We start from the raw sequence: 57,405 nt of genomic DNA, 5'->3' as shown, positions 1-57,405 counted from the left end.
TCAAGCGCATCGCCCTGAGCGAGTATGAGAGCCTGGGCGGCGGGACGGTTGCCGCACACCTGGTCACCGATCTGGAAACCATCGATAAATTCATCGGCGAGACGTTGAGCCGTTTGCTGGTGGCGTTGCTCTCCATCGCTGGCACAGCGGGAATTCTGCTCTGGATGCACTGGAAGCTGGCATTACTGATCCTGCTGTTCAATCCGCTGGTGATCTACGCCACGGTGCAGCTGGGCAAGCGCGTGAAGCACCTGAAAAAGCTGGAAAACGACAGCACCTCGCTGTTCACCCAGGCGCTTACCGAAACACTGGATGCCATTCAGGAAGTACGTGCCGGCAACCGGCAAGGTTTCTTCCTTGGTCGCCTTGGTCTGCGTGCCCGGGAAGTACGCGATTACGCCGTGGCTTCGCAATGGAAGACCGACGCATCTAATCGTGCCAGTGGGCTGTTGTTCCAGTTCGGCATCGACATCTTCCGTGCCGCCGCGATGCTCACAGTGCTTTTCTCCGACCTGTCCATCGGCCAGATGCTGGCGGTGTTCAGTTACCTCTGGTTCATGATCGGGCCGGTCGAGCAGCTGCTCAATCTGCAATACGCCTTCTATGCCGCCGGCGGTGCGCTGAGCCGCATCAATCAGCTGCTGGCGCGCGCCGACGAGCCGCAGTATCCCGGCGGACAGGATCCGTTCGTTGGCCGCGATACCGTCGCCATCGAAGTCCAGGGGCTGCGTTTCTCCTATCAGGACGAGCCGGTGCTGGAAGGGCTTGATCTGTCCATCGCGGCGGGCGAGAAGGTTGCCATCGTCGGTGCCAGCGGCGGCGGCAAGAGCACCCTGGTGCAGCTGCTGCTGGGTCTGTATCAACCGCAGGCCGGGCATATCCGCTTCGCCGGGGTTGCGGTGCAAGACATCGGGCTGGCGACGGTTCGGGACAATGTCGCGGTGGTTTTGCAGCATCCGGCGCTGTTCAACGACACGGTGCGTGCCAACCTGCTGATGGGGCGGGAGCGGGACGACCAGGCGTGCTGGCAGGCGCTGGAAATCGCCCAGCTGGCTGAAACCATCCGCCAATTGCCGGCTGGGCTGGACAGCATTGTCGGCCGCTCGGGTGTGCGGCTTTCAGGTGGCCAGCGACAGCGGCTGGCTGTGGCGCGCATGGTGCTTGCCGATCCCAAGGTTGTGATTCTCGACGAGGCCACTTCGGCGCTGGACGCCGCCACCGAGTATGCCCTTCATCAAGGGCTTAACCGCTTTCTGCAGGGCCGCACGACCCTGATCATCGCCCACCGTTTGTCGGCGGTTAAGCAGGCTGACCGGGTACTCGTCTTTGATGGCGGACGGATCGCGGAACAGGGCGATCACCAGCAGCTGATTGCCGATGGCGGGCTCTACGCCAAGCTTTACGGGCATTTGCAACAGCATTGAAACGGCTCGGCAGCATCATCTGCCGGATCGGACCGTTTCTGTTAATCGGTTGCTGGCATCTAGCCATCATAAACTGATTAAATTGCTCTGCTTTAGCACTCAACTTTGGTCGATACCGGCCGACTCCAAGACGTGCGCTTATTTTTCCTAGGGATCCCCCATGCAGTCTGTCGATATTTTCGCCAACCTTTCCGTTGGTAAGAAGCTCCTACTCGGCTTTGCCATGGTGCTGTTGCTGACATTGGCTGTCGCCGCCACCGGCTTTGTGGCCGTAGATTCAATCCTCAATCGCTCGTCGCAGAGCACTCAACTGGCTGCGATAAATGCTGCCATCCTCGATGCTCGCGGTCAGGAACGTGATTACGCGCTGACGCGCAGTGATACGTCGGCTGCGGCACTACGCGCCACGCTGGATAAGCTCAACCAGGAGCTGGATGACCTTACGGCCATCTCAAACAGCGAGGAGCAAAAGGCGCTTCAGCAGATTCGCAGCGATGCAGCCGACTATGCGCGCCAGTTCGCCGACTACGGAGTGCTGATTGCCAAGAGTGTCGCGCTGCGAGCAAACATGGATGATGCGGCCCAGAAGAGCCGCGAAGAGTTCGAGTACATCGAGCTCGACATGTACGACGCCGTTCGCGTCCTGCGTCTGGAAGGCGATCACCTCAAGGGCAGCGATCCGCTGACCATCGCCGAGGCCGCATCCGGGTTGACCAAGCGCATCCTTGATCTGCGCACGTTCGAAAGCGTATTCATCGGAAACAGTTCCGACGCCGCGGTCGAGCAGTGGAAAGAGGTTTATGCAGACGTCACCACGATCGGCAGCAGCCTCAAGACCTGGCTCAATGACGAGCAGAAGGCCACTATGGACGGTGCTCTTGCGGCCCTGGCCTCGTACGAGACGGCCTTTACCGAGTTCCGCAGCAATCGCTCGCAACGCGTTGACCTGGAAAGCGCCATGGTCCAACAGGCGCAGCGGGTGCTGGATACCGCAGATCGGGCGCTGGCCGATGCCAACCAGGCGATGCAGAGCCAGAGCAGCAACGCTTACTGGCTGTTGGCTGCAATCACGTCGCTGGCCGTGGTGCTAGGGCTGGTCGCAGCGACTTTGATCTCCCGCATGATCGTGGTGCCGCTGCGATACACGGTACAACTTGCGCAGCGAGTTTCCGACGGCGACCTGACCCCGTCAGCGACCGTCACTCGCCGTGATGAGCTTGGTCAGTTGCAGCAGGCCATGTTTGGCATGACCGACAGCCTGCGGACCCTCATCGGCCGCATCGGTGGCAGCGTCAGCCAGATCGCCGCCGCAGCCGAGCAGCTCTCGGCAGTCACTGCGCAGACCAGCGTCGGTGTGCAGAAGCAGCGCGAGGAGACCGATCAGGTCGCCACCGCAATGCATCAGATGGCTGCCACAGTGCAGGAAGTCGCACACAACGCCGAGCAGGCGTCGCTGGCGGCACGTCAAGCCGACCAGCAGGCGCGTCAGGGTGATCTCGTCGTCAAGGATGCCATCGGTCAGATCGACAGTCTGTCAGGCGAAGTGGAGCACTCCGCTCATGCGATTGAAGAGCTGAACACAGAGAGCGGTCGTATCGGCAGCGTACTGGAAGTGATTCGTGCGGTTGCCGAGCAGACCAACCTGCTGGCACTCAACGCCGCCATCGAGGCCGCCCGTGCTGGCGAACAGGGCCGCGGATTCGCCGTGGTAGCTGACGAAGTCCGTGCATTGGCGCGTCGTACTCATGACTCCACCGAGGAGATCGAAGGCCTGATCGCCAATCTGCAGCGCGTGGCACAGAAAGCGGTTGAGCAGATGCAGACCAGTCGCAACCTGACCCAACGCACGGTCGAGCTGGCCAGCGAAGCCGGTATCGCGCTCGGACGGATCACCGAATCGGTCTCGACCATCGAACAGATGAACCAGCAGATTGCGGCGTCCGCCGAAGAGCAGAGCGCGGTGGCGGAGAACATCTCCGAGAGCGTGACGCGCGTACGCGACATCGGTGAGCAGAGTGCCAGCGGTAGCGAGCAGACCGCTGGAGCGAGCGCTGAGCTGGCGCGACTGGGCGTCGAACTGCAAGGCTTGGTGGCGCGTTTCCGCACCTGAACGTAGTTGTCTGCACCCGAAGCCCCGGCCCGCGCCGGGGCTTTGTCATTTCTGGCGCTGAACTCCGACAAGATTCCCCCGCTCTAGAGAAATGAACGCGGTGATGCCGCACGCTCTGGAGATGCTCGATTGAACGCCTGCCTGCTCGCCCTTTTCGCCTTCTTTGAAGAGGCGACCTGCTCATGAAAACCACGGTATTTGCAGCGGGTGAATCCCGGCTGAAGCGCGCTATCACAGGGCCGGCCCTGTTTCTGTTCATCCTCGGCGATGTGCTGGGTGCGGGCGTCTATGCCCTGGTCGGCAAGATGGCAGGCGAGGCGGGTGGTGCAGTATGGGTGCCGCTGCTGGTGGCGCTTGGTTTCGCCATGCTAACGGCGGCTTCCTACGCTGAACTGGTGACCAAATACCCGAAGGCGGGCGGGGCAGCGGTGTTTGCCGAGCGAGCGTTCGGGATACCGCTGCTGTCGTTTCTTGTGGGCTTCTGCATGCTGGCCGCCGGTGTCACCAGCGCGGCGGGCCTGTCGCTGGCGTTCGGCGGGGACTACCTGGGCGCATTTCTCGACACCGCGGCGGTGCCAACGGCGCTGGTGTTTCTGACGGTGATAGCGCTGCTCAATGCGCGAGGCATCAAGGAGTCCCTGGGCGCCAACGCCGTGATGACCGTGATCGAGGTGTCCGGTTTGATCTTCGTGGTGGTCCTGGCTGCGCGATTCGTCATGGCGGGGCAGGGTGAGCCTGCACGTGCTTTGGAATTCACTCCAGGCGTGTCGCCGGCGGTCGCGGTGCTTGGCGCCGCTCTGATCGCGTTCTACTCATTCGTGGGCTTCGAGGTTTCGGCCAATGTGGCTGAAGAGGTCAGAGATGTACGCCGAAATTATCCACGCGCATTGTTCAGCGCCTTGCTGGTTGCCGGGCTGGTCTACGTAGGCGTCGGCGTCGCCGCAACGGTCGTGCTTTCACCCGATGCGCTCGCCGATTCATCAGCGCCGTTGCTTGATGTGGTGCGCGCCACCGGTTATGCCGTGCCCGACTGGTTGTTCGCCGCTGTTGCGCTGGTGGCTGTGGCTAATGGCGCGCTGTTGACGATGATCATGGCCAGCCGTCTGGCCTACGGCATGGCTGACGAAGGCCTGCTGCCGAGCGTGCTAACCAAGGTCTTGCCCGAGCGCCGCACACCCTGGCTGGCGATCGTGGTGACCACGCTGCTGGCGATGGTCCTCACCGTCACTGGTACGCTCACAGCGCTTGCCGAGACGGTGGTGCTTCTGCTGCTGTTCGTCTTCATGAGCACCAATGTCGCCGTGCTGGTGCTGCGCAAGGATAAAGTCGACCAGCCACATTTTCGGACACCGACCATTCTGCCGATACTGGCGATCGGCTCGTGCCTGTTGCTGCTGTCGCAACAGAGTGCTGGTACTTGGCTGCGCGCTGCGCTGTTGATGTCTATCGGTGCCGTGCTCTACGCGCTCGGACGTTGGCAAAAACACCGGCGCGCTAGCGCCGACTGAGTTCGCCCGCCCAATCGGCGAGCGGCAGCGCCGGTTGCTGTTGCCAGATGCGTTGCCAGATCTGCTTCAGGCGATCCATGTCGCCTCGCTCCGCGGGCATGCGCTCGACATAAGGTATTGGTGCCCAGCCGTCTCCGTTGCGCTCGGCAAGCGCGAAGCGGAAAGGATGATAGCCGGTCATGCCTAGGCGGAGATCGGTGACCAGAATCTGATCGCCAATCTGGTCATAGCGCAGCACGCCACCGGTAAACCACTGCAGGCGCGCATGTTGCGGCGAGTCTTTCAGGGCGGAGGCCAGGCGTTCGCCTCTCGGGATTCGAACCAGTTCAGGCGGATCGTTATCCAGCCAGCTGACCAGCGCTTCGTAATAGTCTTCACCATCGACCACAATCACTCGCCACAACAGCGTGTTGAAGGGAGTGGGGGTACTGAACACCTGCGCGCGCTCGATGCCGCTTTCGGCCATGACACGTTCGGTGCGCGCTTCGGCCATCTGCTTACCTGCCAGCGTGGAGCCCAGGTAGAGCGTCGAAAGCACCAGTGCTATGGCCGGCCACCGCGGCGTGCGGCCCTGCAATCCAAAGATCGCCCCGGCGAGTACCGCCAGCAGCAGAGGAATACTGTAGATCGGGTCGATGATGAACACGCTCGACCAGGCAACCGGCTGGGTGGTCAGTGGCCAGAGCAGTTGCGTGCCATCGCTGGTAAAAGCGTCAAGAAGTACATGGGTGACCAGCACCAGCCAGATCGTCACGAACAGGCGTGTACCCGTATAGTTCGGGTCCGGACGGAATCGTCGTGCCAGCCATGCGAGGCCGACGGCCAGCAGGCTGAGCACGAACAGCGAATGGCTGAAGCCGCGGTGATAAGTCATGTCGGCAACCGCATCGCCAAAGTCGAGCACGACGTCGAGATCAGGCAGCGTGCCCAGCACGGCGCCGTAGAGGAGCGCCTTGCGGCCTTGCCAGCGCCCGAGCAGAGAGGCCTGAACCGTTGCGCCGAGAAGGGCTTGGGTTATCGAGTCCATGCGGGATTCCGTCAGTTTCAGGGTGGGATACGGTAGCTGAACCGGCTCGCCTGTAGCGGTTCAAAATCATATACAAAGATGTCTGCGTCGGATTGCTCGTGGACAATATCTGTTCAATTTCTTAGTACGAAGGGCCGATGCTCGAGATATCCAACAGCGTGCAGCTACCTGACAGCGAAATCGAACTGACCGCCATCCGTGCCCAGGGTGCAGGCGGGCAGAACGTCAATAAGGTCTCCAGTGCCTTGCACCTGCGCTTTGACATAAACGCCTCCTCATTGCCGCCGTTCTACAAGGAGCGGTTGCTGGCGTTGCGTGACAGCCGCATCACGGGTGATGGCGTGGTCGTCATCAAGGCGCAGCAGTACCGAACTCAGGAGCAGAACCGTGCGGACGCACTTGAACGGCTCGCAGAGCTGATTCGGGGCGTTACGAAAGTGGAAAAGGCACGCCGGCCAACGCGCCCGACGCTGGGCTCGAAGAAGCGGCGGCTGGAAGGGAAAACCAAGCGCGGCGCAATCAAGGCGGGCCGCGGCAAGGTTGATTTCTGATCACTGGCGGCGTTGCGCCGCCAGTGAATGGAGCGAATGACCGACCTTCAGAGCGTGCCGGTGCGCGGCTCGATTACCTCTTCTTCCTCGCGAGGATGCTGCCCTTCGTCGAGTATGTCCGCCTCGGCGACCTCGTGCTCCGGCGTATCGGGCATCAGCTCCAACACCGTATGGCTGGTGCGCAGCATCGGCGTGAAGTGGCCATGGGGCTCGGTGACCAGATCGAACACGCGGCGCGCACGGAAGAACGAATAGATCGCCAGTAGCGCAAGGGTAACGGCGAAGAACACCGGAAGCGCCTTGGGGCCGAAGAAGCTCATCAGGCCACCGGCAACCACCGGGCCGAATGCCGCCCCGAATCCGTTGGCCAGGAGCAGGCCGCTAGAACCGGAAAGAATCTCATCGGGATGCAGCTGGTCGACCATCTGCGCCACGGCGATCGAGTAGATCGAAAACGCGAGGCCGCCCCAAAGAAACATCATCCCCAGCAGCAGCGGCCCGGAAGTGAGCGGCGTCATGGCAGCGCCGATCACTGCGCCGATGCTGACGACCCAGAGCAGCACCAGGCGACGGTCATGCTTGTCTGAGAACAGCCCGATCGGCCATTGCAGTACCGCACCGCCGAGAATGGTCACACTCATCAAAAGGCCGACGCCGGACGCATCGAAGCCACTCTGCGATGCGTAAACCGGGGCCAGACCCCAGAAGCCACCGAGCGTAAGGCCGGAGATACCGGCGGCCATCAAAGGCAGCGGGGCGATGCGCGCCAGTTGCAGCAGGTCGGTCGCGGGCATGTCCGGCTGTGCTGGTTGGGCCTGACGGGTGAGGGTGATCGGCATCAGCGCCGCACAGATCAGAATCGCAGCCAGCGCGAATAGCGTGAAATTCATCGGGCTGTCGAGGCTCAGCAATTGCTGGGCGGCCGCCAATGCGCCGAGGTTGACCGCCATATACAGCGCGAAAACCTGACCGCGCTTTTCGCCGCTGACCTGCGCGTTGAGCCAGCTCTCGATCACCATGTACAGCGTAACCAGGGCGACGCCGTACATGACCCGCAGGACCAGCCAGACCCATGGGTTGACGATGATCACGTGCAATAGCACGGCGACGGCAGCCAAGGCGGCGTAGAAGGAAAAGGTACGGATGTGGCCGACACGGCGAATCAATGATGGCGCGAGCCATGTGCCGATCAGGAAGCCTGCGAAATAGCCGGACATCAACAGGCCGATAAGCCCGGTCGAATAACCTTCAGCCACGCCTCGCAGCGTCAGCAGGGTATTCAACAGGCCATGGCCGAGCAGTAGTAATGCAACTCCACCCAGCAGCGAGCTGATGGGGGCAATCAAGGACTTCATGACAAACAACCCTAGGCAAATAGGACGACGATGGCAACCCGGCGAGCGGTTCGTAAGGTTACCGGTTAAATGCTTAACTGATTGAAATTGAACAGGTTGGCGCGAAAACAATCGCGTCGGGCGATGCCCGTTGCAGCTTGGGCAGTATTTTTGCGTCAGGATTCCGCGCCCTTCGGTATTTCCAGCGCAGCGTGGTGGTTGATCACCTCGTTCAGGCGCTGCATCGATTCCGCAATGGCCTCCCTGTCCGGGATCTGATGAATATTCTCGGCGCTCTGCTCGATCACTGCACGGGCATGGCTGAGCAACACCGCTTCGGTCTCCGCCTCAGGCTCGCAATACAGCAGATTCTTGTAGCACTGCAGCAGGCTTAGCACGACCTGTGTATCGGCCCGGCCGTAATGCCGCAGCGGCCCCAGCACGGCGAGCAGCATCTGTTGCAACTCCAGCTCGGTAAAGAATAGACGAGGCGGCTGGTCCGGCTCGAACGCAATGTCAAAGCCCGGCAGCTTCAGCCGCTCGGCGAACAGCACGCTGAGCATGTCGATGGCCTTGATCGCGGTGCCCGGATCGTTGATCCCCGGGCTAAGCGCCTTGCTGCCGATCTCGGTTATTTGCTTGAAGCCGAAGAAATAATGCTGATTGGCATATTCCTCGACGTAGAAGTCGAAGGCATCCAGCAGGGTCTTGATCACCTCATCGTCGACTTCCTTGCTCAGGCGAAACAACGGGTGCCCAGGCATCACGAAAAAGCCGTTGTGCACTTGAACGGTCATGCGCAAATCGTGTTCTTCGAGAAGCGCCTTCGCGGCCTCGCTGTTGAACGCCTTGAAGTAGCCTGAGCGGCTGGAGCACACCACGGGCCAGTCCTGGTCATCCGGCCAGTTGGGACGCTGGTCCAAACTTTCGAATTTCTTCTGCTGAGCCTTGAGTTCGCCCAAGGTCTTCTTGAACAGGTTGTTGAGGATGTAGTCGACCTGAATCGATTGGGAAATCTCTCGGATAAAGGCGATGAACAGGCAGAGGCTGATAACGCCCAACGCCAGCGCCAGAAAAATACCCAGGCTGGGCACATTGATGTCGTCGCCTTCCTGAATAGTGAGGATCAGCAGCAGTGAATCGATGATGGTGCCCAGGTAGATGCCGAGAATGATCTGGTGGTTGCGGCTGCTGATCAGGCTCGGAATGACCCGTGGTGAAAGAGTGGATGATGCCGAGTTGAGCACTACCATCACCATGCTGAAACTGAACACCATCAGCGAGACGATGCTGCCCACCAGCGTGCCGAGGATCAGTCGCGCGTTCTCGGCGTTGTTCACCAGGCCCAGCTTGAGATCTTCCTTGTAGACCTGCAGCCAGGTCATCTCCAGCCAGATGCTCACCACGCAGAGCAGCACCAGCCCGAGCGTGATCAAGGCAGGGTAGAAGGCGATGCTGCTGATGATGCGCTGGTAAAAGCGGAACAGTCGATTGTTAGCCGTAGCCATTGAGATTCCGTTCGGGCGGGATGAGGTAGGTAACGGTTTCGGCAGTGCGGAACCGCAAATGTTCGGTAGCGGGCGCGATAGCGCTGTTAGCCTGTAGCCGGAGCGAGTTCTGCAATCAAGGCGCGAACACTACCAGGCAGTGCGTCTAGCTCGCGCACGAGAATACTGCGTTCGCGCACGGCCCAGGGCTCGTCGAGCTCGACCAGCGCGAGCTTCATGGTCCGACTGTGCCGACGCGCAGCCGATTCGGGAATGATTCCGATGCCGACACCGGCCTCGATCATCCGGCACACCGCCTCGAAACTGGACAGTTGAATGCGCAGCAACAGTTGGCCGCCGAACTTCTCCACCTGATCGCGCAGGAAGGTCAGCAGCGTACTGCCTTCATGTAAGCCGATGTGCTGATAGTTCAAGGTCTGGCGTAGCGTTACGCGTGGTTCGTTCGACACCGCATGGCCGATCGGTACGGCGAGCAGCAACCTGTCCGTGCTGAAGTGCAGCACCTGGAGCCCGTCGGCGCTCACGGGGCCTGCGATGATGCCCATGTCCGTGCTGCCGTCCAGCACACCTCGCACGATGTCGCGGCTCAGGCGTTCCTGCAGATCCACCGTTACGCCCGGACGTTGAGCGAGAAAGCCGGCCAGCACTTCCGGGAGGAACTCGGTCACCGCCGTGGTATTGGCGAATATGCGGATGTGCCCGGCGGCATCGGTGCCGTATTCGGTGAACTCGCTTTTCAGGTAATCAACCTGACGCATGATCAGCCGCGCATGCTGCAGCAGCTTGCACCCGGCCGGCGTCAGCTCAACACCGCGGCTGTCGCGGTACAGCAGGCGGCTGTCCAGCTGGCTTTCGAGCGCCTTGATGCGAGCGCTGGCAGCCGCTGGCGACAGGTGGGCGCGGCGTGCGCCCTGGGTCAGGCTGGGCGATTCGGCGATGTGAATGAACAGGCGAAGATCGGCCAGATCAAAATGCATGTGCAAGCTCGAAGAGTCAGTTGGCGTTCAGCTTATCCGAACGCCGGTCTCGGTAATTGCAAATTCTCAGTATGCCGGGCGTCGTGCATTCTTTCTGAAACAAGACAGCCGGAAGCCTCAGATGACCGACGTAACTGCCTGGATCGGCCGCAGCGAAGAGGTCCATGACCAGCTCAGCCGCAACCTGCTGATGCGCATTGCTGCAACGCTCGGCGAAGCAACCCCCGCCCATGGCGAAGCACTGCCGCCGTTGTGGCAATGGTGCTTCTTTCAGGAGCCCCTGCCCGAAACTGGCCTGGGCGAAGACGGTCACCCGGCGCGTGGTGGGTTTCTGCCGCCAGCCGACAACCGCAACCGCATGTGGGCCGGCGGGCGTGTCGAGTTCATCGAACCTTTGACGGCCGGGTCCGAGGCGACTCGCCTATCCACCATCAAGCACATCGAGGAAAAGCACGGCCGCACAGGCGCACTGCTGTTCGTCACGGTGCAGCACGACTATCTCCAGGACGGGCGCCTGGCCATCCGCGAAGAGCAGGACATCGTCTACCGCGAACCTAGCCCGCCGAAAACCAGCAGCGGTGAGCCGATGGTCGCCGGCGATTGGCGCGAGGCCGTTACCCCGACGCCAACCCTGCTGTTCCGTTATTCCGCGGTCACCTTCAACGGCCACCGCATCCATTACGACTGGCCCTACGTCACTGAAAGCGAGGGCTACTCGGGTCTGGTTGTGCACGGCCCATTGATTGCCACGCTCAACCTGCGGGCCTTCTGCCGTGCCCACCCGAATGCACGCTTGCGCCGCTTCGCCTACCGCGGGTTGCGACCTCTGGTGGTGCCGCAGCAGTTTGAGGTCGGAGGCCGAATCGTTGAGCTGGGTAAGGCCAAACTCTGGGCCGGCGATCACAACGGCCTGGCGCAAAAAGCGGAAGTGGTATTCGACTGATCGAGTGGGTGCTTCCCCCCTCACCCTAACCCTCTCCCCGGAGGAGACGAGGGGACTGCATCAGCAGGGGGACGGGGGTCGCGGAGATACGTGGCTGGCGAGCTTCCCAAGTGAAGCAACACCAGTCAGTCGAGCCAAGCACATAAGCAGCCCCCTCTCCCTGAGGGAGAGGGCTGGGGTGAGGGGAGAGGCCAAGCCGACAAGTATGGGTGCAAGTCCACATCTCTCCACCCATCAGCAATACGCAATGCAGCATCGCCAGTTTTTGAGGAACCGAGATGACCCCGCACAAGAACGAAGAACTGAATGCCATCCGCGAAGGCGTACGTGCGCTCTGCGCTGAGTTTCCCGCCGAATACTGGCGCAAGCTCGATGAAGAGAAAGGCTTCCCGGTCGCCTTCGTCAAGGCGCTGACCGAGGCCGGCTGGCTGTCAGCGATGATTCCGGAAGAGTACGGCGGATCTGGGCTTGGGCTGGCTGAAGCCTCGGTCATCCTCGAGGAAGTGAACCGCTGCGGCGGCAATTCCGGCACCGTCCACGGGCAGATGTACAACATGTTCACCCTGCTCAGACACGGCAGCGAAGAACAGAAGCGCTACTACCTGCCAAAGCTGGCCAGTGGCGAATTGCGCCTGCAGTCCATGGGCGTCACCGAGCCCACCACCGGCACCGACACCACCAAGATCAAGACCACCGCGGTGAAGCAGGGCGATAAGTACGTCATCAACGGGCAGAAAGTGTGGATCTCGCGCATTCAGCATTCTGACCTGATGATCCTGCTGGCGCGCACCATGCCGCTGGCCGAGGTGAAGAAGAAGTCGGAGGGCATGTCGATCTTCCTGGTCGATCTGCGTGAAGCCATCGGCAACGGCCTGACCGTGCAGCCGATCGCCAACATGGTCAATCACGAGACCAACGAGCTGTTCTTCGACAACCTGGAAATTCCGGCCAGCAGCCTGATCGGTGAGGAGGGCAAGGGGTTCCGCTACATCCTCGACGGTCTGAATGCCGAGCGCACGCTAATCGCCGCCGAATGCATCGGCGATGGCCGTTGGTTCGTCGAGAAGTCGGCGCAGTACGCCCGCGACCGCGTCGTATTCGGCCGGCCCATCGGGCAGAACCAGGGCGTGCAGTTCCCCATCGCCGAAGCGCATATCGAGATAGAAGCCGCCGACCTGATGCGCTGGCGCGCCTGCGAGGAATACGACGCCGGGCGTAATGCAGGTGCCGCCGCCAACATGGCCAAGTATCTGGCTGCCAAGGCCAGCTGGGAGGCGGCCAACGCTTGCCTGCAGACCCACGGCGGCTTCGGCTTCGCCAACGAATACGACGTCGAGCGCAAGTTCCGCGAGACGCGGCTGTACCAGGTGGCGCCGATCTCGACCAACCTGATTCTTTCGTACGTGGCCGAGCATCTGCTGGAGCTGCCGCGCTCGTTCTAACGGAGCCAAATCTAGGGTGGAAAGCGGCGAAGCCTTTTCCACGCGTATCGAACAGGCGACACAGGTGGTGGAAATGCTTCGCGATTTCCACCCTACGAAAAAGAGGAAGTGCGTCATGAATATCAGCCATCTCGACCACCTGGTGCTGACCGTCGCCGACCTCGACGCAACGATCGACTTCTTCACCCGCGTGCTCGGCATGCAGGCGGTGACCTTCGGCGAAGGGCGCAAGGCGCTGGCCTTCGGCAACCAGAAGATCAACCTGCACCAGGCCGGGCACGAGTTCGAGCCAAAGGCTGAGCGGCCGACACCGGGTTCGGCGGACCTCTGCTTCATCGTCGCCACACCGCTGGAGCAGGTGATCGCCCATCTCCAGGCGCAACAGGTCGCGATCATCGAAGGTCCGGTGCAGCGCACCGGCGCGACCGGACCGATCCGCTCGGTGTACCTGCGTGACCCCGACCAGAACCTGATCGAACTGTCCAATCCGTTAGAGAATCTGCTGGAGCCTAACGCATGAGCCAGCACACCCGTGCCCTGACCGAATTCCTTGCCGGGCTTGCTTACGAGCAGGTCCCGGAACCCGTGCTTGCACGCACCGAGGATCTGTTTCTCGACTGGCTCGGCTCGGCCCTGGCCAGTGCCGGATCGCATCCGATTCCGTTGTTCGAGCGTTACGCGCAGAGGATGGGCCCGGCCGACGGACCGGCGCGCATTCTGGTGAACGGCAAGAGCAGCTCGGCCTATTTCGCCGCGCTGGTGAACGCCGCCAGTTCACATCTGGTGGAGCAGGATGATCTGCATAACAGCTCCGTGTTGCACCCGGCCACGGTGGTGTTTCCTGCCGCGCTGGCGGCGGCGCAGGATCTCGGCAAGTCCGGTCGCGAGCTGCTGGTGGCCTCGGTAGCCGGTTACGAGGCGGGCATCCGCATCGGCGAATTCCTCGGGCGTTCGCACTACCGGATCTTTCATACCACGGCGACCGTCGGCACCCTGGCCGCCGCGGTGGCTGTCGGAAAGCTGATGAACTTCGACCAGCATCAGTTCACCCATCTGCTCGGTAGCGCCGGTACACAGGCAGCCGGACTGTGGGAGTTTCTTCGTGACGCAGCAGACTCCAAGCAGCTGCACACCGCCAAGGCGGCTGCTGATGGTCTGCTCGCCGCGTATCTGACCGCAGATGGCCTGACCGGCGCGCAGGACATCCTCGAAGGCGAGCAGGGCATGGCCGCTGGTATGTCCAGCGATGCCGATCCGGGCAAGCTGTCCGATCGCCTCGGCAGCCGCTGGGCGCTGGCGGAAACCTCCTTCAAGTTCCACGCCTCCTGCCGGCACACTCATCCTGCCGCTGATGCACTGCTGGCGTTGATGCAGGGCGAAGGGTTGACGGCGGATGACATCGCCGGCGTCGTCACCCGGGTGCATCAGGGCGCCATCGACGTGCTCGGCCGAGTGACCGTGCCGCAAACGGTGCATCAAGCCAAGTTTTCCATGGGCACGGTGCTCGGGTTGATCGCCCTGTATGGCAAGGCCGGCCTGACCGAATTCCACAGCCATGCGCTCAGCGATCCGCGTGTGGGCGCATTTCGGGAGAAGGTGACGATGACCCTTGATCCTGAAGTCGACGGCGCCTATCCGGCGCGCTGGCTCGGTCGCGTCGAAGTAAGCACCACCGACGGCCGCACGCTGCACGGCGCAATCGACGAGCCCAAGGGCGATCCAGGCAACACCCTGAGCCGCACCGAGCTGGAAGACAAATTCCGCCGCTTGGTGCAGTTCTCTTGCGCGCGAAGCGATGACGAGGCGGGGGTACTGATCGACAAGGTCTGGCGGCTGCGCGAGCTGGAGCGGCTGGACACACTGGCCTGAATCGTAGGGTGGATGAAGGCGAAGCCTCATCCACCAGAACGTCGCCAGAGTCGCGGGGACTTGAACAGACGCGTGGAAAAGGCGTTGCCGTTTTCCACCCTACGCCGAATTTGCAGGGCCACAGCGACACGCTCCGGTGGACTGAAGCCCACCCTAAAAGAAGCTGAATCGTAGGGTGGATGACGGCGAAGCCTCATCCACCTGACCAACTCCAGAGTCCCAGGGCTTGAACACACGCGTTGGTAAGGCGTTGCCGTTTTCACCCAACGCCAGATTTGCAGGAACCGAACATGACCGACATACAAGCCAAACCCCGCCCACTCGACGGCATCACCGTGGTCAGCCTCGAGCACGCCATTGCCGCGCCGTTTTGCACGCGCCAGCTGGCGGATCTCGGCGCGCGGGTGATCAAGATCGAGCGCCCCGGCTCCGGTGATTTCGCCCGGGGTTATGACGAGCGCGTCGATGGCCTGGCATCTCACTTCGTATGGACCAACCGCTCCAAGGAGAGCCTGAGCCTGGACGTGAAGCAGGACGCCGCCGCGCAGGTGCTCGACCAGCTGCTGGCGGGTGCCGACGTGCTGGTGCAGAACCTGGCACCGGGCGCTGCGGCGCGCATGGGACTGTCCTTCGAGGCACTGCACGAGCGCTTCCCGCGGCTGATCGTCTGCGACATCTCCGGCTACGGCGAGGGCGGCCCCTACGAGCAGAAGAAGGCCTACGACCTGCTGATCCAGAGTGAAGGCGGCTTCTTGTCCGTCACCGGCGGGCCGGGTGAAACCGAAATGGCCAAGGCCGGCTGCTCCATTGCCGATATCGCGGCCGGCATGTACGCCTATACCGGCGTGCTTTCGGCACTGATGCTGCGCGACAAGACCGGCGAGGGCAGTCGCGTCGACGTGTCCATGCTGGAAAGCCTAGTCGAGTGGATGGGCTACCCGATGTACTACGCCTATGAGGGCGCGCCGCCGCCACCCCGGGCCGGCGCTGCCCACGCCACTATCTATCCCTACGGACCGTTTCCCACAGGCGGCGGTGGCACAGTCATGCTAGGCCTGCAGAATGAGCGCGAGTGGCTGCTGTTCTGTGAAAACGTGCTTTTCCAGCCTGCATTGACCAGCGATGAACGCTTCAGCAGCAACTCCCAGCGGTCGGAAAACCGCGAGGCACTGCGCGCGATCATCGTCGAGACCTTCGCCAGCCTGAGCGCTGACGACGTAATCGAACGCTTGGACGCAGCCACCATCGCCAACGCCCACGTCAATGACATGGCCGGTGTCTGGGCGCACCCGCAGCTGGAGGCGCGTCAGCGTTGGAGCGAGGTCGGCAGCCCTGCCGGGCAACTCCCGGCACTGCTGCCGCCAGGACGCAACAGCGCTTTTGCGCCGCGTATGGATGCGATTCCTGCGCTCGGTCAGCACACCGATGCGCTGTTGACGGAGCTGGGATACGGGGCCGACGACATCCAGCGTCTGCACGAACAGGGTACGGTGTGACCCGCCAGAACGTATTGCAACGCCGCTCCCGCCATGTAGGAGCCAGCTTGCTGGCGATCCGGCGCCGCTTGCTCGCGAACAAAGTCGCTCCCGGCATGAGCCAACAGACATGAAGGTAGAGCCATGAATTCACGCATTGTCCGTACAGCGCTGTTCGTCCCAGCGACCCGCCCCGAGCGGTTCCCCAAGGCGCTGGCCTCAGGTGCCGACGCGGTGATCGTCGATCTCGAGGATGCCGTTGCCGAGAATTTGAAGGCCGAAGCCCGTGGGCATCTCGACGCCTTCCTGGGGGCGAACCCGGAGGCCGAGGTTTTGGTGCGGATCAACGCGTCGGGACATAACGAACAGGCTAAGGATCTTGAACTTTGCGCAACCCGTCCGGGCGTAATAGGCGTGCTCCTGCCCAAGGCTGAAAACGCCGAGCAGGTACAGGCCGTAGCCGCCACTGGCAAGCCGGTCTGGCCGATCATCGAAAGCGCACGGGGGCTCGCTCGGCTGGCGGAAATTGCCCATGCCGGTGGCGTCGAACGGCTGTCATTCGGGGCCCTGGACCTCGGTCTGGATCTGGGGCTTGCTAGCGGCACCGCGGCGGCCGAGCGTATTCTCGACCAAGCGCGCTACGGATTGCTGTTGCAGTCACGGCTGGCAGATCTCGCGATGCCGCTGGACTCCGTATTCCCCGATATCAAGAACTTGCACGGCCTTGCCCAGACTGTTGCCGACGCCCGCGACATGGGTTTCGGCGGCTTGCTGTGCATCCACCCCAGCCAGGTCGCTGTGGTGCATGAAACGCTGATGCCCAGCGCTGACGAGTTGACCTGGGCGCAACGCGTGCTCAGTGCCGGCGCGTCCGGCGAAGGGGTCTTCGTGGTGGACGGACAGATGATCGATGCCCCCGTCATCGGTCGCGCCCGTCGCCTGCTGCAACGTGCCGGGCAATCGGTGCCCTGACCGCAACGCTTGCCCGCGAAACGTACCAACCGACAAAAACAAGAGGGTACTTCCATGCTGAGTCACAAGCTCAAGGCGCTCGCCTGCGCGCTTTCTTTCTCCATCGTAGGGTTCGCCCAGGCGGAGCCCATCACCATCAAGTTCTCCCATGTGGTAGCGGACAACACACCGAAGGGGCAGGGCGCCCTGATGTTCAAGAAGCTTGCCGAAGAGCGCCTTCCGGGTCAGGTTGTCGTCGAGGTCTATCCAAACTCATCGCTGTTCGGCGACGGCAAGGAAATGGAAGCGCTGCTGATTGGCGACGTGCACATGCTGGCGCCGTCGCTGGCGAAGTTCGAGCACTACGCGAAGGCGGTGCAGATATTCGATCTGCCGTTTCTGTTCGACGACCTCGCCGCGGCTGACCGCTTCCAGAGCAGCCCGCAAGGCAAGGCATTGTTGACCGCCATGGAAGACAAGAACATCACCGGTCTGGCCTATTGGCACAACGGGACCAAGCAGATGTCCGCGAACAAACCGCTGCGTGAACCCAAGGACGCCCGTGGCCTCAAGTTCCGGGTCCAGGCCTCGCAGGTGCTTGAAGAGCAGTTCAAGGTCGTGCGTGCCAACCCGCGCAAGATGAGTTTTGCCGAGGTCTATCAGGGGCTGCAGACCGGCGTGGTCAACGGCACTGAGAACACCTGGTCGAACTATGAAAGCCAAAAGGTCCATGAGGTGCAGAAGTACATCACCGAGTCGGATCATGGCCTGATCGACTACATGGTGATCACCAACACCCAGTTCTGGCGCGGACTGCCGGATGACGTCCGCATCGAGCTTCAGAGCATCGTGGAAGAAGTGACGGTGGAAGTGAATCGCCAGGCAGATGAGCTAAACCAGAAGGCCAAAGGCACCATTGCCGAATCAGGCAAGAGCGAGATTATCGAACTGACCGCTGAGCAGCGTGGGGAGTGGCGTGAGGCAATGAAGCCGGTATGGAAGAAGTTCGAGAACGAGATCGGTGCCGATCTGATCAAGGCAGCCGAAGCGGCCAATCAACCCTGAGAGACTACGAGCCGCCAGCAGAGTCTGGAAGGCGGCTCGTTTCACCCCGCATCATGGCCTTCAGTACAGAAATAGCCGGCGGCTAGCGGTGCGACTGCAGCCGCCCGCTATCCGTGTATCAGCCGCTTCATCATCGGAAGGGGACCTGCTTTTATCAGTGACGAGGCCCTTCGTCCGGCATGCTCAATAGCCGCCGCTCCATATTCCAGTCGAAGGGCTCTTCGTTTTCTTCGGCTTCATAGCGTCGCTCTTCCAGGCGCTGGAAGATCTCGATTTCTTCGTCGGGCATGAAATGCAGGCAATCGCCGCCGAAGTACCAGAGCAGGTCGCGCGGAACCAGGTGGGCGATTTGCGGGTAGCGGTGGAAGACCTGGCAAATCATGTCCTGACCCATGTGCCGCTCTTCCGGCACGTTCTGCAGATTCATGATCAGTTCGTCAAACCGCTCGAGAAAAAGCGCATGGCTTTCTTCGGATACCTGTTCGGTTTCACCCATGGCAAGCAGGATGCCGCGCAGATGGGCCAGAAGTGCCAGGTTGTGATCGTGATAAGGATTGGCCATGGTTCACCTGAGTCGTTTGGGCGCGCGATTATAAAGGCGCACGAGTTGATTGGGGCGTGTCCAGTTGACTCGAGTGCCTGGACTGGGTTCGGTACGTAGGACGGATGGCAGTCAGGCTGTCACTTCTCGGGGGATAGAGAAGGGGTTGTCAGGGCCCGAGACGGCATTGCACCGCTCAAGTGATCCGCCAACCGTTCCGCGTTGTGGCGCGGAGCAGTTGGCGGACGCGTTCAGTGACTTGTCACTGGTGTCGACTGCATATGATTAGCGGATCCGACCTTCACCGAGGACGAGCTCCTCTTTGCCGAAATCATCAACGCTGATGACCTTGCGCCGCGCCGCTTCGGCCGCGGTGAGTTGCTGAGCCTCGGCCGCATCGAACACCCCGGCGGCCAGTGCCGCACTGATCGGATCCTCGCCAGCGGTCAGCTTGAGTTCGCCGCTCTTGAGCGCCTTGTGCAGTTTCTTCTGCAGCGGCTGCGAGGCGGCCAGCGTGTTGAACGCGTCGCGCAAAGCGCCGAATGCTTCATCGTTGCCCTGCGGGCGATAGACACCTTCGAGAATCTGCTCCAGTGCCGGATCGCCTTCCGGACGGCCGAGAATGCCAGCGACTTCGGCATCCAGTTCATCCGAGGGCCCCTTGTGGCGAGCGCCAAAGGGAAACACCAATACCTGCAATACGCCGCCAAGCAGACGGTTGGGGAAGTTGGCCAGGGTGTCGGCCAGGGCTTGCTCGGCCTTGCACAGGCAATCTTCCATTGCCCAGCGCAGCAGCGGCGCCTGCTCGACCGGATGGCCGAGGTCGTGATAACGCTTGAGCGCGGCGGACGCCAGATAGAGGTGGCTGAGCACGTCGCCGAGTCGTGCCGAGAGCCGTTCGCGGCGCTTGAGCTCGCCGCCGAGCAGCATCATGGACAGGTCCGCAAGCATGGCGAAGGCCGCGGCGATGCGATCCAAGGCGCGGAAGTAGGGGCGCGTCAGCTCATTGCCGGGCGCCTTGCCCAAAAGGCCGAACGTGAGTCCGAGCACCAGCGTGCTGGCGGTATTGCTGACGGCGAAACCGATGTGCTGCATCAACAAGGTGTCGAACTTCTTGATCGCGGCATCGCGGTCAGGCTCGTGCACCAGCTCCATTTCTCGAAGCACGAAGGGATGGCAGCGGATCGCGCCCTGACCAAAGATCATAAGGTTGCGCGAAAGGATATTCGCGCCTTCCACCGTGATCGAAATGGGTGCCGACAACCATAGGCGGCCGAGGTAGTTGCTTGGCCCCATGATGATTCCTTTACCGCCATGAATGTCCATGGCATCGGTGATGCACTCCCGGCCGCGTTCGGTCAGGTGGTATTTGAGAATGGCCGAGAGCACCGAAGGCTTTTCACCCAGATCGACCGCGTTGGCGGTGAGGATCCGCGCGCTGTCCATGAGCCAGGCATTGCCGCCGATCCGCGCTAGCGGTTCCTGAATGCCTTCGAACGCCGAGAGCGGCACGTTGAACTGCTCGCGGATCTGCGCATAGCGGCCGCTGACGTAGCTGCAGGTCTTGGCAGCACTGGCGCCTGTCGCGGGGAGCGAAATGGAGCGGCCAACCGAGAGGCAGTTCATAAGCATCATCCAGCCTTTGCCGATCATGTCGCGCCCGCCGATGATGGCTTCGAGCGGCACGAACACGTCCTTGCCCCAGTTCGGGCCGTTCATGAACGCAGCGCCCAGCGGCAGATGACGACGGCCGATCTCGACACCGGCGGTATCGGTCGGAATCAATGCGAGGCTGATGCCCAGTTCTTCCTCATCACCCAGCAGGTGCTCAGGGTCGTAGGTCTTGAACGCAACACCGAGCAGCGTGGCGACAGGGCCTAGGGTGATGTAGCGCTTTTCCCAGTTCAGCCGCAGACCAAGCACTTCCTCGCCCTGCCACTGGCCGCGACAGATGACGCCGCTGTCGTTCATAGCCCCTGCGTCCGAACCGGCATAGGGGCCGGTCAGGGCGAAGCAGGGGATATCCGTGCCATTGGCAAGGCGCGGCAGGTAGTGGTTGCGCTGCTCGTCCGTGCCGTAGTGCATCAGCAATTCGGCCGGGCCGAGGGAGTTGGGCACCATGACGGTTGTCGCGAGGTCGCCGCTGCGGGTGGCGAGCTTCATCACGACCTGAGAGTGGGCATAGGCCGAAAAACCCTTGCCGCCAAACTCTTTGGGAATGATCAGCGCGAAGAAACCTTCAGCCTTGATGTAGTCCCAGGCTTCCTGGGGCAGATCCATGCGCTGGCCAATATCCCAGTCGTTGACCATGGCACAGAGGGTTTCGGTCGGGCCATCGACGAAGGCTTGTTCTTCAGCTGTCAGGGTGGCCTTGGGGTAACCGAGCAAGACGTCCCAATCCGGTTTGCCGCTGAACAGCTGGCCATCCCACCAGACCGTACCGGCGTCGATCGCATCGCGTTCAGTACTGGAGATTGGCGGCAGCACCTTTTTGAACCAGTCGAACATTGGGCCGCTGAAATGCTTGATGCGCAGGTCAGTGACCAGCAACGGGACGGCAACGGCAATGAGCATGAGCCAGAGGATGACCATCAACCAGGTCGGCGTCTCATAGGCAGAGCCCATGAGCACGAGATAGGCCGCCACTATGGCCAGCGCGGGAACGGGGGAAACGCGTAGATGAGCAATCAGCGCGATGCCGATCAGTAACACGAGCAGCCAGAGCAGGGTCATGTGGTTTTCCTTGTTGGGCGAATGGCGTCCTACCTGAGCATAGGCTTTCGGAGCGGGAGGGCGAAGCGACAGGACGACGCTATTGGTTTCAGATAATGACCGGAGGCTGGTGAGTGAGTTCGGAAATGACCATGTCAGTGCGTCACGTCGTGTTTCGCGATAGCGAGCGCAGCGCGTTTTTCTGCAAGCGTTGCAATTGCCTGCACGCGCCCTTATCTAGTCTGAATCTCTCTGCGTTGTGTGCATTCTTATATGACTACTGCTCTGTCCATTCGGCAGTTGACCAAGGTTTACGGAAACGGCTTCGAGGCTCTCAAAGGCATCGACCTGGATGTGGCCGAAGGCGATTTCTTTGCGTTGCTAGGCCCTAACGGCGCTGGCAAATCCACCACAATCGGTATTCTTTCCACACTGGTGAATAAGTCCGGCGGCACGGTCAACGTGTTCGGCCACGACCTTGATCGCGATCCGTCCGGATTGAAGCGCTGCCTCGGCGTTGTGCCGCAGGAATTCAACTTCAATCAGTTCGAGAAAGCCTTCGACATCCTCGTCACCCAGGCCGGTTATTACGGCATCCCGGCGAAGATCGCGAAAGAGCGCGCCGAGCAATACCTCAACCAGCTGGGCCTGTGGGAGAAGCGCGATGTCTCTTCGCGGATGCTCTCTGGGGGTATGAAGCGACGTTTGATGATCGCGCGTGCACTGATTCACCGGCCGCGACTGCTGATCCTCGACGAGCCCACCGCGGGTGTGGATATCGAGTTGCGTCGCTCGATGTGGTCCTTCCTGTCCGAACTCAATCGCGAAGGCATCACCATCATCCTCACCACGCACTATCTGGAGGAGGCTGAACAACTGTGCCGCAATATCGGGATCATCGACCGCGGCAATATCGTCAGGAACACCAGCATGCGCGAGCTGCTCAAGCAGCTGCATGTTGAGACGTTTCTGCTCGATCTCAAGGAATCACAGCTGGTGCCGCCCGAGTTGGGCAACTACCCGGCACGCCTGGTCGATCACCACACCCTTGAGGTGCAGGTGGACAAGAGCCAGGGCGTGACCGATCTGTTCCGTATGCTTTCAGCGCAAGGGATCGAAGTGTTGAGCCTTCGCAACAAGACCAATCGGCTTGAAGAACTGTTCGTCTCCATGGTGGAAAACAACCTGCCGCAGGGGTCCAAATGAACGCAGAATTCCGGCCCAATCTGGTTGCCCTGCAGACCATCGTCCATCGCGAAATTCGCCGCTACACGCGCATCTGGCCGCAGACGTTGCTGCCTCCGGCCATCACCATGGTGTTGTATTTCGTCATCTTCGGAAATCTGATCGGCGCGCGGATCGGAGAGATGGATGGCTTCAGTTACATGGAGTACATCGTGCCGGGGCTGATCATGATGTCGGTGATCACCAACTCGTACAGCAACGTGGTCTCAAGTTTTTTCAGCAGCAAGTTCCAGCGCTCCATCGAGGAGTTGCTGGTGTCACCGGTGTCGCCTCACGTGATTCTTATCGGTTTCGCTCTGGGCGGTATTACGCGCGGCCTCGCCGTGGCGTTCATCGTGACGCTGCTGTCGATGTTCTTCACCGACCTGCAGGTCCATCATCTTGGCGTCACGCTGCTGGTGATCACTCTCACATCGACGATCTTCGCCCTGGGCGGTTTCATCAACGCGGTTTTCGCACGCAACTTTGACGACATCTCGATCATTCCGACTTTCGTGCTGACCCCGCTGACCTATCTGGGTGGCGTGTTCTACTCGATCAATCTGCTCTCGCCGTTCTGGCAGACGCTGTCGCTCGCCAATCCCATCCTGCATATGGTCAACGCCTTCCGCTACGGAATTCTCGGCGTGTCGGACATCCAGATCGGCATTGCCATCAGCTTCATGACAGTCGCTGCAATCGTGATGTACCTGTGGTGCATCCAGCTGCTCAAGAGTGGCCGCGGCATGCGTCAGTAGTGACTCCACGTTCAGCCGGCCTTCCTGGCCGGCAGTCGTGGGTCGCGCGGTGATAAACGGGGCCGGAACCGCTACACTTGCGCACGTTTTTTGATCAGGTTCCCGCCATGCAGCATCCCGCCGAACTGTCCCCGCTGGGCAAATCCAGCGCCTATGTCGCGACCTATAGTCCCGAGCAACTGTTTCCCATTCCGCGTGCGCCGAAATGGGCAGAGCTGGGGCTGACAGCCGATGCCCTGCCCTATGCCGGGGTTGATATCTGGAACTGCTACGAACTCTCGTGGCTGCTGCCATCCGGCAAGCCTGTGGTAGCCATCGGCGAGTTCAGCATTCCCGCCGACTCGCCGAACATCATCGAATCCAAGTCTTTCAAGCTCTACCTGAACTCACTGAACCAGTCGGTATTCGAGAGTCGAGATGCGCTGATGGATGTGATGATCAATGATCTCTCAGCAGCGGCGGGAAAGGCTGTCGGCGTTCGTCTCCGGACCTTGGATGAAGTCAGCAGGGAAGGGATTGCACCGCTGGCTGGGCATTGCATCGACGAGCTGAACGTCGCTATCAATCACTACGATGCGCCTCGTGCCGATCTGCTGAGCTGTGATTCAAATCGGCTGGTAGATGAGTGCGTCTACAGCCACCTACTGAAATCCAACTGCCCTGTGACTGGCCAGCCGGACTGGGGAACGGTCGTGATCAAGTACCGTGGCGCTGCGTTGGACCACCGCAGCTTGCTCGCGTATCTGGTGAGTTTTCGTCAGCATGCTGACTTCCACGAGCAGTGCGTGGAGCGAATCTTCCTGGATCTGCAGCAATTACTGCAGCCTGAATACCTGAGTGTGAATGCTCGCTATGTGCGACGCGGCGGCTTGGATATCAACCCTTATCGCAGCACTGATTTCGTCTCGGCGAGCAATGGTCGATTGGTCAGGCAATAACAGCCACAGCGGAAGCCTGAACGGCGATGTCCCGCTGTGACCTGGGCCGGCAGTACCGCTAGATGCCCATATTCGCCAGTGTTTGCATGATGTTGCGCAGCGTCATTGCGGTGTTCGGATGGCTGACTTCGAATCGCTCAACCGCCAGATTGACGCCATCGACCAGTGAGTCGTTCTGTTCTACAACGCCCTGATTGGCCAGGCGGAGTTCGATGTCCTGAGCGATCACTTGCAGCGATGCGCGTTCTTCGTCTGTCAGCGGTGTGTCTTGAGCCAGCTGACTACGCAGCTCTGCCAGCTGCGACTGCAGATCATGTTCCGGCATATTGCATCCCTCTTAGGTTATTTCGAAGCTAGCTTTTTCGCGTAAGCACTGTTGATTCAGGTTAAACCAGCGGCCCTGGCTTGTCGTTGCTTTGATTGGGCGGAGTGCCGTGAAGTTCGCCGCAACCGCTCCGCATGTCTGCCTGCTGCCGAAAACGGTGTTATTGGATTTATACTGCTGCGCTTTGACGGGCAGCCACCCGCATACGAACAAGGAGAAGCCTGCAATGCCATTGATCAGCAAGGATTGGGTCGGAAATTTTACCGTCGCCTTCGTCGCCGCGCTCGCGATGTTCGGCGCTTCGTCATTGCAGGCAGCCGAGGAGGATCCCTGGGAAGGTGTGAACCGGGTGATCTTCAACTTCAACGACAAGGTGGACACCTACACGCTCAAGCCGCTTGCACAGGGCTACCAGAAGGTGACGCCGGGCTTTGTCGAAGACGGCATCGGTAACGTGTTCAGCAACCTGGGTGATGTCGTGGTGCTGACCAACGACTTGCTGCAGGGCAAGGTTCGGGACGCGGGTATCGACACCAGCCGTATTCTGTTCAATACCACCTTTGGCGTGCTCGGCTTCTTCGACGTAGCGACCCGCATGGGGTTGCAGAAGAATGACGAAGACTTCGGCCAGACGCTGGGAGCCTGGGGGCTCGGGAGTGGTCCCTACGTGGTGCTGCCGCTGCTGGGCCCGAGCACCGTGCGCGATGCAGCAGGGCGCGTGCCGGACTCCTACTTGCAGCCCTACCCGCATATGGACCATGTACCGACCCGCAATGTGACGCGAGCGGTAAACGTGGTCGACCTGCGCGCCGGCCTGCTTTCCGCGGAGAAGATGATCACTGGCGACAAGTACATCTTCGTGCGTAATGCCTACCTGCAGAACCGCGAATTCCGCGTCCAGGATGGTCAGGTCGAAGACGACTTCTGATCCTCCTTGAACCGCGTTGCCAAACCCGGCCATGCGGTTCATCGATTGCGCGCCTCAAACCCGAGGCGCCTGCGTCACGCGATGCTCAGCTCATCGACAGGATGGCAAGGCCCAGGCTCTGCCGCCCATCCTCATGGGTGCCTACGCGCACCACCTCGGTCTCGGCATCCAGCCCTTTGAGTTCGTTGTGCTCTGAGGGGATATGCGCCTGAACCTTGTCGCCCATTTGCAGGCTTGTTGCCGCGACGACCTGCATGCCCGTGCTGGAGAGATCCAGGCAGATCGCCTCGTAACGCTGCCCGTCATGAGTCAATGTGATCGCGGTTTCGATCTGCATGCGGATGAAATCGCGTTTTTCGCTGTAATCCCGATCACGCTGAGTCATTGTTTTAGTCCTTCGGATTGAATGGCACCGGCTCTTATAACGCCCGTTAATTAAGCCTGTAAAGCGCAGGCGGAGCGGCGGCGCCTGGCTTGAAACGCAGAACGTATGGGAGTACCGTCTGCGCCTTGAAAAGATCCCTTGCCCAGCGCTCGCGCGGGGCCGATGCTTTCGCCAACATCCTGGCGATACCGCCTGGTAGGAACATGCACAACCCAAGCGCGACGCTGCTGATCATAGATGACGACGATGTGGTACGAGCCAGCCTGGCTGCCTATCTGGATGACAGCGGTTTCAGGGTCCTGCAGGCCCCTAGCGGCCCGCGGGGCATCGAGCTGTTTGATGCCGAACATCCGGATCTGGTTATTTGCGATCTGCGAATGCCGCAGATGGACGGCCTGGAGCTGATTCGACTGATCAGCGAGCGGCACGCGGACCTGCCGGTCATCGTGGTATCCGGCGCTGGCGTGATGAGCGATGCGGTTGAGGCCCTGCGGCTGGGTGCAGCCGACTACCTGATCAAGCCGCTCGAAGATCTGGCGATGCTCGAGCATTCCGTGCGCCGTGCCCTTGATCGGTCACGCTTGCGCATGGAGAACCGCCGCTATCGCGAGCAGCTGGAAACCGCCAACCGCGACCTGCAAGCCAGCCTTCACCTGCTTCAGGAAGACCAGGATGCAGGGCGTCAGGTGCAGATGAACATGCTGCCCGTCACCCCCTGCAATCTCGACGACTTCCAGTTCGCTCATCAGATCATTCCATCGCTCTACCTCTCCGGCGATTTCGTCGATTATTTCCGAGTCGACGAGCACCGCATCGGCTTCTATCTCGCCGATGTGTCCGGTCACGGGGCGTCCTCTGCCTTCGTCACCGTTCTGCTGAAATTCATGACTACGCGCCTGTTGTACGAATCGCGTCGTGGTGGGGCGTTGCGGGCATTCAAGCCGTCCGAGGTACTCGATCACATCAATCGCGGGCTGATCAACTGCAAGCTTGGCAAGCACGTCACCATGCTTGGTGGAGTGATCGATCAGGAACGCAATGTGCTGCATTACAGCATCGGTGGCCACCTCCCGATGCCGGTGATTTATACCGGCGGGTCTGCGAAGTATCTGGAAGGAAAGGGCCTGCCGGTTGGCCTGTTCGTCGAAGCCACCTACGATAATTATGAGATCGAACTGCCAGATGCCTTCAGTCTGACACTGCTTTCCGATGGCATTTTGGACCTTTTGCCGGGCGATACCCTCAAAGAAAAGGAAGCCGGGCTGCCCGGTTTGATTTCCGAGGCGGGTGGCAAGCTGGAAGGCCTACAGCGCGTGCTGGGTCTTGCCGATCTGGAGGATATGCCTGATGACATCGCGTTGCTGGTATTGAGCAGGAACCTTGCATGAGCACTGGAAAGATCCAGTTCGCTGAGCAGGACGGTACGTTCGTTCTCAAGTTTGTCGGCGAAATTCGGCTGACGCTTTGCTCGGCACTGGATGCAACGATCGAGAAGATCTTCTCTTCACTGGATTTCTCCTCCATCGTCATTGACCTTACCGAAAGCCGTAGCATCGACAGCACGACGCTGGGCCTGCTTGCCAAGCTTTCGATCCTGTCGCGGCAGAAGGTCGGCATGCTGCCAACCCTGGTAACGACGCACGCGGACATCACCCGACTGTTGCAGTCGATGGGCTTCGATCAAGTGTTCAATATCGTAGATCAACCGCTGCCATCGCCTGAGCAGCTGGCTGACCTGCCCAGCCAGGACCAGTCCGAGGAAGTCGTGAAGAGTAAGGTTCTTGAGGCTCACCGTATCCTGATGAGCCTCAATGAATCCAACCGCGAGGCCTTTCGCGACCTCGTGACTGCGCTGGAACGCTCCTGAATTACAGCTTGGTAGGCAGCAGCGCTTCCAGCTTTTCCTGATCCCGCGCGAATTGGCGAATGCCTTCAGCCAATTTCTCGGTCGCCATCGGATCTTCGTTCAATCCCCAACGGAAACTGCCCTCATCCATGCTGATACGAGGTTCTGACGCGCGCCCCGGTGAGAGCTTGCGCTCCAGGGTGCCTTCTTCCTGCGCCAGCTGGCTGAGCAGTTCAGGGCTGATCGTCAGGCGATCACAGCCTGCCAAGGCTTCGATCTGACCGGCGTTCCGGAAGCTGGCGCCCATCACTACCGTCTTGTAACCGTGCGTCTTGTAGTAGTCGTAGATGCGGCTGACCGACTGTACGCCCGGGTCTTCATCGCCTACATAGTCGCGACCTTCGAACTTCTTGTACCAGTCGTAGATGCGACCGACGAAGGGCGAAATCAGAAACACGCCGGCTTCAGCGCAGGCGACCGCCTGGGTGAAGGAGAACAGCAGCGTCAGGTTGGTCTGGATGCCGGACTTCTCCAGTTGCTCGGCGGCGCGAATGCCTTCCCAGGTGGAGGCCAGTTTGATCAGCACACGCTCGCGGGACACACCGGCTTGTTCATACAAACCGATCAGACGCTCGCCGCGCTGCACCATCGCCTCGGTATCGAACGACAGGCGTGCATCGACTTCAGTCGAGATCCGCCCCGGAATCAGCTTGAGCACTTCCTGGCCAACCGCGACGGCGAACAGGTCACAGCCCAGCCCGATGTCACCCTCGCAGCGCGACATGGCCGCCTGCAGATGATCGGCATAGCGGGGCAGGGAAGCGGCCTTGAGAAGAAGCGACGGATTGGTGGTGGCGTCGACTGGTTGCAGACGGGCAATGGCATCAAGGTCGCCGGTGTCGGCAACGACGGTGGTGAATTGCTTGAGTTGTTCCAGCTTTGATGTCATGGGGCGCTCTATCCTCTGAGTTGGCGTTTCGCCGGGCCTGCTGTCAGCCAGGCATGTATCCGGTTCGGGCGGGACAGCCGTTGGATCGAAAAAGGGTGCGGATGTTCAGCGACCTTCCAGCATGCTGGTCGCCTGGTCAAGCAACGCCAGCGGATCTGGGGCCTTGTGGATGTCGACCGACAGCAGCTGGCGAAAGCGTCGGGCACCGGGGAAGCCCTGGCCGAGCCCGAGCACATGACGGGTGATGTGGTGCATCGAACCGCCAGCGTCCACATGCTTCTGAATGTAGGGCCGCATCCGACGTAGCGCTTCGGCGCGGGATATGACGGGCTCCTGGCCGTCAAACAATCGGGTATCCACCTGCGCCAGCAAATAGGGGTTGTGATATGCCTCGCGACCGAGCATCACGCCGTCGAAGTGCTCAAGGTGTGCCTCGCAGGCCTCGAGCGTCTTGATACCGCCGTTGAGAATGATCTCCAGATCGGGGAAGTCGCACTTCAAGCGCTCAGCGACGTCATAACGCAGCGGCGGGACCTCACGGTTCTCCTTCGGCGACAGCCCTTCGAGAATCGCAATGCGTGCATGCACGGTAAAACTGCGGCAGCCCGCATCCCGAACCTGACCCACGAAGTCACAGAGCTCTGCATAACTGTCGCGTCCGTTGATGCCGATTCGGTGCTTTACCGTCACTTCTATTCCGACCGCGTCGCGCATTGCTTTGACGCAATCGGCAACCAGGGCGGGATGCCCCATGAGGCAGGCGCCAATCATGTTGTTCTGCACTCGATCGCTGGGGCAGCCGACATTGAGGTTCACCTCGTCATAGCCAGCCTCTTGCGCCAGCTTCGCGCAGGCCGCGAGATCGCCAGGCACGCTGCCACCCAGCTGCAACGCCAACGGATGTTCCGCCTCGTCATGACGCAGGAAGCGCTCGGCATCACCGTTCAGCAATGCACCGGTGGTAACCATTTCGGTATAGAGCAGCGCGTGACGGGATAGCTGACGCAGAAAGTACCTGCAATGGCGGTCAGTCCAGTCCATCATCGGCGCGACGGAGAAGCGCCTGTTTACCGAAGGGCCCGTAATTGCTGGATTTAGAGGGGGGATCGTCATTTCAGAGTCGACATTACTTTGGCGAGGTTTTGAAGGTGATGGTTGTGTTCAGACCGGTGACGAGACCATCCGTGAGGCAACAAGCGTCGCGTGCTCTGTACAAGGAAGCATCGGGATAGCGTTGGTGGTCCACCGTCTGAATCCGAAACAGGAAGGGTGGGCGGCAAGTCTATCAGGAGAGTTACGCCTTCGAGCGTAAGAAGGCGGCCAGGTTTGGGCTACCCGCTATGAGATTGAGCCCAACGAATCGTGATTTATGGCAGTCGGGTGGTTGCCCCATCGCGGCGATGATGTCCTCATCAGATCGGTTGAGCAGAAATATGCAGGCAACTACCAGCGAAACGACAAATGAGCATGGATACACGAACCCCAGCTCAGCGCCCTCGGTGCCCGCTGACAAAAAACCTGAGATGTCGCGAGCGACCGTTAGACCGCAAGTAATGCGCAGAGCCGAGCAGTGTTCAACATGGCTCCATCCTTATCGATTTGATTCATCAAAAAGCGCAGCGATGGGGAAAAACGGACATCTGCCACCGTCATGCCCAATGCCAAAAAGCGGTATCTGTCCAGCAGGATTACTGCTTTTTTTTCTTAAAAAGGCGTTGACATAAATTGTTATGCACATTCCAGCTCGCAGTGGGGCAACTAACGGTACTTTTTTGCAGTCCGGATCATCCAGCAGATTAAGTTCTTGATTTATATGGGTTTATGTCCGCTGCACAAATTCTCGCCGATCTGTTGCAAACCCACGCCGGCTGGGCACTTGGGCGAGTCATCCAACAACTGTGCACAGTGTTATCCACAGCTTCTGGGGATAACCCTGCGAGGCCAGACACGACAAGCGTTTCAAACGTATTACAGGTTAGCCGCGGATCCTGGAGTGTCGAAATTTAGGCCTGATGCGTGATTAGTGGTCCCATTTGGATTGCCATCTGGTAATACCAAACCACCTGCGCAAATCGACTGGCACATCGGGAAATTCGGCGAGCTGTGGATTGGCGTACATCTGGTCGGTGCCATGCTGGCCACGGTCTTGCTCAGCGCGAGCCGAGGGACACGTATTTTTTCGTTACTGGGTGAACTCCGTTGTTTTACGCGTTCCAAGCTGGACACCAGCCGTCTCGCTTTCGAGCCGGGCCTGGGCGCGTAAGGCAACTCCATCACTTTCTCAAGGGACGAAAAACATGTTTCAAATGGAACGGAATTACAGCGAGAAACGCGACTTCATCCGCATGCAGATGAACACGCAGATAACCCTGTCGCAGGGCGGGCAAACCATTCAGGGCGTTTGCCAGGATCTGTCCGGCACTGGTATGCAGGTGCTTGCCAAAAGCGCTTTCAGCCTGGGCGAGAAGATTCGTGTCCAGATCCCCTCCGAACATGCGGAGCTCGATGGCTTGGACGCACTGACCGAGGTGGTGCGCGTCGACAGCCACGAGGATGGCCGTCAAAGCCTGGGGCTGACCATTCTCTCTATGAGCTGACACTCATCCGGTTGCTGGTTGTGGCCCGACGCGTCGCCTAAGGGGGATGAGCCGGGCCTTGATCTGTCAGGGTTTGGCACCTTCTCCAGGGCAACAGCAGCCTGCTGCTATTCACCGGCTCCCGGTGCTGCGCTTCGGGTACATCAGCCCATGTCTGCTTGGCTTGGTCCTCATGAGAATCAGGCGAATCTCCGTTGGCCATCCTTCATCCCGGTGACGACCTCGACCAGATCGGCTTGGTCAGCGTGAGGTTAATAGCCGCCTACGCTGTCGATTCCGGCTCGTACTTCGATGCGCTCGCTGTCCGGTTCCACATAGCCCGTGATTAGGTCGGTTTATCTTGATGGCACGTCCGAGCATTACCTGGCATCGCCTTTAGATAATGGCTACTGGCCTAACGGTGTGGCTTCGAGTCCGGCAGAAGGCCCGAACAGGCGGAGCCGGCTGCGGGAACTCGAGGAGCGGTCGCCTGGGGGCGGCAAGCGGGCCCGCCTTTAGACGGATGAATTCCCACAGGGTGCACTCGGAAAGGAGCAGTGGCACTGTGCTATTCGCTAAAGCCGAAAAGATAATTTGTCCAGACTTATTGCTGCCATTTTTTCTTAAAAAGGCGTTGACAAGAATGGTTATGCACATTTCAGGGCGTGATTCGTGGCACTGATGTCATGGCGCTTCGCTTGATTCGTAAGGTTAAGTTAAGTATCTGATTTATATGAAGTTATATGAATTGCGCAAAAACTCGCCGATCTGTGGAGAAGCCCCATGCATTGGGCTTTTGAGCAAGTCATCCCAACTATGTACACAGTGTTATCCACAGGATCTGTGGATAACACATGTAGGCCAAAAGGGGCGGGCGTTTCAAGGGTTTAAGCTCAGCTGAGGGGCGCAAAACGGTCGCCTCGGGTCAGAGCAAACACTTCGGGATTAGGCTTGAATCAATCGCAGTGGTTGTGATGGAGGACAGGTCGGGATTCGCTGGCGTTCAATACCTCATCCCCCGATTGAAGCGCTTCCCCGTTCAGCTTCAGGCCTCAACCTTTGGCACACGCCTGCGGCGCTCAGCGAGGGCTCAAGTCCATATTCCACCAGCAATGTTGGCGTCGATCTGCTCGTTCGTGAGCACGGGACGGCTTTCGTCCCGGAAGTTAGGATCGCCTATGCGTGTGGTGCGCCGCCGATCAGCAGGATCGGGCGTGCGCTGCCTTCTGTAGCCAGCGCATGAGGATCAGGCCCTGGAGATGGCCGCCGTACAGGCTGTCAGCCTGTGGCTCATCGTCGGTCAAGCCTGAAACGGCGGCGGGCGATCAGCCGTTCCAATAGCGAGGCAGCCCTTTCCGCTCACGTTCGCGTTCCTTGAGAGACTTGTTTTCGGTATCAGCAGAGCCCTTCGATGCGCCCTGAGCAGTTTCGGAATCATCTTCATCACTACTCTGCGTGACGGTTTTGTTTGGTTGGTGACTATTTATCTGATTGGCAGGTTGATGTGGCGTTTGTTCTGCAAACGCATAGCCTGTAAAGGCTATTGCAACTAACAAGGGAAGTGTAAAAGTCTTCATGGCGCAATTCCTTCGTGATTACATATTCAGAGGCGCCATGCTGCCAATCGCTGTGTGGATGGTGTAGTGAAGCGTGTTAACAGTGTTTATCGACGCCATCGATAGTGAAGTGCCCGTTGAATAATCATCGAGGAGCCAATGAGCACGGATGTTTAGCCCCAGCGAAGGTCGTCATAACGGTTGTTAACTATCGTGACGATAGTTCTGGTCAATTATCACGCTCGGCAATTAACAATACTGTTCGTTTTGATTTATCGACTCATTCAAGGCCTGTTTGAATACCCTCCATGCAAGCAGTCACCCAGACAAACTTGCTCTTGACGTGATGGTGAATCGAATGAACAAATCAGTAGTAGTAGCAATCCTCAGTGCGCTGGCCGCAACTTCCGCATTTGCCAAAAATGATTATCGGGCTGAGCCTCTCGAACCAGTGGAATACCACTACGGTATGGACCTCGACGTTAAACGGGTCATTTCTCTGACCGACACAAGTGACAGTACCGGCGTTGTGCCCGCCACCTTGATCTACGAAGACAGCCAGGGACAGGTCAAGTCAATCGAGTTCACTGAAGCTGGCCGCCTTGGAAGCGAAGGCTAATGCCGGAAATCAGCTGGAGCTGTATCGAGCGTCAGCTCCAGCGTTCTTCAGGTGATCAGGACAGCGGCTGCGCCAGACCCGAGCAGAACTGCTTGAGTGCCAAACACGCAAACAGCCTATGTTGGCGTCTCCCTTCCGAAGTGACCGGTTGCGTCGCTCAGTGATCGGCATCCAGCCAAGCGCATAATTCGTCTACCTTCTAAGTTGGCACCCGAGACGCCCGCCCCAGGGCCCTGTCGGCCAATCACAAGAAGAAGGAATGAGTTCCATGCGCCTGCTCCACATCTCACGACCCACCATTTCCCTGATGCTTGCCGTCACCGGCCCAATGGCGTTTTCCGCCAGCCTTGAGGGCGGGGCGGTCGCAGCCCCCGATGAGTACAGCGCCAAGGTGGCCGCTCAGGTGCTCAAGTCCGGCGGCAACGCTGTGGATGCCGCTGTAGCGACCGCCTTTACGTTGGCAGTCACCTACCCCGAGGCGGGCAATATTGGCGGCGGTGGCTTCATGACGCTGTACATCGAGGGCAAGCCGTACTTTCTGGATTACCGGGAAGTCGCACCGAAGGCCGCCAGCAAGACCATGTACCTCGACGAAAAGGGCGAGGTCATCGAGAACCTGAGCCTGGTCGGCGCCAAGGCGTCCGGCGTGCCCGGCACCGTGCTGGGCATGTGGGAGGCCCATCAGCGCTTCGGCAAGTTGCCCTGGAGCGAACTCATCACCCCAGCGGTCGGCTATGCCCGTGAAGGCTTCACAGTGGCCGACCAGCAATTCCAGTACCGCGAGGACGCCATCGGGCTGTTCAACGGCACGACCAACTTCGAGGATTACTTCGGCAGCATGCGGCCCGGTTCCACCTTCCGCCAGCCGGAGCTGGCCGAGACGCTGGAGCGCATCGCCGACAAGGGGCCCGATGATTTCTACAAAGGCAAAACCGCCGATTTGCTGGTTGCGCAGATGCAGCGTGATGACGGGCTGATCACCAAGGAGGACCTGGCCGACTACCGCGTCAAATGGCGCGAACCGATGCGTGTCGACTGGCAGGGCAACAGCCTCTACACCGCGCCACTGCCCAGCTCTGGCGGCATCGCCCTGGCGCAGCTGATCGGCATGAAGGAGCAGCGCGCCGCCGACTTCAAGGGCGTCGAGCTGAATTCGGCACGCTACATCCACCTGCTGGCGGAGATCGAGAAACGCGTGTTTGCCGACCGTGCTGACTACCTCGGTGACCCGGACTATTCCGACGTGCCGGTCGCGAAGCTGACATCGCCCGAGTATCTGAAGCAGCGCGCGTCCGAGATCAATCCCACGGCCATTTCCGAAACCGAGGAGGTGCGTCCGGGCCTCGAATCGACGCAGACGACTCACTTCTCCATCGTCGATGCCGACGGCAATGCGGCCAGCAACACCTACACCCTCAATCTGGATTACGGCAGCGGTGTGGTGGTCAAGGGCGCCGGCTTCCTGCTCAACGACGAGATGGACGACTTCAGTGCCAAGCCGGGCGTGGCCAATGCCTTCGGTGTGGTCGGTAGCGACGCCAACGCCATCGAACCGGGCAAGCGCATGCTGTCTTCGATGAGCCCGAGCATCGTCACGCGCGACGGCAAGGTCAGCCTGGTGCTCGGTACGCCGGGCGGCTCGCGCATCTTCACCTCGATCTTTCAGGTGCTGAACAACGTCTACGACTTCGACATGCCGCTGGAAAAAGCCGTGGCTGCGCAACGGGTGCACCATCAGCTGCTGCCGAAAGACACCATCTATTACGACGCCCATGCACCGCTGACTGGCAAGGTTGCCGACGAGCTGAAAGCCATGGGCTACACCCTGGAGGATCAGGGCTGGATGATGGGTGATATCCAGGCTATACGCGTCGACGGCACGCGCCTGCAGACTGGGTCAGACCCGCGCGGGCGTGGCGTGGGGATGGTCGTCAAACCTTGATGGGGAAGGGCGTGCGGAAGGATCGCGGCCGTCTCGTGAAGCCTCATGCGCCGTAGCGGGCTGCGGCGCATGAGCTTCAGCTCTCTACGCCGCACATGGGCTGCGCGGCTTTGAACGCGAAGGGTTACTGCGGGCGGTAGATGGCACAGAGCTTGTTGCCGTCAGGGTCGCGTACATAGCTGAGGTGCATCGCGCCGAGGCTGGATTCGCGCAGTCCTGGCGGGTCTTCGCAGGTCGTCCCGCCATGGGCGACGCCGACATCGTGAAACGCCTTGACCTGCTCAGCCGAGCTGCACTTGAAGCCAATCGTGCCGCCGTTGCCGACAGTCGCTTCCTCACCGTTGATGGGCTCGGTGACACCGAACAGGCTGCCGTCGTGGCGATAGAACAGGCGGGTATGCCCGGATGGCCCCACGTTGCGCACCGGCTCGCCAGCGCCGAGTACACCGAGTACGGCATCGTAGAACCGCTTCGACCGTACAATATCATTCGAACCGACCATTACATGATTGAGCATGGGGGCCTCGCTATGTGGTTTGGAGTTGTGCGGCTATGGAGCGCGCACTCTAGCATCGGGACGAAGAGGGCGGGCAGACGGTGGGTTGGATGAGGAACCCGGATGTTCGAACCCTCGCAGAGGCAGCTCTCGGCCAAAAGCTGCCTGCGCTAGTAGGCAATAGTTCCACTCCGTTGCGGCCTCTTGGCCCTTCCAATTTCCAATCGACGGCACCGGACAGGTTCGATCTGAGTTAAATCGAGCCCACGCGCGATTGCATTGGGGGCAGGCTCTAGCTCAGATGTCACAGTGCAAATACCTGCGGTCAGCGTTCCGGCGCGCGCGACCGCATCCGAGACAACCTCAGACATGAATTAACGGGTTAGCCGGCGAAACCGAAATACCAGGCGGCCGCCGGAACAGCCGACAAAAGCACAAGCGACGCTATGGTCAGTGCTCCGTCCCGCGTCAGCAGACTGGCGGCAAACAGAGCGATCACGGCGGATGCGATGGAGCCCGACGTCGGAATAATCTCCATGAACGGCATGAACATCGTCAGACAAAGGATCAAGATCAACGGCAACCAGATCCATGGGCGGTGGAAGAGAAAGGTCAGCCGCGTTTTAAGAAAACGCTCGACGAAATGCACCGGCTTGCGCAGCCAGCCGATACCTTTGCAGAGCTTCTGGCTGGACATCCGCCTGCGAGTGATGAAGCCCGGCAACCAGAGACAGTTGCGTCCAGCAATCATCTGCACGACCAAAATGAAGAGGACCGCAGCGACAACAGCTGTAATGCCAGGTATGGCGCTAGCAGGGGAGGTGGAGATCAGTGAGAACACAAGCAACAGCGAGGCAAAGGAATGCGGCCCGAGCCGCTCGATCACATCCGCCACCGCTATGCTCTCGTCGTGGATAGAACTCTCAAGTTGATCGAGAACGTCACTGAGGGCATGTGTCACTTCTGCCATAGGTTACCCCGCCGAGCTGCATTGAATTGAAGGCCAAAAAACGATGTTTTGGCGGAAGTCCACCGCTGTAAACGGTCGTAACCGCAGCGTTCCGCGTGGCTAGTGCAGTGGCCCGCAGGAGGCGAAAGCCTCGAACCTCAATGGCAATGGTTTGCGAAGCCATTCGAAGCGAAACTGTTCTTCCGATACTTTCAGAACACTTGGGCGGCATTCACGGGCGCGGGCCTTATAGGTAAGTCTGATTACGCAAATGCTCAGGAATTTCGTGCTCGAGAGTTTCATTCCGAGCGGTGCTAGCCGGGCTGCTGGTTTCACTCTCAGGCGTCCAATGGTTTCGTAGGGCTGAGATGCCGCATATGGCACGGCCATCGGTAGCTGAACATCCCCGCAGGACATGCTCCGGACCCTGCGGGTAGCTGAGCGATCAGCCCTCGCGAAGCAGCATGGCCTGATTCAGCCGCAGTGCTCGCAGCGTTGGCAACAGGCCGCCCAACAAGGCAAGTGAGCTGACGGCGCCTGCCACTAGCGCCCCAAGCCACCATAGATCCCCAGCCGGTAATTTCAGCAGTATGGCCGCCAGCGGTAAGGCGATCAGTGCCCCAAGTGCTGTCGCGAACAACGTTGAGATAAAGGTCAGCAATCCCGTTTCAAACAGCATCGCTGATTGGATGGCCCGATGCCTGGCCCCCAGGCAGTGCAGCAAGTTAGCCTCATAGAGTTGGCGCCTGCGGCTGACACTGACAACACTGGACAGCACCAGAAGGCTCGCCATCAGGCTGACCAATGCGACCGCGGCCAAACCGGCAGTCGCCTTGTTGAGCAGCGCCCCTGCTGTCTCGAGCCAGTCTGCGGTGCGCAGCGTGATTACGTTGGGAATGTTTCTGGCCAGCCACTGCTGGGATTTCTTGGCGGCTGGGTCGCTCTGGTAGACCACACCTACGTAACGCCCAATGGAGGCGTCCAGCGCGCCGTCCTGCACGATGCCTTCAAACCAGAAACGCGTCTGCAGGCCTTTTTGCCGGTAGAGGGCCCTGATCTCGGCCGCAATGGTTCGCCCCTCGACCGAAAACTCGACCCGGTCGCCCACCGTCAGCCCGAGTTCATTGGCTTCTCGGTCTTCCATGGCCATGAACGGGAGCTGCCCTTCGGGCGCCGCTGATGCCCACCAGCTGCCTTCAACCAGCTCGAGATCCTCGGGATTACCCGACAGGTAGCTGAGCTTGTATTCATCACCCATTGCCTCGCGTCTGGCTCGCGAATCGTCTGCAAGAAACGCAGCAATTGGTTCATTGTTGATTGTGGCCAAGCGGCCGCGAACCAATGGCAGTAGCTCGGTCCGGCTGGCAGGGTCCAACGACTGAAGTTCGGCTTCAAGGGGGCCAATCTGATCGGTAAAAACGTCATACAGAATGAGGGCAGGGGCTTCGGCCGGAATAGTCGATTCCAGCGCTCGAAGCAGCGTGCTTACGAGCAGCGTGCAGGCGACCACCAGTGTCAGCGCTGTACCCAGTGACAGCAACGTCGCTCGCAGCGGCGAATCCGGACGATGAAGGTTGGCCAGCGCCAGCCGCCTGGCAAAATTCCGATCGGCGAGTCCTCCGTTCTCCAACGCCTTGGCAGCGCGCCGCAGCCCTTTAATCAGGCCTTCAAGCAAGCCCCAGAGCACGACTAAAGCCAGGAGGAACAGAAACCCGAGTTGGGAGGAGGGGAGCCAAAGCAGCAAAGCCGCGATATAGACGGCCAGCAGCAGATAACTGGCGATCCGCCAACTGCGCGGCTCATGACGGGCCGCCTGCACCTTGCCTCTGAACAGTCCTGCAGGGGACGCCGCAAGCGCTCTGGCCAGTGCCGGTAGGGCAAATATGTAGGCGGTCAGCACCGCAAACAGCCAGCTCAGCAGCAGGGGTGCGATCCATAGCCCTAGCCACTGGCTCGCTCCGCCGGATAGGGACACTGCGAACGCATCGCCAGATAAATGTATGGCCACAGCGGAAAGTGCCAATCCGATTACGCCGCCGGTGATGCCGGCCAGGCTGCCAAGAATGCCGATCTGCAAAAGATAGATGCCCACCAGCGGCGCGCGCCGCAAGCCCAGCGTCTGCAAGGTAGCGATGGTGCCAAGCTTTTCGTCGAGATAAGCATGAATGCTGTTGGCAACGCCCAGGCCGCCAATGAAGAGTGTCGTGAAAGCGATCAGGATGAGCGCCGTTGCGATCTGGTCAAGCCGCTCGGCAAGGCGTTCGCTGCGCTCGGCGAAGGTTGTGGTATCCCAGCGGGGATCGGGAAAGGCCTGCTCGAAATCATCGAGCCAGAGGTTCAGATCACGGTCGGTCTGAATCCGGTATTCGTAATCGACACGGCTGCCCGGCCGCACCAGCTCGGTTGCTTGCAGCGCCGCATCGGAGATCATGATGGGCAGGCCGCGCCAGTTGGCATTAAGGCTGCGGTCAGGTTGCGCCTGGATCAGGCCGCTGATGCGAAACGTCGCTGCGCCTATCTCTATCTGATCGCCAATGGACTGGCCCAAACGTTCAGCCAGCAAGGGGTCAATGATGGCGCCCCACATCCCATCCTGCTGTGCAGTGAGTTCCGTGTGAGGCAGGTCCGGCGTCAGCTGCAGTTCGCCGTAGAGCGGATAGGCTGCATCCGGAATGAGTATCTCAGCGTTGAAAAACTGCTCGCCAGCCTCATCACTGACAATCGTGTCGAGTTCCCGCACCAGAGATGTTCGGCCGCTGGCACTTATCCATTTCAGCACATCATCTGGCAGCGGCTCGCTGGCATCCAGCTCGACATCGCCACCCAGCAGCGCTCGAGTATCGGCCAGAAGGCTCTGCTCGATGACGCGATAAAGGCTCGCCGTGGCAGCCACCAGCGTGACGCCAAGGATGAGGCAAGCCAGAAAGACCTTGAGCACAGAGATACGCGAGCGCAAATCGGTGACTGCGAACCTGAGCATCCAGAGCCTTTTCGCCGAGATTTCAGGCCTCATGGAGTCGGCCACCGTCCATTCTGACGCGATGCTGGCAGCGCTCGGCCACGCGCTCGTCGTGAGTCACCAGTACCAGCGTGGATTTGCTCTCCTTATGTAGGTCGAACAGCAGCGAAAGCACCTTCTCGCCGGTCTTGTGATCCAGGTTTCCCGTCGGTTCATCACCCAACAACAGACTCGGCTGATGCACCAGCGCTCTGGCGATTGCCACACGTTGCTGCTCGCCACCCGAGAGCTGTGTTGGGTAATGCTGCAGCCGATGGCTCAACCCAACTGCCTCCAACATGGCGGTGGCCCGCTCGCGGGCGTTGGCCTGCCCGACAATTTCAAGCGGCAGGCTGACGTTGCCCAACGCGCTGAGACCGGGCAGCAAATGAAAGGATTGGAAGATGATGCCCAGGTGCTGGCTGCGCCAGTCGGCCAGCGCATCCGAATTCATGTCGCCGAGCCGCTGGCTGCCAACCAATATCTCCCCCTTGTCCGGCCGCTCGAGGCCGGAGAGTAGAAGCAGAAGGGATGTCTTCCCGCTTCCGGATGGGCCGGTAATGGCCAATGTCTCGCCGGGCGGGACCCTGAGACACGCACTGTCGAGCACCGCGACGGACCCTGACTCTGTTGGGTAGGTGAGGTGGATGTCGCTCATCTGGACGCCAGTGGACAAGGGGGCTCCTTTCGTTATTCAGGCGGGGTAGATCACTATGCCATGCAGCTCTGCGGCATCGGTCCGGTCAACTTCGACATATCGTTACGGCCCGAAGTTGGGAATTTTCTCAGACGCCTGCGTCCCGGCGAGCAAACAGCCGGGAGTGCGACCTAAACGGTACTCGGTGCGGAGTGAGCCTTGGAGCGGCCCATTAACTTGCTCACCCACTGCACGGCGTCATCCAAGAAGGTAAACAACACCGGTATCACCAGCAGACTCAGCAAGGTCGAGGTAATCAGCCCGCCGATCACGACGATGGCCATGGGGGAACGGAAGCTCGGATCGGCGCCGATGCCCAGGGCGACCGGCATCATTCCTGCGCCCATGGCGATCGTAGTCATGATGATGGGCCGAGCGCGCTTGCTGCAGGCATCGATGACCGCATCCCAACGCGACAGGCCGTAGTCACGGCGGGCGAGGATGATGTAGTCGATCAGTAGAATCGAGTTCTTGGTGGCGATGCCCATCAACATGATCAGGCCGATCATCGATGGCATCGACATCGCCGTCCCGGTGATGAACAGCGCCACGAACGCGCCGGGGATCGAAAGCATCGGCGCGGCGAGGATGGTCAATGGCTGCATGAATTCCTTCAGCAGCAGGACCAGCACCATGTAGATGCACACCATGCCGGTGAGCATTGCCAGGCCAAAGCCCAGTGCAAGTTCGCCCATTTCCTCCGCATCGCCACTTGACGTCTGCACAATGCCCGCAGGCAGACGTTGCAGGCTGGGCAGCGCCAACACGGCGGTTTCGATATCGCCCAGGGCTTCACCGTTCAGCTCGATTTCGATATTGACGTTGCGCATCCGGTCATAGCGCGAGATTTCGGACGGGCCGCTGCCGATTTCGAGCGTGGCGACGTTCTCAAGGGGCACCGGGCCTCGTGCTCCGGGGACCGGAAGGCGCTTGAGCGTTTCGAGGTCCTGGCGGGCGGCATCGGTAAGCCTCACGACCACGGGCACCTGTCGGTCGCTGAAGCTGAGCTTGGCAAGCTCCTGATCGTAATCGCCCATGGTGGCGACGCGCAGCGTGTCGGCAATCGCGGCCGAGGTAACGCCCAGGTCGGCTGCACGCGCGAAATCTGGACGCACTATCAACTCCGGGCGAACCAGGCTCGCGGTGGAGGTAACAGCGCCGACGCCCCGAATTGTGCGCAGCTCACGCTCAACCTGCTGCGCGTGTTGGCTCAGTACTCGACCATCCTCACCTGCAAGCACCAACACATAGTTCTCCGACTCGCCCATGCCGACCTTGACCCGCGCGCCGGGCAGCACGGCCAGCGCTTCGCGTAGCTGGCTCTCGATTTGCTGCTTTGTCAGGCCCCGGCGATCATCGCGGTGCGTCATGTTCAGCGTCAGGACTGCCGTGCGCACATCCCCGGCGCTGCTGGTGGGCGGTGTGCTGGGATCGTCGCCGGCAGCGCTCGCACCGATCCCGGTGTAGACCATCTTCACGTGCTGATGCTGTTCGGCGATCTTGCGCGCTCGCTCGGCGAGCACGAGGGTGTCTTCCAGCTTGCTACCGGGTGCGAGCGTGAGCGTGACTTGAGTCTGCCAGTCGTCATCTGGCGGAATGAATGTGCCCGGCAACGTTGCAGCAAGCATCAAGCCGCCGACGAAGAATGCCGCCGCGGCCACGACGGTAAGCACGCGGTGACGCAGGCACCAGCGCGCCCAGGACAGATAGATGTTCATCCATCGGGCCTGCTTCTCGGCATGCTGCTTCGGCGAGCGCAACAGATAGGCCGCCATCATGGGCGTCAGCATTCGCGCGACGAGAAGCGAAAAGAACACCGCGATCGCGGCTGTCCAGCCGAACTGAACGAAGAACTTGCCGACGACGCCACTCATGAATGCCGTAGGCAGAAACACCGCGATCAACGTGAATGTGGTGGCGACCACCGCCAGGCCGATCTCGTCAGCCGCTTCCATCGCAGCTTGGTACGCCGTCTTGCCCATGCGCATATGACGCGCGATGTTCTCGATCTCGACGATGGCGTCATCCACCAGAATGCCGACCACCAGCGACAGGGACAGCAGGGTAACGGTGTTGAGCGTGAAGCCCATCCAGTGCATCACCGCAAAGGTCGGAATCGCCGACAGCGGCAGCGCCACGGCGACGACCAGCGTCGCGCGCCAGTCGCGCAGAAAGAAGAACACCACCAGCACCGCCAGCGCCGCCCCCTCATAGAGCAGCCGCATCGAGCCATCATAGTTCTCTACCACCAGATCGACGGAGTTGAATGCTTCGGTAATGGTGATTTGCCCATGCTTGGCCTTGATCGCGTCGAGTGCGGCACGCACGCCTTCGCCAACGTCCACTTCTCCAGCGCCGCGTGCGCGAACGATCTCGAAGCCGACCACTGGCTGGCCATTCAACAATGCCGCGGAGCGTGGTTCGGCGACCGTATCGGAAACCGTGGCGACCTGATCCAGCCTGACGCGTCGGCCGTCGCTCAGCGTGATCTCCAGCGTGGCGATTTCCTCAGCCGACTGTACGGTGGCGATGGTGCGTACCGTCTGTTCGCCACCGCCCAGATAAGCGCGGCCGCCCGAGGCTTCCTGTTGCACCTGGCGTAGCTGTCTTGAGATATCCAGCGCTGTGGTATTGAGCGCGAGCAACTGCGCCGGGTCCAGGGCGACCCGAACCTCGCGGGTGACGCCGCCGACGCGTGAAACCGCACCTACACCGGGTACGGCCAGCAAGGCCTTGCTGATGTCATGGTCGACGAACCGGGACAGGGCTTCATCGTCCATGCGGGTCGAGGCAACGGTATAGGTCAGGATCGGGGCCCCGGCTATTTCCACTTTTCGGATCACCGGATCGCGCAGATCGGCCGGCAAGTCGGCACGGACCCGGGCAACCGCGTCACGAACATCGTCCAGTGCTTCTTGCGTCGACTTCTCGAGATGGAACTCGACCGAGATATCGGCCGTACCGTCAGTCAGGGTCGTTTGAATGTGTTTCAGCCCCTGAACGGTTGCGAGTGAATCTTCAATCTTGCGCGCGACATCGTTTTCCAGCTGCGCGGGTGAAGCGCCCGGCAGCTCGGCCGACACGGTGATCACGGGCAGGTCGATGTCCGGAAATTCCTGGATCTTCATCATCCCGAAGCCCATCAGCCCGGCGAATGTGAGCAGGATGAACAGCAGGATGGCCGGCGTCGGGTTGCGAATCGACCAGGACGATACGTTGAAGCTCATTGGGCGCCTCCATTCGAGCGAAGGCTGAGAGCAGGGGCGACTTCCACGGCTGGCGTTTCGTCGACGACCCGGACGTGGTCACCGTCCCCGAGAAATCCGCCGCCTGCCAATACCACCTGGCTGTCTGCGTCGATCCCTTCGATTATCTCAACGCGCCCCTTTGCGCGCTGGCCCACCGTCACCTTGGTCTGGATGACTCTGGAATCCGCATCGACGCGCAACACATAACTGAAGCCGTCGCGCAGAATCACCGCACTCTGCGGCAGGGTCATCGCCTGATCGTTGCCGATCTGGAACTCACCTCGGGCAAACATCCCCGCGCGGGCCGGGCTGTCCACCGGCAGGTCGACATAAACCAGGCCGTTGCGTGACTGCGTATCAACCATCGGGGCGACCATTCGCAACCTGCCTTCCAGCACCAGGTCATGGCCGATGCGTACCTGGGCGATCTGCCCGGGCCGCAGTCTCGCGAGGTCGGACGCAGCGACCTCGGCACGCCATTCGAGCCGGTTACCGCGAATCATCCGGAACAGCTCCTGACCGGCCGGCAGTACGGCGCCCAGTGTGGCGGTGCGGGCCGAAATCACACCGTCATCGGGGGCCAGCACGCGGGTCTGGGCAAGGCGCAAGTGCTGCGTTTGTTCTGTCGCGCGCGCCGCTTCAATCCGTGCCTGCGCCGTGCGTTCCGCGGTGACGTACTGACTGATCTGCTGCGCCGATAGCGCGCCGGTGGTTTGCAACTGCCGGGCACGCTGGGCATCGGCTTGGGCTTCGGCGAGCGCTGCCTCTGCCTCGGCCGTGGCTGCACGACGTTGTGCCAGCTCAGCACTTACCGAATCGGATGCAAAGGTGGCAAGCACCTGATTGCGTTGCACCACATCGCCGACATTGACCTTCACCTCGGCGAGTCGCAGGCCGTCTGCCTCGGTCCCGATGCTGGCCTCCTGCCAAGGCATTACGTTGCCGTTCGCGGCGATTCGAATGGGCAGTGTGGTGGGTTCGAGCGTGGTGACGGCAACCGTGAGCGCAGGCTTGGCTGCAACATCTGCGGCCTCGCTGAGGGGCGCCTCGGCGGGTGTCCAGCGGGTCATGATCACTATCGCCGCGGTAAAGGCTGCAACGATGGCCATGACGATGAGAGCCGCTTGGCGGGTCGATCTTTTCATGCGAATGGGGTTCCGGAGCAAGGTGACATGACTGCTGTGCGGGCAGTGGGGCAGTGCACGAATGGATTCAAATGGACGTCAGGCACCGGCGATGTCCTCCAGCTGATCCGCAGCCCAGCCGCCGCCGACCGCTCGGTACAGCGTGATCCAGCTGGCGACACGCTCGCGTCTCAGTTCGATGAGGGCAACCTGGGCGGCGACCATGCTGCGCCGTGCATCCTCGAGCTCGAACAGACTGGCGTTGCCGACCCGATAGCGAGACTCGACCGCGCGGTACGAGCGTTCGAAACCGTCTGCCGCGCGGCGAGCGTCATCGCCTCTGGTGGCGGTGCTCTGCAGTGTGACGAGGGCGTTCTCCACTTCACGAATGGCGTTGCGCAGCCGCTCGGCATACACCACCGTCGCGACCTCGTAGCGCACCTGGGCTGCTTCCGCGTTCGCCCGACGGGCGCCGCCGTCGAACAGCGGGATGGTCACGGACACCGGCCCGACGGTCCAAACGGTGCCATCAGTGCTGACGCCGCCTTCGGTCATGTGCGTGCTGCCGATGTTTCCGCTCAGCGTGACGCGCGGCCAGCGCAAGGCCTGGGCCTGTACCGACTCGGCACTGGCGACCACCACATCGCGCGCAGCGGCATGGATATCGGGACGCTGGATCAGCACCTGAGCGGGCACGGTGTCGACGCGAAAAGCTGCTGGTCGGGGTAACTGGGCAGTGGCGCCTGCCAGGGCTTGGCGTAACTCAGGCTCGTTTCGGGCGGTCAGGGCGACGAGCGCCTTGACGAGGTATTCGCATTGCGCGCGTTGCTCGGCCAGGGTGACCTGGCCTTGCGCCGCGCTGGCCTGGGCCAGATCCGCCTCGGCAGATGCTTGAAAGCCGCTGTTCGCCATTAGGTCAGTCAGTCGAGCCGTCTCGCGCCGTGACCCGACGTCCATCTCGGCCTGGAGAGTCTGTGCTTCGCATGCACGCAGCTCCACATAGGTGGTGGCGATCTCCGCGGCTATCGATACGCGTGCGTCATGCCAACCGGCCAGACTGGCTTCCAGCTGGGCCTGCGCAGCGCTGGCGCCTGCCCGGTTGGCACCAAAAAGGTCCAGCTCCCAGCTTGCCTGCAGGCCAGCAGACGAGAGCGAGCCAACCGGTGCGCCCAGTTCGGAGTGGCCCCTGCTTGAGTCGATCACCGCGTCCAGGGACGGCATCAGCACGGCCACGCTCCCGACGCGTGCTGCTTGCGCATCAGCGACACGCGCAACCGCTTCGGCCAGGCTAGCGCTTGCAGACTGGCCATCGAGGATGAGGCTCAGCATCAGCGCGTCGTCGAACTGTCCCCACCAGTCTTGGAGCTCACCAACACTGCCTTCATGGGCAAGCGGGGCATGCCACTGCGAAGCGACCGGCGCATCGGCGCTGCCGGGTGTGGGGGCCGGTTCGATGGATGCGCAGCCGGCGAGCATAACGGCTGCTAGCACGCTCCATGACAGGCTCAGTAATAGGTTCAAAAAGACGTTCTCCCTTTTCTGCGTGAGCAAAGCCTCACGTGAACGCGGCAGCACTGGCCGCTGGCCTTGCGTTGCTCGGGAGTAACTATCGGGCGGGCAAACTTTCCGAACCCTTACCGGCGGGTAAATAAATAAGTGTCGGGCAGTAAGTATCCAGTAAGTAGAAGCTCTCAATGATCGGGGCGCCTTTCATCCTTGCTCTGGAGAGCCCCATGCGTTCTTTTCACCTGTCAGTTTCCAATAGATCCAGTGCGCTCGTGCGCACCATGACCGCATCAGCCTTTGTGGTTGGCTTGAGCGTGACCTTTACAGCCAGCGCGTCTGAAGAAGAGCGCGCAGAAGGGACCTCCTCCTGGGGGCTGGGCATCGGCCTGGCCAGCAGTCAGCAGCCCTATACCGATATGGATCGTGATAACGAGGTGATACCGCTGATCTATTTCGAGAACGACTATGTGCAGATATTCGGGCCGCGTGCCGAGATCAAACTGCCGGGCCTCGAAATCAGCGAGTCGAGCGAACTCGAGTTCAACCTCGTGGCGGATTACGACTTCGGCGGCTATGAAGAGGGCGACGCGAGAATTCTCGATGGCATGGATGACCGCGATGGCGGTGTCTGGGCGGGGGCAGTGGCTAGGTGGGAGCACGAGATGTTTGACGTGTCCGCCGAGTGGCTTGCAGACGCGTCCGGCAATAGTGACGGCCAGCGCGTGACCCTCGAGCTGGAAAGATCCTGGAGGTGGGGCGAACACATCACCCTCACGCCGCGACTGGCCGCTATCTGGCAGGACAAGGAGTACGTCGACTACTATTTCGGCGTTCGCAGCGACGAAGCCCGTTTCGATCGCCCTACCTATGAAGGGAAGTCCGGTATCAATACTGAATTTGGCGTGCGCGGAACCTACACGGTCGATAAGCACCACTCCGTGATTCTCGATCTGGAAGCTGTACGTCTTGCAAGCGAAATCGAAGACAGCCCGCTGGTGGATAGCTCCACCGAGAACAGCGTGAGCTTCGGTTACCTGTACCGCTTCTGATGAGCCGCATTCTCCTGATCGAGGATCACGAACGGCTGGCTGATCTGATCTGCAAAGGGCTGGCAGGCGCTGGCGTTGCGGTCGATGTGGTCAGCCGAGTCGATGCCGCATGGGCGGCGATCCAGCATGTTTCCTATCAGGCGATGATCCTCGATCGGGGGCTGCCGGACGGCGATGGGCTGGTCCTGCTGCAGAAACTGCGCAAGGCCGGCCTGGGCTTGCCTTGCCTCGTGCTGACGGCACGCGATGCGCTGCATGACCGCGTCGAAGGTCTGGATGCTGGCGCGGACGATTACCTGCCCAAACCCTTTGCCATGGACGAAATGGTGGCGCGTGTGCGGGCACTTTTGCGTCGGCCGGTGGTGCTCAGCACCCTTGATCCCACCTGTGGCGATCTGACCCTGCGCACCGACACCGGCGTGCTCTGGTGCGGTGAAAAGAGCGTCGCGCTGTCACCTGCGGAATTGCAGATCATGGTGCTGTTTCTGCGCACGCCGCAGGATGTCGTGCGACGCACCGCGCTAGAGGCGGCAGCCTGGGGGCTGAGCGAGGCGGTCACGCCGAATGCCCTGGATGTAGCCCTTCATTGTATTCGCCGCAAGCTGCTCGTTATCGGCTCGGGCCAGATCATCATCAACGTCCGGGGGCACGGTTATGCGCTTCGTGAGCAAGATGCGGCTCAATAGTCTCGCCGTAAAGGTAATGCTCGCCTACATCGCGTGCGCCACGCTGACCACAGCCCTGCTGGTGCTGGCGGTCTTCTCGCTGACCACTGCGCAACGTGGCTTGATATCGGACGCTGAGGTCGCCGATACCACCAAAGGTATGGTCGATGACCTGCTCTTCGACAGCAGCGGCAAACCCGTGGGGCTCGACGTAACCGACTTCGACGTCGAATGGATATTCGAAAGCCTGAAGCGCGAGACCGCTTATCGCGTGCTGGACGAGGCGGGGAGTGTGGTTCTGTCCTCTCCGGGCAGCGAGGTCATCTGGCCTGACAGCGCCGCGGCGGGCCAGCCTGTACCTGGCAGCTTCGAGTTCCAGCAGAGGGGCGTGACCATGCATGGCGCCACCGAGGCGGTCGTGCACGAGGGTCAGACCTGGTATCTGCAATTCACCGCCAGTACGCGATTCCTGCATCTGGTCTACAAGGCCTTTTCTTTGCCGTTTACCGGCATGGGCATCACGCTGTTCAGCCTGGTTCTGCTCTTCGTATTCGGTGCCAGTGTTTATGTAACCTTGCGGTATACCTTCAAGCCGCTGCGAGACGTATCGAACTCGGCTGCGGAGATCTCGCCCCGGTCGCTCCACGCTCGCCTTCAGACCGATGCCATCCCGAGTGAAATCGCCCCGCTGGTGGTCAGCTTCAACAACGTGCTGGAGCGGCTCGAGCACGGTTATCGCGTGCAGCAAGAGTTTCTCGCCACTGCCGCTCATGAGTTGAAGACGCCGCTTGCGCTGATACGCGCGCAGATCGAATTAATGGACGATGGCCGTGAACGCAAATCGCTGCTCAATGATGTCGAGCACATGACGCGCCAAGTACACCAGCTGCTGCACCTGGCGGAAGCGAGCGAGATCCAGAGTTACCGGTTCGCCAAGGTAAATGTTCGTGAAGTGGCCGATGAGGCCGTCAATTATCTTCAGCGCATGGCCGACCTCGCGGAGGTGAGGTTGTTGATCACTGGGGGCAGCGATCCGCACTGGCTGGCTGATAGGGGTGCGCTTTTCACCTTGCTCAAGAACCTGCTGGAAAACGCGATTCAGCATGCCCCACGTGAAAGCGAGATTCATATTGCAGTCAGCACCGACGCCTTGACGCTACGCGACTGGGGCCCAGGGATAGAGGAAGCGCAACTGGAGCACCTGTTTACCCGGTTCTGGCGCGGCGCCCATCGACGCGATCATGGCGCAGGACTTGGGTTATCCATCTGCCAGGAAATCACCACGGCTCATGGTTGGACGCTGGCGGTTCAGCGGATGCAACCAGGGCTGTCGTTCCGGCTCTCCCGCTCTGATAGTCCTACAGAGCAGGTTTAGGCGTCATAGCTTGAGAGCGGAGTATCGGGTTCTGGAGAAGGTCGAGCGCCCCGTCGCATCAAAGGGAATGCGCGCTCAAGGTATCGAAGCCGAATGGCTAGCTGAGAGTTCCAGGCTACGCGCCTGACCCGTGCGTTAGCCGGGGACCAATCCTACGCGCTCATCGGGATAGCTAGGTTGTAATGACTTCAGCCGCTGGACGAACACGCTAGCGTTGCTGGGATCTGCCGATGCTGTGAGTAGTGCAGGGCGCGAAGGACCGCTACCGGCCAGAAGCTGCCGATCCGCGCCATTACAGAGAGGTGGCTTTTCCCTCGATTGCTTTGCCTGCTCAGCTATTGTCATGGGCCTAAAGGGAAAAGGATGGGGATAGATGACGATTGTGGCTTCCGACCACTCTGCGGGGCGGATTCGTTCAATTGAGTGTTGCAGGCCGAGGCGTTCATCAATGAAACATGCGGTTGGGTAAAGGCCGCACATTGTCGGACCAAGACACCTAGAGCGTATCGCCCGTTATGAACAGCAACGACGCAGGACCCGCGTCTGATGGACTGCTCGGCCGAGAAAATCCGCAATAAGCACCACGCAATGACGGCGCGAACCTTGCAATGGCATCTAACAAGCGCAACCGCACGCATGGCAAGGCGAGACGGTAGAGTATCTGCCGTTCAGCGAACTGCTCGGCTGACCCATGAAAACGCCCGGTCGATGGTGAGTCGACCGGGCGTTGTCGTGTTTGCGCGTCAGGCCTGGTGGCGCTGCGGCAGCATGCGCAACAGGGTGCCGTCGCGGCGCACGTATTGGTGGAACAAGGCCGCCGCCGCGTGCAGGCCGATCAGCCAGTAGCCGGCCACCGCCAGCGTTTCATGCAGCTCCTTGAACTCGCCGGCCAGCTCCTTGTTGGCGCCGATCAGCGCCGGCAGCTCAAGGCCGAAGAAGGGAATCGGCTTGTCCGCCGCGCTCAGGGTCAGCCAGCCGAGCAGCGGCAGGCCAATCATCAGTCCGTACAGCGCCAGATGCATCAGCTTGGCCAGCGCGCGTTCCCAGCCGGCCCCGGCGACCGCTCTGGGTGCGGGATGCAGCCAGCGCGCAACCAAGCGCAGCCAGACCAGTGCAAACACCGTCAGGCCGAGCATGAAATGCCAATGCTTGAGCAGTTCGCGCGGTTCACTGCCCTTGGCGAAATTGCCCTTGAGTTCGATGGTCGCGTAGACGGCTGCGATCAACAGCAGCATCAGCCAGTGCAGGGCAATGCTCAGGCGACCGTAGCGTGCCAGAGGGTTCGATGCAGTCATTTCACACACTCCGAGTAGGGGAATGTCGGCAGTCTAGGGCGCCAGCCTTAAGCGAACCTTAGCGAATGCCCGTTGCGCCTGCGGCGGGCGGTCGCGGCAGCTCGCCGCTGGTCGGTCTGGGCTAGTGGTGTGGCTGGCGGGGCAGGTGCACGGCGACCTGCAGCCCGCCGAGCGGTGAGTCCGCCAGTTCGATGGTCGCGCCGTGCAGTTCGGCGATGCGTGCGACGATGGCCAGGCCGAGCCCCGCGCCCTGGCCGTCGCCCTGGCGGTAGAAGCGCTCGAACAGTTTGTCGCGCTGCGCTGCCGGCACGCCCGGACCGCTGTCATCCACGCGCAGGCTGACGCCGTTTTCCATGGTCTGGAGGCTGACCTGAATCTGCCCGCCATCGGGCGTGTACTGCAGGGCATTGCCGACCAGATTCTGCAGCAGCGTGGCGAGCGCGGCGACATCGCCGGGAAGCCGGTGATCGGCCACGTCGTCAGCTTCCAGCGTCAGTTCCTGATCGCGCGCCAGGGCCAGCGGCGTCAGCTCGGCGAGGCATTCACGGCACAGCGGCAGTAGGTCCAGTTGCTGTGGAAGCAGCGGCTGCGCATTGGGTTCCAGGCGGGCAAGGGTGAGCAGTTGGGTGACCACACGCGTGGTGCGATCGACGCCGGTCAGCAGTTGCTGCAGCGCGGCTTCACGGTCCTCCTGCTGCTCGGCTTGTTGTGCGTTCTGGGCGTGAATGCGCAGCACTGCCAGCGGTGTGCGCAGTTCATGAGCCGCATCGGCGATGAAGCGTTTTTCCCGATCGACCAGTTGATTGACCTGTTGCAGCAGGCGATTGAGCGAGGCGGCCACCGGCTCCAACTCCTGCGGCAGCGGCGCCAGCAGCAGCGGCGCGAGGTTGTCCGGATCGCGATTCTTCAGCAGCTGTGCCATGTGCGCCAGCGGGCGCAAGCCCCAGCCCACCGCCAGCCAGATCAGCAGTGCAAGCAGCGGCAGGCCGATGAAGTCGGGCAGCAGGCTGCGCCGGGCGATCTTCCCGACCAGCTCGCCGCGTACATCGTCGCGCTCGCTGACCAGAATCCAGAGTTCGTCCTCCGGATCGTGCAACAGGAACAGGCGCCAGGCATGGCCGTCGAGCTGCACGTCGTGATAGCCGCCACTCAGGGCGCTGAAGGGCGACGCCGAGTCTGCGTTGGCCAATTCCTGCAAGGCGCCGTTCGGTGCGCCGGCCGACTGCAGCACGCTGCTGCCATCCGCGGCGTAGACCTGAAAGCCGAGTTTGGTTTCGTAATGATGCCCGGGCACCCCCTGATTCCGCCGCACGTTCACCGCGGCGTCCAAGGCGCTCTGCAGCGCGTGGCGGGCTGACGGCTCCATTTGGCGCATCACTAGCCCCTGCACCAGCCGCGCGCTCTGCGCCAGCTGGGCGTCGAACAGCTCTTCGATCTCGTGGCGAGCGTCGCGATAACTGCGCCAGGAGATCAGGCTCAGCGACAGCAGCAGGATGCCGAGCACCAGCACCAGGGTGCGGTTGCGGATAGAGCGCCTCAGCATTTGTCCACCAGATAGCCGACCCCGCGCACGGTGCGGATCAGCTCGGGGAAGAACTTCTTGCGCAAGTGGTGGATATGCACCTCCAGGGCGTTGCTCTCGACCTCCTCGTCCCAGCCGTAGAGCACCTGCTGCAGCCGATCGCGGGTCAGCACCCGGCCGGGCTGGGCAATCAGCTCGTGGAGCAGGACGAATTCTTTGCGCGGCAGATTGATCGGCGCGCCCTGGTAGCTGACCTGCTGGTTCATCGGGTCGAGCAGAATGCCGCGGTACTCCAGGGTCGGCTCCGGGCGATTGAAGCTGCGCCGAAGCAGGGCGCGCAGGCGAGCCTTAAGTTCGGCGACATCGAAGGGTTTGACCAGGTAATCGTCGGCGCCGGCGTCCAGCCCGGCAATGCGATCACTGGTGGCATCGCGCGCGGTCAGTACCAACACAGGTACGGGGTTGGCGCTGGCGCGCAGCCGCTTGAGCACTTCCAGACCGTCCATACGCGGCAGGCCCAAGTCGAGGATGGCCAGCTCGAAGCTCTCGTGGCTCAGAGCATGCAGCGCGCTAGCACCGTCCTGCAGCCAGTCCACTGTATAACCCTCCGGCTTCAGCGCAGTGCGGATGCCCTCGCCAAGAGCACGATCGTCTTCCACCAGCAGAATGCGCATGTCGTTTCTGTCGTCCTGAAGGGTTTGTGGCATTGCTTTGCATTCAACGCCGTCGCAACCGGTTATTCCAGTTTTTCCTTGACCTTGGCCAGCAGCGCGCGGGCCTCTTCGCGGCGCCCGGCATCGGCGACTTCGCGACCGGGGCGGGCGGGTGCGGCGATGGCTTTTTCCAGTGCGGCGCGTGCTTCGCCATAGCGCTTCTGGCGCAGCAGGAAATCACCATCGAAGTAGTTCGGGTCGATGCCGTTCGGGTTCAGCGCCAGCGCCTGCTTGAACAGCGCCTCGGCCTTGTCCTCGTCACCGAAGCCGATCGGCCAGCCGGGCACCTGGTAGTAGAGACTCGCGAGGCTGGTGTAGGCCGAGCCATCAAGGGCCTGCGGATCAAGTTCGATGGCTTTCTCCAGTTCGGCCTTGGCCTGCTTGACCAGGCTCAGCGCACCGAGCCCGCCCTTGGCGCCGGCCCAGGTGCTGAGCACGATGCCGTGCCAGATGTGCAGCTCGGCGGCCTGCGGTTCGCCGACCACCGCGCTTTCGGCCTCCGAAGCGAGTCGGGCGAAGGCCTCTTCGCGCTGCGCTGGGGGCAGCTGGTAGTTGATCTCCGCCCAGCCCGTCTGGATCTGGCGCAGCGATGATTCGCCGGCCGGGCTGAGCGCGAAGGAGGGTTGACTGGCAAACGCCAGCAGGACGCTGCATAGAGCAAGCAGACGCTTCATGGGTGTTCTCCGATAGAGGTGGGTTGGGACGAGGGCGGCAGCGGCTGGTCGGCACGGGCGAAGCGCTTGATCACCGGCAACTGTTTGCGTAAGGCCTGGTCGACCAGCCGCGGCAGGAGCCCGTTGAGGCGCACGAAGAGTTTTTCCGGCCAGCCGAGGTAGAGCTCCTCTCGCTCGGCGGCGATGGCATGGACGATCTGTCGCGCGACTTCTTGCGGATCATCCATCTCTACCTTCAGCTCGTTGTTCATCGCCACCACGTCGGCGCTGTTCATGGCCGTGCGGGTGGCGCGGGGCGCCACGTAGAGCACCTTGACATGGCTGTCGGCCAATTCGCGCCGCAGCGCTTCGGAGAAGCCGCGCAGGGCGAACTTGCTCGCGCAGTAGGCGGTGAAACCCGGGTAGCCGATGGAGCCGAAGGTCGAGCCGAGGTTGACCAGCAGCGCCTGCGGTTGCTGGTGCAGCAGCGGCAGCAGCAGGTGGGTCAGCTGCAGCGTGGCGGTGACGTTGACGCCGATCAGGCGGGCGATGGCGTCCTCGTCCTGCTGTTCGAGCAGGCTGAACTGGTTGATTCCGGCGGCATTGATCACGCAGTTTAGGCCGCCGAAACGCCGCGCGGCATCGAGCACCGTGTACCGGCCGCTGCGCTGGGTGAGGTCCGCGCAGACCAGGCTGACCTGCCCTGGATAGCGGCGCGCCAGCGCTTCCAGGGCAAGACTGTCGCGTCCCACCAACAACAGCCGTGCGCCGTTCGCGCAGAGCCGCTCGACCAGCACCTGGCCGATGCCGCCGCTGGCGCCAGTCAGCAGGATGCGCGCGTCACGCAGTTGCATGGCTGTGCTCCGGCGCGCTCAGGCTGCGGAAGATATCGCCGTAGAGTCGGTAGACGACGCGAGCGGTGTGCACCACGGCGGCCTTGTCGTCCTCGTCGTCGAGGCGGTTCATCAGCTTCTTGAAGAACTCGATGTGCTCCATGTCCAGGCTGCCGTGGGAGGTCAGGTAGCTGAATGCCTTGGCCGGCAGCTGGAGCTTGTCCTGCAGCACGCCGGCGGCCTGGGTCGCCAGGGCGATGCTGGTGCCTTCGAGCACGTTGACCATGCCGAAGAAGCTCGCCGGGTTGTGCCGCGCGATGCGGTCGTAGACATAGGCGACCATCAGTTCGGTGGGCAGTGCCGGCTGGCCGTGGCGCACCGCCTCGGCATCGCCGCCACAGGCGCGGATGTCGTTGAGGATCCATTCCTGATGGCCGATTTCTTCCTCGATGTATTCGGCGATCGCCTCGCGCAGCCACTCCAGGCGCTCCGGCAGGCGTGCGCCGCAAGCCATCAACAGCGGCACGGTGTGCTTGACGTGGTGATAGGCCTGGGTGAGGAAAGCGATGTACTGCGCGCGGGTCGCAGTGCCGGCTAGCGCGGCGTGGATGATCGGCGCGCCGAGCAGGTACTCGCGCTCGCTGTTGGTCTGTTGTTGCAGTTGGTCGAAAAATTCCATGCTGCGTACCTCGAAGTCAGGAAAAAGAAGAGCGTTAATGGCCGTTTGGTAGTGGCTGAACAGGGCGTCGCGGCGCAGGCGGCCATTGGCGGTGGCCAGGCCGTTGTCGGGGCGAAAGGCTTGGGCGGCGCGCAGCCAGTGGTGTACGCGGGCGTAGTCCGGCAGGCCGGCATTGACCCGCTCGACCGCCGCCTGCAGCTCGGCATCGCTCAGCTCGGGGCGGCGAGGTACGAGCACGGCGACGTTCTGCGCCAGCGCCTCCCCATGCAGCCAGGCCTGGGCGATGGACGCCTGCTGTACCAGCTCGGCCTCCACCCACTCGGGATTGACGTTGCGTCCGTACGCGGTAACGAACTGATGCTTCTTGCGCCCGTGCAGGATCAGGAAGCCATCCTCGAAATGGCCTAGGTCGCCGGTGGCCAGCCACTCGCCGGTCAGTGGCGGTTCGCCGAGGTAACCGAGCATGTGCGGGCCGCGCACCAGTACCTCGCCATCGTCGGCCAAGCGCAGCTCGACGTGTGGCAGCGGCCGGCCGACCGTGCCGATGCGCCGCGCCTCGGGTGTGTTCAGGCAGACCACCGAGGCGCATTCGGACAAGCCGTAGCCCTCGAACAGCGGCAGCCCGAGGCGCTCGGCGCGCTCCAGCAGCTGCGGTGCCACGCGACCGCCACCCACAGCGATAAAGCGCAGCGATGCGGGTAATGGCACGCCTTGCTCAGCGGCGCTGACCAGCGCCAGCAATAGCTGCGGCAGAAGGATCAGGCTGTGCGGCTGGCTGGCCTGCAGCGTGGCCCGCAAACGTTGCAGCTCGAAGCCCGCCGCACCGCTGAAGCCGATCTCGGCCAGCGGCCGCAGTTCGACCCGCGCACCCGCCAGCAGCGGCGCATAGAGCCCGGCGATGTTCTCCAGCAGCGTCGCCAGCGGCAGCACGCACAGGTGCTGTCGCACGTCGCACGGCAGGCTGGCCTGCCGCAGGCTCTCGGCCACCGCCAGCTGCGCTTCGGCATCCATGCAGACGCCCTTGGGCTGGCCAGTGGTGCCGGAGGTATAGGTGATCTTCAGGGTGCCGTCGGGCACCGGCGTGACGGTATCCGGTTGGCGCTGTAACAGGTCGCCGGCGGTCGGACGAAAGCCGCAGCGCTCGCTGAAAGAGCTGACTGCGCCGATCAGGCAGTCGATGCCGGCATGGTTCAGCACATGCTCCTGCTGCGCCGGGGAAAAGAATCCCGGCAGCGGCACGCAGACCAGACCGGCGCGCAGCAGGGCCAGATCCCACAGCGCCCACTCCAGACCATTGTCCAGCGCCAAGGCGACGCGCTGCACGCCGAGCCGTTGCAGCTGGGCGGCGCGCGCCGCGACCTCGTGGCGCAATTCGGCATAGCTCAGCTGACGTGGCCCTTCGCTCAGCGCGATGCCGGCGTGCTGGTCGAGCGTCGCCCAGAAGCGTTCAGCTGCAGGCTGCATGGGGCACCTCCGTGGCATCGAACAGCGGCTGGTAGCCGAGTCGGGCGTAGATGCCGAGTTGCAGCAGGCGCTGGTGGCCGGGCAGGATCTCGCCGGCCATCAGCTGCGGGCGGCTGGCGTAGTAGCTGCCCCAGTCGGCCAGCTCATCGCCCATGCGCGCCGGATCGGCCAGACCCAGTGGCAGCGGATCGAGCGCGAGGCGCTGAAAGCTGTTGAGCAAGGCCGGCGTGCCGGTGAACACCACCCATCGAAAACCCTGGGCGACCAGCAGGTCGGTCAGCGCGACGATCAGCAGGCGCGCCGAGGCGTTGCCGAACGCAGCCAGGTTGCCGACCTCGACGATCTCCTCGCGCGGCACCGTATGCCCATGGCGCTGGCTCACGGCCTGCTCGATGGGTTCGTCAAGATAACGCTCGAGAAACAGCGGCCGACGCTGGGCGCTGCGCAGACCGACCGCCCCCTGCACCTCGCCGTTCTGGTCATGCAGGCCCAGCAGGCAGGGCATGAAGTGCCGAACCCGTGCCTGATAGTGCTCGGCGAACCGTTGGTGGATGAAGCGTTCCAGTGCTGCGCGCCGCTCGCCTGCATCGGCCTGCGCCAGTTGCAGGGTAAGCGCCGGCTCACGGCCGATACACGCCAGTACGTCAGTTTGATCA

General features: G+C 61.3%; 48 protein-coding genes and 2 pseudogenes (1 of these 50 only partly in view). 23 read left to right on the top strand and 27 right to left on the bottom strand.

All coding sequences use genetic code 11. The features are described from left to right. From NA619_RS13505 to NA619_RS13495, 3 genes are all read left to right on the top strand, one after another. Positions 1 to 1,424, top strand: partial view of an ABC transporter ATP-binding protein gene (locus NA619_RS13505; protein WP_255962367.1) — the 3' portion only. 358 nt of this gene lie to the left of the window's left edge; 1,424 of the gene's 1,782 nt are visible here — the last part of the coding sequence; the start codon falls outside the window, past its left edge; the stop codon is at positions 1,422 to 1,424. Between the two features lie 160 nt (positions 1,425 to 1,584). Further along, the gene (locus NA619_RS13500) at positions 1,585 to 3,534 is read left to right on the top strand and encodes a HAMP domain-containing methyl-accepting chemotaxis protein (protein WP_255962366.1); all 1,950 of its coding nucleotides are present in this window, start codon (positions 1,585 to 1,587) and stop codon (positions 3,532 to 3,534) included. A 182-nt stretch (positions 3,535 to 3,716) separates the two neighbouring features. Beyond that, positions 3,717 to 5,042 carry an APC family permease gene (locus NA619_RS13495; RefSeq protein ID WP_255962365.1) on the top strand — a complete coding sequence of 442 codons (1,326 nt, stop codon included), beginning with the start codon at positions 3,717 to 3,719 and terminating at the stop codon, positions 5,040 to 5,042. Here the strand turns inward: NA619_RS13495 and NA619_RS13490 are convergent. After that, a complete protein-coding gene (locus NA619_RS13490) occupies positions 5,029 to 6,069 on the bottom strand; it encodes a metal-dependent hydrolase (protein WP_255962364.1) in 1,041 nt (346 codons plus the stop codon). The two genes, NA619_RS13495 and NA619_RS13490, sit on opposite strands and share 14 nt — an antisense overlap. Positions 6,070 to 6,206: 137 nt before the next feature. On the opposite strand from NA619_RS13490, the gene arfB reads away from it, so the two are divergent. Next, positions 6,207 to 6,620 carry an alternative ribosome rescue aminoacyl-tRNA hydrolase ArfB gene (gene arfB / locus NA619_RS13485; protein WP_255962363.1) on the top strand — a complete coding sequence of 138 codons (414 nt, stop codon included), beginning with the start codon at positions 6,207 to 6,209 and terminating at the stop codon, positions 6,618 to 6,620. Positions 6,621 to 6,667: 47 nt separating this feature from the next. On the opposite strand, the gene NA619_RS13480 is transcribed toward arfB, so the two are convergent. The 3 genes from NA619_RS13480 to NA619_RS13470 form a co-directional block, all read right to left on the bottom strand. Next, on the bottom strand, positions 6,668 to 7,975 hold the full coding sequence (locus tag NA619_RS13480) for an MFS transporter (protein WP_255962362.1): 1,308 nt from the start codon (positions 7,973 to 7,975) through the stop codon (positions 6,668 to 6,670). A 155-nt stretch (positions 7,976 to 8,130) separates the two neighbouring features. Next, entirely contained in the window at positions 8,131 to 9,462 is a 1,332-nt protein-coding gene (locus NA619_RS13475; RefSeq protein WP_255962361.1) for a DUF2254 domain-containing protein, read from the bottom strand. An 86-nt stretch (positions 9,463 to 9,548) separates the two neighbouring features. Then, positions 9,549 to 10,439: a LysR substrate-binding domain-containing protein gene (locus NA619_RS13470; protein WP_255962360.1), complete on the bottom strand. Its 891-nt coding sequence runs from the start codon at positions 10,437 to 10,439 to the stop codon at positions 9,549 to 9,551. A 121-nt stretch (positions 10,440 to 10,560) separates the two neighbouring features. Between NA619_RS13470 and NA619_RS13465 the strand changes: the two genes are divergently transcribed. The 7 genes from NA619_RS13465 to NA619_RS13435 all read left to right on the top strand — a co-directional run bounded on the left by NA619_RS13465 (position 10,561) and on the right by NA619_RS13435 (position 18,184). Next, entirely contained in the window at positions 10,561 to 11,382 is an 822-nt protein-coding gene (locus tag NA619_RS13465; RefSeq protein ID WP_255962359.1) for an FAS1-like dehydratase domain-containing protein, read from the top strand. Between the two features lie 278 nt (positions 11,383 to 11,660). Continuing rightward, a complete protein-coding gene (locus NA619_RS13460) occupies positions 11,661 to 12,824 on the top strand; it encodes an acyl-CoA dehydrogenase family protein (protein ID WP_255962358.1) in 1,164 nt (387 codons plus the stop codon). A 115-nt stretch (positions 12,825 to 12,939) separates the two neighbouring features. Further along, on the top strand, positions 12,940 to 13,344 hold the full coding sequence (locus NA619_RS13455; RefSeq protein ID WP_255962357.1) for a VOC family protein: 405 nt from the start codon (positions 12,940 to 12,942) through the stop codon (positions 13,342 to 13,344). Next, a complete protein-coding gene (locus NA619_RS13450; RefSeq protein WP_255962356.1) occupies positions 13,341 to 14,693 on the top strand; it encodes an MmgE/PrpD family protein in 1,353 nt (450 codons plus the stop codon). The genes NA619_RS13455 and NA619_RS13450 overlap by 4 nt, the downstream gene beginning before the upstream one ends. Before the next feature lie 290 nt (positions 14,694 to 14,983). After that, entirely contained in the window at positions 14,984 to 16,189 is a 1,206-nt protein-coding gene (locus tag NA619_RS13445; protein WP_255962355.1) for a CaiB/BaiF CoA transferase family protein, read from the top strand. A 123-nt stretch (positions 16,190 to 16,312) separates the two neighbouring features. Continuing rightward, positions 16,313 to 17,140, top strand: a complete 828-nt coding sequence (locus NA619_RS13440; protein WP_255962354.1) for an HpcH/HpaI aldolase/citrate lyase family protein — start codon at positions 16,313 to 16,315, stop codon at positions 17,138 to 17,140. Positions 17,141 to 17,194: 54 nt separating this feature from the next. Beyond that, positions 17,195 to 18,184: a TRAP transporter substrate-binding protein gene (locus tag NA619_RS13435; RefSeq protein ID WP_255962353.1), complete on the top strand. Its 990-nt coding sequence runs from the start codon at positions 17,195 to 17,197 to the stop codon at positions 18,182 to 18,184. Between the two features lie 154 nt (positions 18,185 to 18,338). On the opposite strand, the gene NA619_RS13430 is transcribed toward NA619_RS13435, so the two are convergent. Further along, a complete protein-coding gene (locus NA619_RS13430) occupies positions 18,339 to 18,746 on the bottom strand; it encodes a PA2817 family protein (RefSeq protein ID WP_255962352.1) in 408 nt (135 codons plus the stop codon). Between the two features lie 264 nt (positions 18,747 to 19,010). Continuing rightward, positions 19,011 to 21,458 (bottom strand): acyl-CoA dehydrogenase, encoded by a 2,448-nt coding sequence (locus NA619_RS13425; protein WP_255962351.1) that lies wholly within the window; start codon positions 21,456 to 21,458, stop codon positions 19,011 to 19,013. Positions 21,459 to 21,710: 252 nt separating this feature from the next. Between NA619_RS13425 and NA619_RS13420 the strand changes: the two genes are divergently transcribed. The 3 genes from NA619_RS13420 (at position 21,711) to queF (ending at position 24,357) form a co-directional block, all read left to right on the top strand. Continuing rightward, the gene (locus tag NA619_RS13420; RefSeq protein WP_255962350.1) at positions 21,711 to 22,643 is read left to right on the top strand and encodes an ABC transporter ATP-binding protein; all 933 of its coding nucleotides are present in this window, start codon (positions 21,711 to 21,713) and stop codon (positions 22,641 to 22,643) included. Then, positions 22,640 to 23,419, top strand: a complete 780-nt coding sequence (locus NA619_RS13415) for an ABC transporter permease (RefSeq protein WP_255962349.1) — start codon at positions 22,640 to 22,642, stop codon at positions 23,417 to 23,419. Before NA619_RS13420 ends, NA619_RS13415 begins: the two co-directional genes overlap by 4 nt. A gap of 107 nt (positions 23,420 to 23,526) precedes the next feature. Further along, positions 23,527 to 24,357: an NADPH-dependent 7-cyano-7-deazaguanine reductase QueF gene (gene queF, locus NA619_RS13410; protein WP_255962348.1), complete on the top strand. Its 831-nt coding sequence runs from the start codon at positions 23,527 to 23,529 to the stop codon at positions 24,355 to 24,357. Positions 24,358 to 24,415: 58 nt separating this feature from the next. Here queF and NA619_RS13405 read toward each other — a convergent pair whose 3' ends face one another. After that, a complete protein-coding gene (locus NA619_RS13405; protein WP_255962347.1) occupies positions 24,416 to 24,682 on the bottom strand; it encodes a DUF4404 family protein in 267 nt (88 codons plus the stop codon). A 226-nt stretch (positions 24,683 to 24,908) separates the two neighbouring features. On the opposite strand from NA619_RS13405, the gene NA619_RS13400 reads away from it, so the two are divergent. Beyond that, the gene (locus tag NA619_RS13400; protein WP_255962346.1) at positions 24,909 to 25,610 is read left to right on the top strand and encodes an MlaA family lipoprotein; all 702 of its coding nucleotides are present in this window, start codon (positions 24,909 to 24,911) and stop codon (positions 25,608 to 25,610) included. A gap of 85 nt (positions 25,611 to 25,695) precedes the next feature. Here the strand turns inward: NA619_RS13400 and NA619_RS13395 are convergent, their stop codons facing one another. Continuing rightward, a complete protein-coding gene (locus tag NA619_RS13395; RefSeq protein WP_255962345.1) occupies positions 25,696 to 25,995 on the bottom strand; it encodes a PilZ domain-containing protein in 300 nt (99 codons plus the stop codon). A 203-nt stretch (positions 25,996 to 26,198) separates the two neighbouring features. Here NA619_RS13395 and rssB point away from each other — a divergent pair, with 203 nt between their 5' ends. Both rssB and rssC read left to right on the top strand, forming a co-directional pair. Continuing rightward, positions 26,199 to 27,383, top strand: a complete 1,185-nt coding sequence (rssB, locus tag NA619_RS13390; protein WP_255962344.1) for a two-component system response regulator RssB — start codon at positions 26,199 to 26,201, stop codon at positions 27,381 to 27,383. Beyond that, positions 27,380 to 27,862 (top strand): anti-sigma factor antagonist RssC, encoded by a 483-nt coding sequence (rssC, locus tag NA619_RS13385; protein WP_122164913.1) that lies wholly within the window; start codon positions 27,380 to 27,382, stop codon positions 27,860 to 27,862. The genes rssB and rssC overlap by 4 nt, the downstream gene beginning before the upstream one ends. A 1-nt stretch (position 27,863) precedes the next feature. Here rssC and tal read toward each other — a convergent pair whose 3' ends face one another. Together tal and dusA are read right to left on the bottom strand one after the other, a co-directional pair. Next, positions 27,864 to 28,790, bottom strand: a complete 927-nt coding sequence (gene tal, locus NA619_RS13380) for a transaldolase (protein ID WP_255962343.1) — start codon at positions 28,788 to 28,790, stop codon at positions 27,864 to 27,866. Between the two features lie 105 nt (positions 28,791 to 28,895). Next, positions 28,896 to 29,903, bottom strand: coding sequence for a tRNA dihydrouridine(20/20a) synthase DusA (gene dusA, locus NA619_RS13375; RefSeq protein WP_255962341.1), 1,008 nt, complete (start codon positions 29,901 to 29,903; stop codon positions 28,896 to 28,898). Between the two features lie 1,184 nt (positions 29,904 to 31,087). On the opposite strand from dusA, the gene NA619_RS13370 reads away from it, so the two are divergent. Continuing rightward, positions 31,088 to 31,387 carry a PilZ domain-containing protein gene (locus NA619_RS13370; RefSeq protein WP_255962340.1) on the top strand — a complete coding sequence of 100 codons (300 nt, stop codon included), beginning with the start codon at positions 31,088 to 31,090 and terminating at the stop codon, positions 31,385 to 31,387. A 1,084-nt stretch (positions 31,388 to 32,471) separates the two neighbouring features. On the opposite strand, the pseudogene NA619_RS13365 reads toward NA619_RS13370, so the two are convergent. Together NA619_RS13365 and NA619_RS13360 are read right to left on the bottom strand one after the other, a co-directional pair. Next, positions 32,472 to 32,649 (bottom strand): annotated as a pseudogene (locus tag NA619_RS13365) (tyrosine--tRNA ligase); the annotation flags it as partial. Between the two features lie 42 nt (positions 32,650 to 32,691). Beyond that, positions 32,692 to 32,943, bottom strand: a complete 252-nt coding sequence (locus tag NA619_RS13360) for a hypothetical protein (RefSeq protein WP_255962339.1) — start codon at positions 32,941 to 32,943, stop codon at positions 32,692 to 32,694. Between the two features lie 337 nt (positions 32,944 to 33,280). On the opposite strand from NA619_RS13360, the gene NA619_RS13355 reads away from it, so the two are divergent. Further along, positions 33,281 to 33,541 (top strand): DUF2790 domain-containing protein, encoded by a 261-nt coding sequence (locus NA619_RS13355; protein ID WP_255962338.1) that lies wholly within the window; start codon positions 33,281 to 33,283, stop codon positions 33,539 to 33,541. Between the two features lie 307 nt (positions 33,542 to 33,848). Then, positions 33,849 to 35,483 (top strand): gamma-glutamyltransferase, encoded by a 1,635-nt coding sequence (gene ggt / locus NA619_RS13350; protein WP_255962476.1) that lies wholly within the window; start codon positions 33,849 to 33,851, stop codon positions 35,481 to 35,483. Positions 35,484 to 35,607: 124 nt separating this feature from the next. On the opposite strand, the gene NA619_RS13345 is transcribed toward ggt, so the two are convergent. From NA619_RS13345 to NA619_RS13315, 7 genes are all read right to left on the bottom strand, one after another. Then, positions 35,608 to 36,000 (bottom strand): VOC family protein, encoded by a 393-nt coding sequence (locus tag NA619_RS13345; protein ID WP_255962337.1) that lies wholly within the window; start codon positions 35,998 to 36,000, stop codon positions 35,608 to 35,610. A gap of 361 nt (positions 36,001 to 36,361) precedes the next feature. Next, the gene (locus NA619_RS13340) at positions 36,362 to 36,949 is read right to left on the bottom strand and encodes an exopolysaccharide biosynthesis protein (RefSeq protein WP_255962336.1); all 588 of its coding nucleotides are present in this window, start codon (positions 36,947 to 36,949) and stop codon (positions 36,362 to 36,364) included. A gap of 424 nt (positions 36,950 to 37,373) precedes the next feature. Then, positions 37,374 to 39,941, bottom strand: coding sequence for an ABC transporter permease (locus NA619_RS13335; protein ID WP_255962335.1), 2,568 nt, complete (start codon positions 39,939 to 39,941; stop codon positions 37,374 to 37,376). Further along, positions 39,931 to 40,584 (bottom strand): ABC transporter ATP-binding protein, encoded by a 654-nt coding sequence (locus NA619_RS13330; RefSeq protein ID WP_336605458.1) that lies wholly within the window; start codon positions 40,582 to 40,584, stop codon positions 39,931 to 39,933. Before NA619_RS13330 ends, NA619_RS13335 begins: the two co-directional genes overlap by 11 nt. 170 nt (positions 40,585 to 40,754) lie before the next feature. Next, positions 40,755 to 43,850 carry an efflux RND transporter permease subunit gene (locus tag NA619_RS13325; RefSeq protein ID WP_255962333.1) on the bottom strand — a complete coding sequence of 1,032 codons (3,096 nt, stop codon included), beginning with the start codon at positions 43,848 to 43,850 and terminating at the stop codon, positions 40,755 to 40,757. Continuing rightward, positions 43,847 to 45,016, bottom strand: a complete 1,170-nt coding sequence (locus NA619_RS13320; protein WP_255962332.1) for an efflux RND transporter periplasmic adaptor subunit — start codon at positions 45,014 to 45,016, stop codon at positions 43,847 to 43,849. The genes NA619_RS13325 and NA619_RS13320 overlap by 4 nt, the downstream gene beginning before the upstream one ends. 78 nt (positions 45,017 to 45,094) lie before the next feature. After that, positions 45,095 to 46,516 (bottom strand): efflux transporter outer membrane subunit, encoded by a 1,422-nt coding sequence (locus NA619_RS13315; RefSeq protein ID WP_255962331.1) that lies wholly within the window; start codon positions 46,514 to 46,516, stop codon positions 45,095 to 45,097. A 212-nt stretch (positions 46,517 to 46,728) separates the two neighbouring features. Between NA619_RS13315 and NA619_RS13310 the strand changes: the two genes are divergently transcribed. Genes NA619_RS13310 through NA619_RS13300 form a run of 3 tightly spaced genes read left to right on the top strand, consistent with a single transcriptional unit; the run spans position 46,729 to position 49,590 of the window. Then, the gene (locus NA619_RS13310; RefSeq protein WP_255962330.1) at positions 46,729 to 47,550 is read left to right on the top strand and encodes a MipA/OmpV family protein; all 822 of its coding nucleotides are present in this window, start codon (positions 46,729 to 46,731) and stop codon (positions 47,548 to 47,550) included. After that, positions 47,550 to 48,236: a response regulator transcription factor gene (locus tag NA619_RS13305; protein WP_255962329.1), complete on the top strand. Its 687-nt coding sequence runs from the start codon at positions 47,550 to 47,552 to the stop codon at positions 48,234 to 48,236. The genes NA619_RS13310 and NA619_RS13305 overlap by 1 nt, the downstream gene beginning before the upstream one ends. Next, entirely contained in the window at positions 48,205 to 49,590 is a 1,386-nt protein-coding gene (locus tag NA619_RS13300) for a sensor histidine kinase (protein WP_255962328.1), read from the top strand. The genes NA619_RS13305 and NA619_RS13300 overlap by 32 nt, the downstream gene beginning before the upstream one ends. 743 nt (positions 49,591 to 50,333) lie before the next feature. Here the strand turns inward: NA619_RS13300 and NA619_RS13295 are convergent. From NA619_RS13295 to NA619_RS13260, 8 genes and pseudogenes are all read right to left on the bottom strand, one after another. Then, entirely contained in the window at positions 50,334 to 50,885 is a 552-nt protein-coding gene (locus tag NA619_RS13295; protein WP_042927768.1) for a cytochrome b, read from the bottom strand. A 121-nt stretch (positions 50,886 to 51,006) separates the two neighbouring features. Next, positions 51,007 to 52,428: an ATP-binding protein gene (locus tag NA619_RS13290; RefSeq protein WP_255962327.1), complete on the bottom strand. Its 1,422-nt coding sequence runs from the start codon at positions 52,426 to 52,428 to the stop codon at positions 51,007 to 51,009. Next, the gene (locus NA619_RS13285; RefSeq protein ID WP_255962326.1) at positions 52,422 to 53,081 is read right to left on the bottom strand and encodes a response regulator; all 660 of its coding nucleotides are present in this window, start codon (positions 53,079 to 53,081) and stop codon (positions 52,422 to 52,424) included. Before NA619_RS13285 ends, NA619_RS13290 begins: the two co-directional genes overlap by 7 nt. A gap of 62 nt (positions 53,082 to 53,143) precedes the next feature. Further along, entirely contained in the window at positions 53,144 to 53,794 is a 651-nt protein-coding gene (locus NA619_RS13280; protein WP_255962325.1) for a tetratricopeptide repeat protein, read from the bottom strand. Next, complete coding sequence (locus NA619_RS13275) at positions 53,791 to 54,627, bottom strand: SDR family oxidoreductase (RefSeq protein ID WP_255962324.1); 837 nt, start codon at positions 54,625 to 54,627, stop codon at positions 53,791 to 53,793. The genes NA619_RS13280 and NA619_RS13275 overlap by 4 nt, the downstream gene beginning before the upstream one ends. Further along, complete coding sequence (locus NA619_RS13270; RefSeq protein WP_423836837.1) at positions 54,614 to 55,324, bottom strand: TenA family transcriptional regulator; 711 nt, start codon at positions 55,322 to 55,324, stop codon at positions 54,614 to 54,616. Before NA619_RS13270 ends, NA619_RS13275 begins: the two co-directional genes overlap by 14 nt. Further along, a pseudogene (locus NA619_RS13265) lies at positions 55,313 to 56,749 on the bottom strand (AMP-binding protein); the annotation flags it as partial. The pseudogene NA619_RS13265 and the gene NA619_RS13270, both read right to left, overlap by 12 nt. Further along, the coding region (locus NA619_RS13260) for a thermostable hemolysin (RefSeq protein WP_255962323.1) at positions 56,733 to 57,405 on the bottom strand (673 nt) is incomplete at its 5' end. The pseudogene NA619_RS13265 and the gene NA619_RS13260, both read right to left, overlap by 17 nt.

The sequence above is a fragment of the Stutzerimonas stutzeri genome (genome assembly GCF_024448895.1).
Classification (GTDB): Bacteria; Pseudomonadota; Gammaproteobacteria; order Pseudomonadales; family Pseudomonadaceae; genus Stutzerimonas; species Stutzerimonas stutzeri_Q.
This window is presented reverse-complemented; position numbering and strand designations above follow the sequence as displayed.

Excerpts from the sequence above, each read along its gene's own strand:
- NA619_RS13355 (WP_255962338.1), top strand. The coding sequence starts at position 33,281 with ATGAACAAATCAGTAGTAGTAGCAATCCTCAGTGCGCTGGCCGCAACT.
- NA619_RS13495 (WP_255962365.1), top strand. The coding sequence starts at position 3,717 with ATGAAAACCACGGTATTTGCAGCGGGTGAATCCCGGCTGAAGCGCGCT.
- arfB (WP_255962363.1), top strand. The coding sequence starts at position 6,207 with ATGCTCGAGATATCCAACAGCGTGCAGCTACCTGACAGCGAAATCGAA.
- NA619_RS13460 (WP_255962358.1), top strand. The coding sequence starts at position 11,661 with ATGACCCCGCACAAGAACGAAGAACTGAATGCCATCCGCGAAGGCGTA.
- NA619_RS13360 (WP_255962339.1), bottom strand. The coding sequence starts at position 32,943 with ATGAAGACTTTTACACTTCCCTTGTTAGTTGCAATAGCCTTTACAGGC.
- NA619_RS13500 (WP_255962366.1), top strand. The coding sequence starts at position 1,585 with ATGCAGTCTGTCGATATTTTCGCCAACCTTTCCGTTGGTAAGAAGCTC.
- NA619_RS13425 (WP_255962351.1), bottom strand. The coding sequence starts at position 21,458 with ATGACCCTGCTCTGGCTGCTCGTGTTACTGATCGGCATCGCGCTGATT.
- NA619_RS13415 (WP_255962349.1), top strand. The coding sequence starts at position 22,640 with ATGAACGCAGAATTCCGGCCCAATCTGGTTGCCCTGCAGACCATCGTC.
- NA619_RS13310 (WP_255962330.1), top strand. The coding sequence starts at position 46,729 with ATGCGTTCTTTTCACCTGTCAGTTTCCAATAGATCCAGTGCGCTCGTG.
- NA619_RS13420 (WP_255962350.1), top strand. The coding sequence starts at position 21,711 with ATGACTACTGCTCTGTCCATTCGGCAGTTGACCAAGGTTTACGGAAAC.
- NA619_RS13280 (WP_255962325.1), bottom strand. The coding sequence starts at position 53,794 with ATGAAGCGTCTGCTTGCTCTATGCAGCGTCCTGCTGGCGTTTGCCAGT.
- NA619_RS13395 (WP_255962345.1), bottom strand. The coding sequence starts at position 25,995 with ATGACTCAGCGTGATCGGGATTACAGCGAAAAACGCGATTTCATCCGC.
- NA619_RS13345 (WP_255962337.1), bottom strand. The coding sequence starts at position 36,000 with ATGCTCAATCATGTAATGGTCGGTTCGAATGATATTGTACGGTCGAAG.
- NA619_RS13480 (WP_255962362.1), bottom strand. The coding sequence starts at position 7,975 with ATGAAGTCCTTGATTGCCCCCATCAGCTCGCTGCTGGGTGGAGTTGCA.
- NA619_RS13295 (WP_042927768.1), bottom strand. The coding sequence starts at position 50,885 with ATGACTGCATCGAACCCTCTGGCACGCTACGGTCGCCTGAGCATTGCC.
- NA619_RS13285 (WP_255962326.1), bottom strand. The coding sequence starts at position 53,081 with ATGCGCATTCTGCTGGTGGAAGACGATCGTGCTCTTGGCGAGGGCATC.
- ggt (WP_255962476.1), top strand. The coding sequence starts at position 33,849 with ATGCTTGCCGTCACCGGCCCAATGGCGTTTTCCGCCAGCCTTGAGGGC.
- NA619_RS13490 (WP_255962364.1), bottom strand. The coding sequence starts at position 6,069 with ATGGACTCGATAACCCAAGCCCTTCTCGGCGCAACGGTTCAGGCCTCT.
- NA619_RS13445 (WP_255962355.1), top strand. The coding sequence starts at position 14,984 with ATGACCGACATACAAGCCAAACCCCGCCCACTCGACGGCATCACCGTG.
- NA619_RS13405 (WP_255962347.1), bottom strand. The coding sequence starts at position 24,682 with ATGCCGGAACATGATCTGCAGTCGCAGCTGGCAGAGCTGCGTAGTCAG.
- NA619_RS13290 (WP_255962327.1), bottom strand. The coding sequence starts at position 52,428 with ATGCTGAGGCGCTCTATCCGCAACCGCACCCTGGTGCTGGTGCTCGGC.
- NA619_RS13330 (WP_336605458.1), bottom strand. The coding sequence starts at position 40,584 with ATGAGCGACATCCACCTCACCTACCCAACAGAGTCAGGGTCCGTCGCG.
- NA619_RS13320 (WP_255962332.1), bottom strand. The coding sequence starts at position 45,016 with ATGAAAAGATCGACCCGCCAAGCGGCTCTCATCGTCATGGCCATCGTT.
- tal (WP_255962343.1), bottom strand. The coding sequence starts at position 28,790 with ATGACATCAAAGCTGGAACAACTCAAGCAATTCACCACCGTCGTTGCC.
- rssB (WP_255962344.1), top strand. The coding sequence starts at position 26,199 with ATGCACAACCCAAGCGCGACGCTGCTGATCATAGATGACGACGATGTG.
- NA619_RS13335 (WP_255962335.1), bottom strand. The coding sequence starts at position 39,941 with ATGAGGCCTGAAATCTCGGCGAAAAGGCTCTGGATGCTCAGGTTCGCA.
- NA619_RS13370 (WP_255962340.1), top strand. The coding sequence starts at position 31,088 with ATGTTTCAAATGGAACGGAATTACAGCGAGAAACGCGACTTCATCCGC.
- NA619_RS13400 (WP_255962346.1), top strand. The coding sequence starts at position 24,909 with ATGCCATTGATCAGCAAGGATTGGGTCGGAAATTTTACCGTCGCCTTC.
- NA619_RS13305 (WP_255962329.1), top strand. The coding sequence starts at position 47,550 with ATGAGCCGCATTCTCCTGATCGAGGATCACGAACGGCTGGCTGATCTG.
- NA619_RS13430 (WP_255962352.1), bottom strand. The coding sequence starts at position 18,746 with ATGGCCAATCCTTATCACGATCACAACCTGGCACTTCTGGCCCATCTG.
- NA619_RS13340 (WP_255962336.1), bottom strand. The coding sequence starts at position 36,949 with ATGGCAGAAGTGACACATGCCCTCAGTGACGTTCTCGATCAACTTGAG.
- NA619_RS13470 (WP_255962360.1), bottom strand. The coding sequence starts at position 10,439 with ATGCATTTTGATCTGGCCGATCTTCGCCTGTTCATTCACATCGCCGAA.
- NA619_RS13440 (WP_255962354.1), top strand. The coding sequence starts at position 16,313 with ATGAATTCACGCATTGTCCGTACAGCGCTGTTCGTCCCAGCGACCCGC.
- NA619_RS13300 (WP_255962328.1), top strand. The coding sequence starts at position 48,205 with ATGCGCTTCGTGAGCAAGATGCGGCTCAATAGTCTCGCCGTAAAGGTA.
- NA619_RS13435 (WP_255962353.1), top strand. The coding sequence starts at position 17,195 with ATGCTGAGTCACAAGCTCAAGGCGCTCGCCTGCGCGCTTTCTTTCTCC.
- queF (WP_255962348.1), top strand. The coding sequence starts at position 23,527 with ATGCAGCATCCCGCCGAACTGTCCCCGCTGGGCAAATCCAGCGCCTAT.
- NA619_RS13465 (WP_255962359.1), top strand. The coding sequence starts at position 10,561 with ATGACCGACGTAACTGCCTGGATCGGCCGCAGCGAAGAGGTCCATGAC.
- rssC (WP_122164913.1), top strand. The coding sequence starts at position 27,380 with ATGAGCACTGGAAAGATCCAGTTCGCTGAGCAGGACGGTACGTTCGTT.
- NA619_RS13455 (WP_255962357.1), top strand. The coding sequence starts at position 12,940 with ATGAATATCAGCCATCTCGACCACCTGGTGCTGACCGTCGCCGACCTC.
- NA619_RS13475 (WP_255962361.1), bottom strand. The coding sequence starts at position 9,462 with ATGGCTACGGCTAACAATCGACTGTTCCGCTTTTACCAGCGCATCATC.
- dusA (WP_255962341.1), bottom strand. The coding sequence starts at position 29,903 with ATGACGATCCCCCCTCTAAATCCAGCAATTACGGGCCCTTCGGTAAAC.
- NA619_RS13325 (WP_255962333.1), bottom strand. The coding sequence starts at position 43,850 with ATGAGCTTCAACGTATCGTCCTGGTCGATTCGCAACCCGACGCCGGCC.
- NA619_RS13450 (WP_255962356.1), top strand. The coding sequence starts at position 13,341 with ATGAGCCAGCACACCCGTGCCCTGACCGAATTCCTTGCCGGGCTTGCT.
- NA619_RS13275 (WP_255962324.1), bottom strand. The coding sequence starts at position 54,627 with ATGCAACTGCGTGACGCGCGCATCCTGCTGACTGGCGCCAGCGGCGGC.